Origin of the sequence: Romboutsia sp. MSSM.1001216sp_RTP31141st1_G3_RTP31141_220114, from assembly GCF_039031195.1 — a bacterium.
In the GTDB taxonomy this organism is placed as follows: domain Bacteria; phylum Bacillota; class Clostridia; order Peptostreptococcales; family Peptostreptococcaceae; genus Romboutsia_C; species Romboutsia_C hominis.
Genome location: NZ_JBCIUO010000002.1, coordinates 57,672 through 115,342, shown reverse-complemented (window position 1 = coordinate 115,342; position 57,671 = coordinate 57,672). Strand labels below are relative to the sequence as shown.

The 57,671-nt window shown below is 28.5% G+C and carries 64 protein-coding genes (2 of these 64 cut by a window edge); 60 read left to right on the top strand and 4 right to left on the bottom strand.

The window, feature by feature from the left end; all coding sequences use genetic code 11:
• On the bottom strand, positions 1 to 988 hold the 5' portion of the coding sequence (locus ABCP60_RS06055; protein WP_195237237.1) for an NFACT RNA binding domain-containing protein. The gene continues 785 nt to the left of window position 1, outside the view; only the first 988 of its 1,773 coding nucleotides appear in the window; the start codon lies at positions 986 to 988; the stop codon falls past the left edge of the window.
• 203 nt (positions 989 to 1,191) lie between these two features.
• Here ABCP60_RS06055 and dapF point away from each other — a divergent pair, with 203 nt between their 5' ends.
• The 19 genes from dapF to ABCP60_RS05960 all read left to right on the top strand — a co-directional run bounded on the left by dapF (position 1,192) and on the right by ABCP60_RS05960 (position 19,003).
• On the top strand, positions 1,192 to 2,019 hold the full coding sequence (gene dapF / locus ABCP60_RS06050) for a diaminopimelate epimerase (RefSeq protein WP_166505877.1): 828 nt from the start codon (positions 1,192 to 1,194) through the stop codon (positions 2,017 to 2,019).
• 1 nt (position 2,020) lies between these two features.
• A complete protein-coding gene (locus ABCP60_RS06045; RefSeq protein ID WP_092924306.1) occupies positions 2,021 to 2,902 on the top strand; it encodes a YicC/YloC family endoribonuclease in 882 nt (293 codons plus the stop codon).
• Between the two features lie 53 nt (positions 2,903 to 2,955).
• A complete protein-coding gene (gene gmk, locus ABCP60_RS06040) occupies positions 2,956 to 3,573 on the top strand; it encodes a guanylate kinase (protein ID WP_343101468.1) in 618 nt (205 codons plus the stop codon).
• A 1-nt stretch (position 3,574) separates the two neighbouring features.
• The gene (gene rpoZ, locus ABCP60_RS06035; RefSeq protein WP_166505876.1) at positions 3,575 to 3,838 is read left to right on the top strand and encodes a DNA-directed RNA polymerase subunit omega; all 264 of its coding nucleotides are present in this window, start codon (positions 3,575 to 3,577) and stop codon (positions 3,836 to 3,838) included.
• 5 nt (positions 3,839 to 3,843) lie between these two features.
• Positions 3,844 to 5,043, top strand: coding sequence for a bifunctional phosphopantothenoylcysteine decarboxylase/phosphopantothenate--cysteine ligase CoaBC (gene coaBC, locus ABCP60_RS06030; protein WP_166505875.1), 1,200 nt, complete (start codon positions 3,844 to 3,846; stop codon positions 5,041 to 5,043).
• Between the two features lie 109 nt (positions 5,044 to 5,152).
• Complete coding sequence (priA, locus tag ABCP60_RS06025) at positions 5,153 to 7,642, top strand: primosomal protein N' (RefSeq protein WP_343101467.1); 2,490 nt, start codon at positions 5,153 to 5,155, stop codon at positions 7,640 to 7,642.
• 19 nt (positions 7,643 to 7,661) lie between these two features.
• Positions 7,662 to 8,102 (top strand): peptide deformylase, encoded by a 441-nt coding sequence (gene def / locus ABCP60_RS06020; protein WP_092924321.1) that lies wholly within the window; start codon positions 7,662 to 7,664, stop codon positions 8,100 to 8,102.
• Positions 8,103 to 8,116: 14 nt separating this feature from the next.
• Positions 8,117 to 9,046: a methionyl-tRNA formyltransferase gene (gene fmt, locus ABCP60_RS06015; RefSeq protein WP_343101466.1), complete on the top strand. Its 930-nt coding sequence runs from the start codon at positions 8,117 to 8,119 to the stop codon at positions 9,044 to 9,046.
• 9 nt (positions 9,047 to 9,055) lie between these two features.
• The gene (locus ABCP60_RS06010; RefSeq protein WP_166505872.1) at positions 9,056 to 9,808 is read left to right on the top strand and encodes a DUF116 domain-containing protein; all 753 of its coding nucleotides are present in this window, start codon (positions 9,056 to 9,058) and stop codon (positions 9,806 to 9,808) included.
• Positions 9,809 to 9,842: 34 nt separating this feature from the next.
• Positions 9,843 to 10,547, top strand: a complete 705-nt coding sequence (locus ABCP60_RS06005) for a zinc metallopeptidase (protein ID WP_195581362.1) — start codon at positions 9,843 to 9,845, stop codon at positions 10,545 to 10,547.
• A gap of 56 nt (positions 10,548 to 10,603) precedes the next feature.
• Positions 10,604 to 11,929: a 16S rRNA (cytosine(967)-C(5))-methyltransferase RsmB gene (rsmB, locus tag ABCP60_RS06000; RefSeq protein ID WP_092924334.1), complete on the top strand. Its 1,326-nt coding sequence runs from the start codon at positions 10,604 to 10,606 to the stop codon at positions 11,927 to 11,929.
• Between the two features lie 9 nt (positions 11,930 to 11,938).
• Entirely contained in the window at positions 11,939 to 12,970 is a 1,032-nt protein-coding gene (rlmN, locus tag ABCP60_RS05995) for a 23S rRNA (adenine(2503)-C(2))-methyltransferase RlmN (RefSeq protein WP_092924337.1), read from the top strand.
• A gap of 18 nt (positions 12,971 to 12,988) precedes the next feature.
• Complete coding sequence (locus ABCP60_RS05990) at positions 12,989 to 13,738, top strand: Stp1/IreP family PP2C-type Ser/Thr phosphatase (protein ID WP_195237244.1); 750 nt, start codon at positions 12,989 to 12,991, stop codon at positions 13,736 to 13,738.
• 12 nt (positions 13,739 to 13,750) lie between these two features.
• Positions 13,751 to 15,658 carry a Stk1 family PASTA domain-containing Ser/Thr kinase gene (gene pknB / locus ABCP60_RS05985; protein WP_166505869.1) on the top strand — a complete coding sequence of 636 codons (1,908 nt, stop codon included), beginning with the start codon at positions 13,751 to 13,753 and terminating at the stop codon, positions 15,656 to 15,658.
• A gap of 168 nt (positions 15,659 to 15,826) precedes the next feature.
• A complete protein-coding gene (rsgA, locus tag ABCP60_RS05980) occupies positions 15,827 to 16,711 on the top strand; it encodes a ribosome small subunit-dependent GTPase A (protein WP_343101465.1) in 885 nt (294 codons plus the stop codon).
• Between the two features lies 1 nt (position 16,712).
• Complete coding sequence (rpe, locus tag ABCP60_RS05975; protein WP_166505868.1) at positions 16,713 to 17,369, top strand: ribulose-phosphate 3-epimerase; 657 nt, start codon at positions 16,713 to 16,715, stop codon at positions 17,367 to 17,369.
• A 9-nt stretch (positions 17,370 to 17,378) separates the two neighbouring features.
• On the top strand, positions 17,379 to 18,023 hold the full coding sequence (locus ABCP60_RS05970; RefSeq protein WP_343101464.1) for a thiamine diphosphokinase: 645 nt from the start codon (positions 17,379 to 17,381) through the stop codon (positions 18,021 to 18,023).
• 162 nt (positions 18,024 to 18,185) lie between these two features.
• A complete protein-coding gene (locus tag ABCP60_RS05965) occupies positions 18,186 to 18,713 on the top strand; it encodes a flavodoxin domain-containing protein (protein WP_343101463.1) in 528 nt (175 codons plus the stop codon).
• A 140-nt stretch (positions 18,714 to 18,853) separates the two neighbouring features.
• Complete coding sequence (locus ABCP60_RS05960; protein ID WP_092924358.1) at positions 18,854 to 19,003, top strand: 2-oxoglutarate translocator; 150 nt, start codon at positions 18,854 to 18,856, stop codon at positions 19,001 to 19,003.
• Between the two features lie 217 nt (positions 19,004 to 19,220).
• On the opposite strand, the gene rpmB is transcribed toward ABCP60_RS05960, so the two are convergent.
• Positions 19,221 to 19,409: a 50S ribosomal protein L28 gene (gene rpmB / locus ABCP60_RS05955; RefSeq protein ID WP_092924361.1), complete on the bottom strand. Its 189-nt coding sequence runs from the start codon at positions 19,407 to 19,409 to the stop codon at positions 19,221 to 19,223.
• A gap of 311 nt (positions 19,410 to 19,720) precedes the next feature.
• On the opposite strand from rpmB, the gene ABCP60_RS05950 reads away from it, so the two are divergent.
• The 6 genes from ABCP60_RS05950 to ABCP60_RS05925 all read left to right on the top strand — a co-directional run bounded on the left by ABCP60_RS05950 (position 19,721) and on the right by ABCP60_RS05925 (position 25,502).
• Complete coding sequence (locus ABCP60_RS05950; protein ID WP_092924364.1) at positions 19,721 to 20,071, top strand: Asp23/Gls24 family envelope stress response protein; 351 nt, start codon at positions 19,721 to 19,723, stop codon at positions 20,069 to 20,071.
• Positions 20,072 to 20,085: 14 nt separating this feature from the next.
• Positions 20,086 to 21,708 (top strand): DAK2 domain-containing protein, encoded by a 1,623-nt coding sequence (locus ABCP60_RS05945; RefSeq protein ID WP_092924367.1) that lies wholly within the window; start codon positions 20,086 to 20,088, stop codon positions 21,706 to 21,708.
• Between the two features lie 69 nt (positions 21,709 to 21,777).
• The gene (gene recG, locus ABCP60_RS05940) at positions 21,778 to 23,835 is read left to right on the top strand and encodes an ATP-dependent DNA helicase RecG (protein ID WP_166505865.1); all 2,058 of its coding nucleotides are present in this window, start codon (positions 21,778 to 21,780) and stop codon (positions 23,833 to 23,835) included.
• 40 nt (positions 23,836 to 23,875) lie between these two features.
• Positions 23,876 to 24,427, top strand: coding sequence for a 16S rRNA (guanine(966)-N(2))-methyltransferase RsmD (gene rsmD / locus ABCP60_RS05935; RefSeq protein ID WP_092924373.1), 552 nt, complete (start codon positions 23,876 to 23,878; stop codon positions 24,425 to 24,427).
• 50 nt (positions 24,428 to 24,477) lie between these two features.
• Positions 24,478 to 24,975 (top strand): pantetheine-phosphate adenylyltransferase, encoded by a 498-nt coding sequence (gene coaD / locus ABCP60_RS05930; protein ID WP_166505864.1) that lies wholly within the window; start codon positions 24,478 to 24,480, stop codon positions 24,973 to 24,975.
• 2 nt (positions 24,976 to 24,977) lie between these two features.
• The gene (locus ABCP60_RS05925; RefSeq protein WP_092924379.1) at positions 24,978 to 25,502 is read left to right on the top strand and encodes a hypothetical protein; all 525 of its coding nucleotides are present in this window, start codon (positions 24,978 to 24,980) and stop codon (positions 25,500 to 25,502) included.
• A gap of 26 nt (positions 25,503 to 25,528) precedes the next feature.
• Here the strand turns inward: ABCP60_RS05925 and ABCP60_RS05920 are convergent, their stop codons facing one another.
• Entirely contained in the window at positions 25,529 to 26,728 is a 1,200-nt protein-coding gene (locus tag ABCP60_RS05920) for a sporulation integral membrane protein YlbJ (protein WP_343101462.1), read from the bottom strand.
• A 102-nt stretch (positions 26,729 to 26,830) separates the two neighbouring features.
• Between ABCP60_RS05920 and ABCP60_RS05915 the strand changes: the two genes are divergently transcribed.
• From ABCP60_RS05915 to ABCP60_RS05890, 6 genes are all read left to right on the top strand, one after another.
• Positions 26,831 to 27,547 carry a FadR/GntR family transcriptional regulator gene (locus tag ABCP60_RS05915; RefSeq protein WP_092924385.1) on the top strand — a complete coding sequence of 239 codons (717 nt, stop codon included), beginning with the start codon at positions 26,831 to 26,833 and terminating at the stop codon, positions 27,545 to 27,547.
• Positions 27,548 to 27,675: 128 nt separating this feature from the next.
• On the top strand, positions 27,676 to 29,229 hold the full coding sequence (locus ABCP60_RS05910) for an L-lactate permease (protein WP_092924388.1): 1,554 nt from the start codon (positions 27,676 to 27,678) through the stop codon (positions 29,227 to 29,229).
• Between the two features lie 18 nt (positions 29,230 to 29,247).
• Positions 29,248 to 30,522: a nickel-dependent lactate racemase gene (larA, locus tag ABCP60_RS05905; RefSeq protein ID WP_343101461.1), complete on the top strand. Its 1,275-nt coding sequence runs from the start codon at positions 29,248 to 29,250 to the stop codon at positions 30,520 to 30,522.
• A gap of 16 nt (positions 30,523 to 30,538) precedes the next feature.
• On the top strand, positions 30,539 to 31,327 hold the full coding sequence (locus ABCP60_RS05900) for an electron transfer flavoprotein subunit beta/FixA family protein (protein ID WP_092924391.1): 789 nt from the start codon (positions 30,539 to 30,541) through the stop codon (positions 31,325 to 31,327).
• A 12-nt stretch (positions 31,328 to 31,339) separates the two neighbouring features.
• Positions 31,340 to 32,551, top strand: a complete 1,212-nt coding sequence (locus tag ABCP60_RS05895; RefSeq protein WP_343101460.1) for an FAD-binding protein — start codon at positions 31,340 to 31,342, stop codon at positions 32,549 to 32,551.
• A gap of 11 nt (positions 32,552 to 32,562) precedes the next feature.
• Positions 32,563 to 33,954: an FAD-binding oxidoreductase gene (locus ABCP60_RS05890; RefSeq protein ID WP_092924396.1), complete on the top strand. Its 1,392-nt coding sequence runs from the start codon at positions 32,563 to 32,565 to the stop codon at positions 33,952 to 33,954.
• A gap of 57 nt (positions 33,955 to 34,011) precedes the next feature.
• Here ABCP60_RS05890 and ABCP60_RS05885 read toward each other — a convergent pair whose 3' ends face one another.
• Complete coding sequence (locus tag ABCP60_RS05885) at positions 34,012 to 35,292, bottom strand: nucleotidyltransferase (protein WP_343101459.1); 1,281 nt, start codon at positions 35,290 to 35,292, stop codon at positions 34,012 to 34,014.
• Positions 35,293 to 35,694: 402 nt separating this feature from the next.
• Here ABCP60_RS05885 and ABCP60_RS05880 point away from each other — a divergent pair, with 402 nt between their 5' ends.
• From ABCP60_RS05880 to ABCP60_RS05740, 29 genes are all read left to right on the top strand, one after another.
• Positions 35,695 to 36,891, top strand: a complete 1,197-nt coding sequence (locus ABCP60_RS05880; protein ID WP_092924400.1) for an acetate kinase — start codon at positions 35,695 to 35,697, stop codon at positions 36,889 to 36,891.
• 149 nt (positions 36,892 to 37,040) lie between these two features.
• Positions 37,041 to 37,568, top strand: coding sequence for a DUF177 domain-containing protein (locus tag ABCP60_RS05875; protein ID WP_092924402.1), 528 nt, complete (start codon positions 37,041 to 37,043; stop codon positions 37,566 to 37,568).
• A 13-nt stretch (positions 37,569 to 37,581) separates the two neighbouring features.
• Positions 37,582 to 37,758: a 50S ribosomal protein L32 gene (rpmF, locus tag ABCP60_RS05870; protein ID WP_071119670.1), complete on the top strand. Its 177-nt coding sequence runs from the start codon at positions 37,582 to 37,584 to the stop codon at positions 37,756 to 37,758.
• A 145-nt stretch (positions 37,759 to 37,903) separates the two neighbouring features.
• Complete coding sequence (gene fapR / locus ABCP60_RS05865) at positions 37,904 to 38,461, top strand: transcription factor FapR (RefSeq protein ID WP_092924404.1); 558 nt, start codon at positions 37,904 to 37,906, stop codon at positions 38,459 to 38,461.
• Positions 38,462 to 38,472: 11 nt separating this feature from the next.
• Entirely contained in the window at positions 38,473 to 39,480 is a 1,008-nt protein-coding gene (gene plsX, locus ABCP60_RS05860) for a phosphate acyltransferase PlsX (RefSeq protein ID WP_092924406.1), read from the top strand.
• Positions 39,481 to 39,510: 30 nt separating this feature from the next.
• Entirely contained in the window at positions 39,511 to 40,497 is a 987-nt protein-coding gene (locus ABCP60_RS05855) for a beta-ketoacyl-ACP synthase III (RefSeq protein ID WP_092924408.1), read from the top strand.
• A gap of 10 nt (positions 40,498 to 40,507) precedes the next feature.
• Entirely contained in the window at positions 40,508 to 41,437 is a 930-nt protein-coding gene (gene fabK / locus ABCP60_RS05850) for an enoyl-[acyl-carrier-protein] reductase FabK (protein ID WP_343101458.1), read from the top strand.
• A gap of 15 nt (positions 41,438 to 41,452) precedes the next feature.
• Complete coding sequence (gene fabD / locus ABCP60_RS05845) at positions 41,453 to 42,409, top strand: ACP S-malonyltransferase (RefSeq protein WP_343101457.1); 957 nt, start codon at positions 41,453 to 41,455, stop codon at positions 42,407 to 42,409.
• Positions 42,403 to 43,152: a 3-oxoacyl-[acyl-carrier-protein] reductase gene (gene fabG, locus ABCP60_RS05840; RefSeq protein ID WP_092924414.1), complete on the top strand. Its 750-nt coding sequence runs from the start codon at positions 42,403 to 42,405 to the stop codon at positions 43,150 to 43,152. Before fabD ends, fabG begins: the two co-directional genes overlap by 7 nt.
• A 184-nt stretch (positions 43,153 to 43,336) precedes the next feature.
• Entirely contained in the window at positions 43,337 to 43,561 is a 225-nt protein-coding gene (gene acpP, locus ABCP60_RS05835) for an acyl carrier protein (protein ID WP_343101456.1), read from the top strand.
• A 15-nt stretch (positions 43,562 to 43,576) separates the two neighbouring features.
• Positions 43,577 to 44,812, top strand: coding sequence for a beta-ketoacyl-ACP synthase II (gene fabF, locus ABCP60_RS05830; RefSeq protein ID WP_166505854.1), 1,236 nt, complete (start codon positions 43,577 to 43,579; stop codon positions 44,810 to 44,812).
• Positions 44,813 to 45,026: 214 nt separating this feature from the next.
• A complete protein-coding gene (locus ABCP60_RS05825; protein WP_092924420.1) occupies positions 45,027 to 45,455 on the top strand; it encodes a hypothetical protein in 429 nt (142 codons plus the stop codon).
• A gap of 87 nt (positions 45,456 to 45,542) precedes the next feature.
• The gene (gene spoIIIAA / locus ABCP60_RS05820; protein WP_092924422.1) at positions 45,543 to 46,511 is read left to right on the top strand and encodes a stage III sporulation protein AA; all 969 of its coding nucleotides are present in this window, start codon (positions 45,543 to 45,545) and stop codon (positions 46,509 to 46,511) included.
• Complete coding sequence (locus tag ABCP60_RS05815) at positions 46,501 to 47,022, top strand: stage III sporulation protein AB (RefSeq protein WP_092924424.1); 522 nt, start codon at positions 46,501 to 46,503, stop codon at positions 47,020 to 47,022. The genes spoIIIAA and ABCP60_RS05815 overlap by 11 nt, the downstream gene beginning before the upstream one ends.
• A 10-nt stretch (positions 47,023 to 47,032) precedes the next feature.
• On the top strand, positions 47,033 to 47,230 hold the full coding sequence (locus tag ABCP60_RS05810; RefSeq protein ID WP_092924426.1) for a SpoIIIAC/SpoIIIAD family protein: 198 nt from the start codon (positions 47,033 to 47,035) through the stop codon (positions 47,228 to 47,230).
• A gap of 15 nt (positions 47,231 to 47,245) precedes the next feature.
• Positions 47,246 to 47,632 carry a stage III sporulation protein AD gene (gene spoIIIAD / locus ABCP60_RS05805; RefSeq protein ID WP_092924428.1) on the top strand — a complete coding sequence of 129 codons (387 nt, stop codon included), beginning with the start codon at positions 47,246 to 47,248 and terminating at the stop codon, positions 47,630 to 47,632.
• A gap of 14 nt (positions 47,633 to 47,646) precedes the next feature.
• Complete coding sequence (gene spoIIIAE, locus ABCP60_RS05800; protein WP_092924430.1) at positions 47,647 to 48,834, top strand: stage III sporulation protein AE; 1,188 nt, start codon at positions 47,647 to 47,649, stop codon at positions 48,832 to 48,834.
• A 10-nt stretch (positions 48,835 to 48,844) separates the two neighbouring features.
• The gene (locus ABCP60_RS05795; protein WP_092924432.1) at positions 48,845 to 49,411 is read left to right on the top strand and encodes a stage III sporulation protein AF; all 567 of its coding nucleotides are present in this window, start codon (positions 48,845 to 48,847) and stop codon (positions 49,409 to 49,411) included.
• 14 nt (positions 49,412 to 49,425) lie between these two features.
• A complete protein-coding gene (locus ABCP60_RS05790) occupies positions 49,426 to 49,971 on the top strand; it encodes a stage III sporulation protein AG (protein ID WP_092924434.1) in 546 nt (181 codons plus the stop codon).
• Between the two features lie 25 nt (positions 49,972 to 49,996).
• A complete protein-coding gene (locus ABCP60_RS05785; protein ID WP_092924436.1) occupies positions 49,997 to 50,647 on the top strand; it encodes a SpoIIIAH-like family protein in 651 nt (216 codons plus the stop codon).
• Between the two features lie 142 nt (positions 50,648 to 50,789).
• The gene (locus ABCP60_RS05780; RefSeq protein ID WP_092924438.1) at positions 50,790 to 51,152 is read left to right on the top strand and encodes an Asp23/Gls24 family envelope stress response protein; all 363 of its coding nucleotides are present in this window, start codon (positions 50,790 to 50,792) and stop codon (positions 51,150 to 51,152) included.
• Between the two features lie 76 nt (positions 51,153 to 51,228).
• A complete protein-coding gene (gene nusB / locus ABCP60_RS05775; protein ID WP_092924440.1) occupies positions 51,229 to 51,732 on the top strand; it encodes a transcription antitermination factor NusB in 504 nt (167 codons plus the stop codon).
• Positions 51,713 to 52,690, top strand: a complete 978-nt coding sequence (locus ABCP60_RS05770) for an O-sialoglycoprotein endopeptidase (RefSeq protein WP_343101455.1) — start codon at positions 51,713 to 51,715, stop codon at positions 52,688 to 52,690. The genes nusB and ABCP60_RS05770 overlap by 20 nt, the downstream gene beginning before the upstream one ends.
• Positions 52,662 to 53,867 carry an exodeoxyribonuclease VII large subunit gene (xseA, locus tag ABCP60_RS05765; protein WP_343101454.1) on the top strand — a complete coding sequence of 402 codons (1,206 nt, stop codon included), beginning with the start codon at positions 52,662 to 52,664 and terminating at the stop codon, positions 53,865 to 53,867. The genes ABCP60_RS05770 and xseA overlap by 29 nt, the downstream gene beginning before the upstream one ends.
• A gap of 2 nt (positions 53,868 to 53,869) precedes the next feature.
• Positions 53,870 to 54,085 carry an exodeoxyribonuclease VII small subunit gene (gene xseB, locus ABCP60_RS05760; protein ID WP_166505847.1) on the top strand — a complete coding sequence of 72 codons (216 nt, stop codon included), beginning with the start codon at positions 53,870 to 53,872 and terminating at the stop codon, positions 54,083 to 54,085.
• A 2-nt stretch (positions 54,086 to 54,087) separates the two neighbouring features.
• Complete coding sequence (locus ABCP60_RS05755) at positions 54,088 to 54,975, top strand: polyprenyl synthetase family protein (RefSeq protein ID WP_166505846.1); 888 nt, start codon at positions 54,088 to 54,090, stop codon at positions 54,973 to 54,975.
• Between the two features lie 9 nt (positions 54,976 to 54,984).
• Positions 54,985 to 55,422, top strand: a complete 438-nt coding sequence (locus ABCP60_RS05750) for a divergent PAP2 family protein (RefSeq protein WP_092924450.1) — start codon at positions 54,985 to 54,987, stop codon at positions 55,420 to 55,422.
• A gap of 273 nt (positions 55,423 to 55,695) precedes the next feature.
• Positions 55,696 to 57,564 (top strand): 1-deoxy-D-xylulose-5-phosphate synthase, encoded by a 1,869-nt coding sequence (dxs, locus tag ABCP60_RS05745; protein ID WP_166505845.1) that lies wholly within the window; start codon positions 55,696 to 55,698, stop codon positions 57,562 to 57,564.
• A gap of 4 nt (positions 57,565 to 57,568) precedes the next feature.
• Positions 57,569 to 57,671 carry the 5' portion of a TlyA family RNA methyltransferase gene (locus ABCP60_RS05740; protein ID WP_092924454.1) on the top strand. The gene runs 710 nt beyond the window's last position, so only the first 103 of its 813 coding nucleotides appear in the window; its start codon is at positions 57,569 to 57,571; the stop codon falls past the right edge of the window.

The window sequence follows — 57,671 nt, the reverse complement described above, 5'->3', positions numbered from 1 at the left end:
TTTGTTTTTTTAGTTTATTGTAAAGTCTATCTAACTTTATAGAAATACTTTTTCTTAAATCAGAAGATCTTTGATGAATTCTGTCTTTTATATCCTTAGTTTTATAGTAATATTCAATTATATAAGACATACTATCATTTTTAACAAAAGATAAATCTTTAAACATTGTTAAATCTACGCAACTAAAATCTATGATTTTATCAACACTTTCATCTACTACAACACATGGAGAATAGATATTATTTTTCATATCTTTAAATAAACCTTTAAACTCTTTATATAAAGATCTTAAATCATCAAAAGAATACTCAGATGTACTTAAATTTTCATTTATGTTTGCTCTATGACAAATTTCCTTGGAAATAACAGGGCTTATTCCTAAAAATCTAGAGTAAATAGACTTGTATAAGTTACCATCAAAAGATTCTAATTCTTTCATAAATTCATCTTCAGATATATCATCTAAAGGATTTAATTTATCTTGAGCAGGAGGTAGATTGTAAGTCATACCTGGGAGTATCTGTCTAACCCTACTTATGCTAGGAGGTATTCTCTTTGCTGAGTCTATTATTTTATTATCATTTGAATGAGTAAGTATTATATTACTGTGTCTACCCATTATTTCTATATATATATCCTTTGTAGTTTTTTCCTTCAACTCATCAAGAGACTCTACACTTATTTTTACTATTCTTTCAAAACCTACCTGAGATATATTTACTATATTACCTCCTTGTATATGTTTTCTAAAAAGCATACAAAACATAGGGGCATTTATAGGATTTTCTTTTTTATAATCCTTAGCTAAATATACCCTTGGATTTGAGGCACTAGCACTTAATACTAATTTAAAGTTCTCTTTATTGTTTCTTATATGTAAAACAACTTCATCGTTTTCAGGTTGGTATACTTTATCTATCTTACCTCCTAAAATCTTTGATTGTAGCTCGTTTACTATAGAATGTATAACTAAACCGTCTAAAGCCATAATAATCGCTCCTTTCTTAGATGAACAATATATAATAATTATTACATAATATAAGTATATTGTGAATATTTATCAAAATTAATTAAAGAAAGTATATAATTAATTATAAGGGGATAAAAACAAATTTTATATCTATATAATTTCCCTTTCTTATTAATATATTGTATAATATTAAGTTAGGGATTAAATTAGAGGGGGATAGTATGGAATTTTGGAAATTACATGGGATAGGGAATGATTTTATAGTTATAGACCAAAGGTTTAATCAATATGATGAATACGAAAAAATAGCAAAAAAAGTATGTAATAGAAAATTTTCAGTAGGTGCTGATGGGCTTTTAATTGTTAAGAAATCTAACATAGCAGATGTTAAAATGTTATATTATAATTCTGATGGGTCGATAGCATCTATGTGTGGAAATGGACTTAGATGTTTTGCTAAATATGTTTATGACAATGAGATAGTATTAAAAGAAAATTTTAAAATAGAAACTCTTGATGGGATAAAAGAAGTAAATATAAACAAAGAGGATAATATAACAAGTTTAGTAAAAGTTAATATGGGAAGTGGAAGCTTCTTGTGTAAAAACATATCTATGATTCATACTATGGAAACTTTCTTAGAGCAAAAGATAAAAGTAAAAGATAAAGAATTTATAGTAAGCTCTATGTTAATGGGAGTTCCTCATACTGTTGTTTTTGTAGATGATATAAACTTAAATGATGTACATAAATATGGAAGTGAAATAGAAAAAAATAAAATGTTTTTAAAAGGCACTAATGTAAACTTTGTAAAAATTGAAGATAATAATAATATAAAAGTAGCTACTTGGGAAAGAGGATGTGGTTATACTTTAGGATGTGGTACAGGAATGACAGCATCAGCAGTTATAGGAAATTTTTTAAGAAAATTAGATAAAAATGTATATGTAACATCACAAGGTGGATGTGTAAAAATAGATATAAATGAGGACTGTATATATATGACAGGGCCTGCAGTTAAAATATGTGAAGGTATTTTGGAGGTATAATATGGCAATAAGTATGACTGGCTTTGGTAGAGGAGAATATAAAGATGATAACTATTATTTTTTAATAGAGTGTAAGACTATAAATCATAAATATGCAGATATAAATATAAGATTACCAAGAAAGATATCATTTTTAGAAGAAAAGGCAAGAAACTTAATAAAAAATTATGTAAAAAGAGGTAGAGTTGATTTATACATAAAGCTTGACGTATTAGGTAGTGAAGATGTAAACTTAAAATTCGATGAAGTATTAGCTAGTCAATATGTAGGAATATTAAATCAAATAAAAAATAAGTTTGATTTAATAGATGATATAAGCGTTATGAATATAGCTAAGTTTCCTGACATAATAAAAGCTGAAGAAAAAGAAGAAGATGAAGAATTTTTATGGGAAATGCTTAAAAAATCTTTAGAAGAAGCTTTAAGTAATTTAAAAGAAATGAGAATAGAAGAAGGTAAAAAATTAGCAGAAGATGTTATAATGAGATGTGACCTTCTTAAAAATTATATTGAAGAAATTGAAAAGTATTCATATAATGTTGTTATTGATTATAAAGAAAAATTAAATACTAGAATATCTGAGATACTAGAAAATCCTAGCATAATAGATGAAAATAGATTGGCACAAGAAGTTGCAATATATGCAGATAAAAGCAGTATAACAGAGGAAATAGTAAGATTTAAAAGTCATATAGAGCAATTAAAAAAGACTATAGTAAAAGACGAATCAATAGGAAGAAAGATAGACTTCCTAATACAAGAAATGAACAGAGAAACAAATACAATAGGATCAAAATCATCAGACTTAAATATAACTAATTTAGTAGTAGAAGTTAAATCTGAATTAGAGAAAATAAGAGAGCAAATACAAAATATAGAATAAATAATAATAAAATATATAATAATGAAACTTGTATATCAGAAAGGAAGATAGTAATGCTTAAGAAAAAAGGGCTATTATTAGTTGTATCTGGTCCATCAGGAGCTGGTAAAGGTACAATATGCAAAGAGCTACTAAACAAAAATCACGATATAAAATTATCGGTATCAGCAACAACTAGAAAGCCAAGAAATGGCGAAGTTGATGGAGTTAATTACTTCTTTTTAGAAAAAGAAAAATTCCAAACGATGATAAATAATGGTGAATTTTTAGAGTATGCTCAAATTTATGACAATTTTTATGGTACACCAAAGGCTGCTATAATAGAATCTTTAGAAAATGGACAAGATGTCATATTAGAGATAGAAATGCAAGGAGCTAAGCAAATAAAAGATGTATATCCAGAGGGTGTATTTATATTTGTATTACCGCCATCTCTTGAAGAATTAAAAAATAGAATAGTTGGAAGAGGAACAGAAACAGAAGAAGAAATACACAAAAGATTTAGTTGTGCATTTGAAGAAATAAACAAAATATCTGATTACGACTATTTTGTAGTGAATAAAGATGTAAATACATCAGTAACAGAATTAGAAAGTATAATATTAGCGGAAAAAAATAAAGTTAATAGATATAAAAATAATATAATAGCAAAATTCAAGGAGGAATTATAAAATGTTAAAACCATCAATAAATGAAGTATTAAACAAAATAGACAACAGATATTATTTAGTTGGAACAGTAGCAAAAAGAGCTAGAGAAATAATAGACGGTGCTGAGCCTATAACAACTACAAAAACTAGAGATAACAAACCTGTAACTATAGCGACTCAAGAAGTTGCTGATGGTAAAATAAGCTATAGATTATTAACTCAAGAAGAAATAGATTTAAATGAAGCTGAAAAGCACTTAGAACAAAAAATTACAGAAGAGGAGTAATTCTTATGTTAAAAGGTAAAACTGTTGTACTAGGAGTAAGTGGAGGAATAGCTGTATACAAATCATTAGATGTAGTAAGTAGACTTAGAAAATTAGGTGTAAATGTTCATGTTATAATGACTAAAGCTGCTACTGAATTTGTAACTCCATTATCATTTCAATCATTAAGCCAAAACTATGTAGTTTGTGATATGTTTGAAGAACCAAAAACTTGGGATGTAGAGCATGTATCACTAGCTAAAAAAGCAGATGTATTTTTAATAGCACCTGCAACTGCTAACTTCATAGGTAAAATGGCTAATGGCATAGCTGATGACATGCTTACAACAACAGTTATGGCTACTAAGGCAAAAGTATTAATAGCACCTGCTATGAATACTAATATGTATGAAAATCCTGTACTTCAAAGAAATATAAAAATATTAAAGGAACTAGGTTGTAATTTTGTAGATCCAGAAAGTGGAAGACTTGCTTGTGGAGATACTGGAAAAGGTAAGTTAGCATCACCAGAGGTAATAGTAAATGAAGTAGTTAATTTACTTACACAAAAGCAAGATTTAATTGGTAAAAATATAATAGTTACTGCTGGACCTACAGTAGAAAGCATAGATCCAATGAGATTTATAAGCAATAGATCTACAGGTAAGATGGGATATGCAATTGCAACTCAAGCAGCAAATAGAGGTGCTAATGTAACTTTAATATCAGGACAAACTAATCTAGAAGTTCCTAAAAATATAAAAAAGCTTATAAAAATAGAAAGTGCTGAGGATATGTATAATGCAGTTTTAGAAAACTTAGATGATAATCAAGTTGTAATAAAAAGTGCAGCAGTAGCAGATTATAAGCCTAAAAACTATTCTAATAAGAAAATAAAAAAATCTGATGATGATTTATCTATAGAATTAGAAAGAAATAAAGATATAGCTTATGAAATAGGCAAGATAAAAAAAGATAAAATACTAGTTGGATTTGCAGCAGAAACTAATGACCTTATAGAAAATGCTAAAGGTAAAATAAAGAAAAAGAATCTAGATTTTATTGTAGCTAATGATTTAACTAAAAAAGGCGCTGGATTTGGTGTAGATACTAATATAGTTAAGATTATAGATAAAGATGGAAATATTACAGAATATCCAAAAATGAAAAAAGAAGAAGTGGCAGATGTTATATTAGATAATGTCAATAAGTTACTACAAAGATAAGCATCTATTAATTTAGATGCTTTTATTTTTAGCAAGAGGTATAATTGAGTAAATAGCTATTAAAAAGGACATAATCTAGTTAATACGAGTAGGAGATAGATGTTTTATAATGGAAAAGTATGCGAAATTAGTAGTAAGAAGCAATACTATACATACAGACAATTTATTTACATACAAATTTTCAAATCTTTTAATAGATGATTTAAAAGTAGGTCATAGAGTTTTAGTTCCTTTTGGTAGAGGAAATAAACCTACAGAAGCCTTTGTCTTTGAGATAAATAATAAAGTAGAAGATAACATAAGGTTAAAAGAAATTATAGATGTATTAGATAAAGAGCCTATATTTTCAAAAGAAGATTTAGAATTGGTAAAATGGATGAAAAATAGATATCTGTGCACATATATAGATTGTATAAACTTAATATATCCAAAAGGATATAAGTTAAATAATTATAAAGTTGCAGTTTTAAATAGCGATATAAGAAATTTAGACCAATTAGAAATAAAAGGTGTAATTAGTTCATTAAATGAAGATGAGCAGATAGTAGTAAATTCTATACTAGATAACAAAGGAAAGATAAAAATAGATAAATTAAAGTCTATAAATAATATAAATAATATACTTTACAGACTTAATAAAAAAAATATAATAGATATTTTATGGGAATATAAAGATCATAAAAATGAAAAGAAAATATGCTATGTATCATTAGCTATTGATAGTGATTATATAGATGAATATATAAAAAACAATAAGATAGCCCTAGGAAGTAAGCAAAAAGAAGTTATAAACTTTTTAAAGTACAATGATGATAGTGAAATAAATGATATAATGGAATTGTTAAATGCATCTAAAAAAAGCATAACATCATTATATGATAAGAATTTAATTAATTTAGAAATAAGAGATTATTATAGAAGGCCTAAAGATATATATAGCACGGACTATAAAGATATAAAATTAAATAAAGAGCAATTATATGCTGTTAATAAAATAACATCAGAGATGTTTGAAGAAAATAAAAAACCTTACATGATTCATGGTGTAACAGGTAGTGGTAAGACAGAAGTATATATGGAAGTTATAGATTATGCACTAAATCAAGGTTTAGATAGTATATTTTTAGTACCAGAGATATCTCTAACTCCACAAACTATAGATAGATTAAAAAATAGGTTTGGAGATATAGTAGGAGTATTTCATAGTCAATTATCAGAAGGTCAAAAACATGATGTGTATAAAGCTATAAAAGCAGGCAAAATAAGAATATTAATAGGTGCAAGATCTGCATTATTTGCTCCATTTAAAAACTTAGGTGTAATAATAATAGATGAATTTCATGAGTCTTCATATAAGTCAGAGAAAAACCCTAAATTTAGCACGATAGAAGTTGCTAGGTATATGTCGCACAAGGAAAATATATCGTTGATATTAGGTTCTGCGACTCCATCTGTTGAAGAATACTATAAAGCTTGCAATAAAGAATATGAATTAATAGAAATAAAATCTAGAGCTAATAAAAGACCGCTTCCAAAAATTGAAGTTGTAGATATGAAATTAGAACTAAATAATGGAAATAAGAGTATATTTAGCATAAGACTACAACAAGAAATAGAAACTGCTATTAAAAATAATAATCAGGTAATATTATTTTTAAATAGAAGAGGTTATGCAAGTTTTGTATCATGTAGAAACTGTAGTTATGTATTTCAATGTGAAAATTGTGATATATCATTAACATATCACAAAAGAAATAACATAGGAAGGTGCCATTATTGTGGTTATGAAAAAGAAATACCTCATGAGTGCCCAGAATGTGGAAGCAACTATGTAAAACCTTTTGGAATAGGAACTCAAAAGATAGAGGAAGAGTTAAAAAATATATTCAAATATGCAAAAATTCTTAGAATGGATAAAGATACTACCTCTAAAAAAGGTTCATTAGAAGAAATTATTAATAAATTTAAAAATAAAGAAGCAGATATATTAATAGGAACACAGATGTTGAGTAAGGGATTAGACTTTGACAATGTAACCTTAGTAGGAATATTATCAGCAGATATGATATTGAATTTTCCGGATTTTAAAAGTTTTGAAACTACATTTCAGCTAGTAACTCAAGTTTCAGGACGGGCAGGAAGATCTGATAAGGAAGGTAAGGTTATTCTTCAAACTTATGATACAGATCACTATGCTATAAGAAGAGCCATAAACTATGATTATGAAGGATTTTATGAAGATGAAATAAAAATCAGAAAAGCATTTGGATATGCTCCTTTTAACAATATGGTAAGTGTTGTAATAAGCGGTGAAAATGAATATATAGTAAAGCAAAATGCTAAGAATATGTATGATTCAATTATTTATCTTCTCAAATCTAGGGGTATAAATAACTTTGATTTCATATTAGGTCCAAACCCATGTTCAATATCAAAAATAAATCAAAATTATAGATGGCAGATATTATTTAAGGATGAGGATATTGAAATAAATCTATTAAAAGGTATAATAAAATATATATGTATAACAAAACGAGACGTAGTGTTTAATAAAGAGGTTAATGTATCCATAGATATTAATCCAAACAACATATTATAAAATATAGGAGGAAACAAAAATGGCGTTAAGAGAAATAGTTCAAATAGGAGACCCTATTTTAAGAAAAAAAGCAAAAAAGGTAGAAAAAATAGATGATAGATTAATACAATTATTAGATGATATGGCAGAAACAATGTATCATGCAGATGGTGTAGGTCTTGCTGCACCTCAAGTAGGAGTATTAAAGAGAGTTGCTGTTATAGATATCGGTGATGGTATAATAGAACTTATAAATCCAGAAATAATAGAAACTTCTGGAGAGCAATTAGGAGATGAAGGATGCTTAAGTGTTATAGGTGAATGTGGAGCTGTAAATAGACCATATTATGTAACAGTAAGAGCATTTAATAGACAAGGTCAATATGTTGAAATAAAGGCTGAAGAATTTTTAGCAAGAGCATTTTGCCATGAAATAGACCATTTAGATGGTGTATTATTTGTAGACAAAGTACAAAAGTAGTAGGAGATGATTAAATGAGGATAGTATTTATGGGTACACCTGAGATTGCTCTTGGGTGTTTACAAAAAATAATAGATGAAAAACATGAAGTAATAGGTGTGGTAACTCAACCAGATAAACCTCAAAATAGAGGTAAAAAGCTTGGAATGCCTCCTGTTAAAGAGCTTGCACTTAAATATGATATACCAGTATATCAACCATTAAAGGCAAGAGATGAAGAGTTTGTAAATGTATTAAAGGAATTAAATCCAGATGTAATAGTAGTTGTAGCTTATGGACAAATACTTCCTAAATCTATATTAGATATTCCTAAGTTTGGTTGTATAAATGTCCATGTTTCTTTACTTCCAAAATATAGAGGAGCGGCACCTATAAACTGGGTAATAATAAATGGTGAAGAAAAAACAGGAGTTACTACTATGTATATGGATGAAGGTCTAGATACTGGAGATATGATACTACAAAAAGAATTTGCATTAGATAATGAAATAACAGCAGGAGAGCTTCATGATAAGATGATGGTTGTTGGAGCAGAAACTTTAAAAGAAACTTTAGACTTAATTGAAAAAGGGTGTGCACCGAGAACTAAGCAAAATCATGATGAGTTTAGTTATGCACCTATGATGGATAAGTCTTTAGGAAATATAGATTTTAATAAAAGTGCAAAAGATATACATAATCTTGTAAGAGGGGTTAATCCATGGCCAAGTGCATATACAACTTATGATGGAAAGACTATGAAAGTATGGAAGACGAAAGTGCTAAATGAGGAAAGTCAAAAAGCACCTGGAACTATATTAAGAGTTGATAAAGATGGTATAAAAGTAAGCACTTTAGATAAAGTAATATTACTTGAAGAAATACAAATGCCAGGAAAGAAAAGAGTTTTAGTTTCTGAATATATAAAAGGAAACAGTATAGATAGTTCAAAAATATTAGGCTAGGTAAATAAAATGGTAGAATCAAAAAAGTATATGACGGCCATAGGTATATTATTAGTAATTCTTTTGACTATAGGTTTACTTGTTAACTTTTTTATATCTACTTTAGCAGGTGTATTTGCTATAATAACAGATATACTAATATTATTAGCGTCAATAGTAATAATATTTTCTATAGTAGTTACAAATAATATTATAAGGGATAAAGATGTAGACTCATCTTTAATGAAGGTTAACTTTAAAATTGTATCATTTTTATTTCCTATAATAACTATTATTGCAGAATTTGTTAATATACCCAAAAATGAAATAAGAAAGGTATATATAAAATTAAACAATAAATATATATATAGTAATAGTTATAACTTAAAGCCAGAAGAAATATTAATATTAATACCTCATTGTGTTCAAAGAAATAGCTGCAAGTTAAAAGTTACTAACAAAATAGAAAACTGTGCAACTTGTGGTTTGTGTAATATAGGAGATTTAGTAAAATTAAAAGAAAAAACAAATGTAAATATATTTGTAGCTACAGGGGGAACACTAGCCAGAAAAATAATAATGGATAACAGACCAAAAGCTGTTATAGCAGTAGCTTGTGAAAGGGACTTAACAGCTGGAGTACAAGATATGAGACATGTACCCGTTTTAGGTGTATTTAATAAAAGACCTAATGGACCTTGTGTAGATACTAATATAGATATAAATGAAGTTGAAGAAGCTATAAAGTTTTTTACAGAGAGAATATATAGCTTATCTTTATAAGAATCTATATTAAATTAAGATAGGAGTGTTTTATATGTTTTATCCATATGGATATGGGTATGGTTTTTTTGACCCTACAATTATGATATTAATTCCAGCGATACTTTTTACTATTTATGCTCAATTTAAAGTAAGTAGTACTACTAGTAAGTATCTAAGAGTGAATTCAAGTAAAGGTTATACTGGAGAACAAGTAGCAAGAACAATATTAAATTCTAATGGATTAAATAACGTATCTATAGAAATGGTTACAGGGCATTTAACTGACCATTATGATCCAAGAAGTAATACTGTTAGATTATCGCAAGATATATATTACGGAACATCTATAACATCTATATCAGTTGCGGCACATGAATGTGGCCATGCAATACAGCATGCTAAAGGATATGTACCACTTAATTTTAGAAGTGCTTTAGTTCCTATAGTTAATTTTTCATCTAATATATCTTGGTTATTAATTGCTTTAGGATTTATAATGAGGGGACCATTTTTAGAAATAGGAATAATACTATTTGCAGCATCAGTCTTATTCCAGATAGTAACATTACCAGTTGAATTTAATGCATCAAGTAGAGCTATAGTTCAGCTTAATAATCTAGGAATAGTAGACAAAAGAGAATCTAATCAAAGTAGAAAGGTTCTTACAGCAGCAGCATTAACTTATGTAGCTGCAGCATTAACTTCAGTTTTACAACTACTTAGATTATTAGCAATAGCAAACAGAGATAATGATTAAAGGAGATTGTCCTAGGGTTTCTAGGACTTTTTCTGTTTAAATTAAGGAGAAATAGCATGAAGGCAAGAGAAATAGCATATAAGGTACTTTTAGATATTGAGGAGAATAATAATTATTCTAATACATCAATAAATAAACATTTTAAGAAAATTGAAATGACTAATCAAGATAGAGGTCTTGCTACAGAATTAATATATGGTGTAATAGAAAATCAATATTATTTAGATTATATAATAAATAAACTTTCTAAGATAAAGACACAAAAGATGTCAACTTGTGTTAAAATATTGCTAAGATTAGGTGTATATCAGATAGCATTTTTAGATAGTATATCTGATTATGCAGCTGTTAATGAGACCGTAAATTTAGTCAAAAAATATGATAAAAGATCATCAGGATTTGTAAATGCAATACTTAGAAATATAATAAGAAAAAAAGAAGAGATTTTAAAAGTAGATATAGATGATAACATAATGTATTTATCTACTAAATACTCTTATAGTCCATGGATGATAAAAAATTGGATTAAAAACTTTGGAGAAGAATTCACAAAAGATTTATTAGATTCTAATAATGAAAAGCCAAATTTATACTTAAGAGTTAACACTTTAAAAATTAACAGAGATGAACTTATAGAAAAGCTAAATAATATAGGTGTAAAAGCTTATAAAGTAAACCTTATAGAAGAAGCTATAAGAGTGGAAAACTTTAAAAATATAGAAAATAATGAATTGTTTAAAGAAGGATTATTTACAGTTCAAGATATAAGTTCAATGTTAGTTGGAAAAGTAGTTAATCCTAAAAAAAATTCATTAGTACTTGATATGTGTAGTGCACCAGGTGGAAAAACTACTCATTTAGCGACTCTTATGAATAATACTGGAGAAGTTTTGGCCAGAGATATATTTGAACATAAATTAAAACTTATAACATCAACAGTAAATAGATTAGGTCTTAAAAATGTAGTTGTAGAAAAATTTGACTCATCTAAAGTAGATGAAAAAAGTATAAATAAATTTGACTATGTATTGGCAGATGTACCATGTTCAGGACTTGGAATAATAAAAAGAAAACCAGAAATAAAATATAAAACAAAGGCAGAACTAAAAGATTTACCTTTAATACAAAAAACTATATTAGAAAATGCATCTAAGTATGTTAAGAAAGATGGAATACTTGTATATAGTACTTGTACTATAGAAGATACTGAGAATATAAATATAATAAATGAGTTTATAAAGACTAACAATGATTTTGAATTAGTACCTATAGATGAAGTGAATGTAGACTTAGATAACCAAGATAAAGGATATTTAAAGATATATCCTAACATACATGGAATGGATGGTTTCTTTATAGCAAAATTAAGAAAAGTAAGGTAGTGATAAAATATGAATCAAGATAAAGTTGCATTAAAAAACTTTACAGAAGAAGAGCTAAAAGAGTTTATGAAAACTATAGGAGAAAAAGCTTTTAGAGGAAGTCAAGTTTACTCTTGGATATACAAGGGTGCTAAGACTTTTGATGATATGAATAATATTCCAAAAAGTTTAAGAGAAAAATTAGCTGAAGTATCCTATATAGGAAATATAGAAATCGAATTGAAATTAGAATCAAAGATTGATAAAACTAAAAAGTATTTATTTTTATTAAACGATGGTAATATAATAGAAACTGTAATGATGGATTACGATGATAGAGTTACAGTTTGTATATCAAATCAAGTAGGATGTAGAATGGGATGTAAGTTTTGTGCATCTACTATAGATGGGCTTTTAAGAAATTTAGAGCCTTGGGAAATCTTAGATCAAATACTAAAAATACAAGAAGATACAGGTAAAAGAGTATCAAACCTTGTTTTAATGGGAAGTGGTGAACCACTAGATAACTTTGAAAATACTAAGAAGTTTTTAGAAATAGTAAATGATAAAAATGGTTTAAATATAGGTTATAGACATATAACTTTATCAACTTGTGGTATAGCACCAAAAATGAGAGAACTTGCAGATTTAGAGATACCTATAAACCTTGCTTTATCACTTCACTCTCCATATGATGAAAAAAGAAAAGAAATTATGCCAATAGCAAATGCATATCCTATAAAGGAGATACTAGATGCTTGCAAGTATTATATAAAAAAGACAAATAGAAGGGTTACCCTAGAGTACTCTCTTATAAAAGGTGTAAATGATTCGCCAAATGAAGCAAATGAACTAATAAAGTTACTAAAGGGCATGTTATGTCATGTTAACTTAATACCTATAAACAATGTAGAAGAAAGAGACTTTAAACGTCCAGATAAGTCTCATATATACAAGTTTAAAGATATATTAGAAAAAAATAATATACCAGCTACAGTTAGAATATCTATGGGCTCTGATATTGGTGGAGCTTGTGGACAATTAAGAAGAAAGCATAAGTAGCTTTAGGGGGGAAGTCTAATGATTTATAGTTGTGACTCAGACATAGGCCTAGTTAGGAAAAATAACGAAGATTATTGTATGGGTGAAATTATAAAAACGGATTCTGCTGATATAGGCATATTTGCCCTAGCAGATGGAATGGGTGGACATAAAAAAGGAGAAGTTGCAAGTAAGCTAGCAGTAGATAATATAATGTTTTTCTTAAAGGAAAACTTATTACAAAATAATAACATCAAAATAGACTATATAGATGATATAATAAAACAAGCTTATAATGAAGTGAACTCCATAATATATAAAAAGTCTATAAGTGGTGAAGAATATTCAGGCATGGGGACTACTTTAACAACGGCTATACTATATAAAAATAAGTTATATGTAGCTAATGTTGGAGATAGTAGATGTTATTTATTAAGTAAAAATGAATTTAAAAAAGTTACAATGGATCATTCTGTAGTTGAAGAGCTAATAAAGGCAAACATCATAACAGAGGAAGAAGCAAAAAATCATCCTAGAAGAAATCATATAACAAGAGCTATGGGAAGTGAAGAAATAGTTATTGTCGATATATTTAAGCATGAAATAGATAGAGGAGATAAAATTCTTTTATGTAGTGATGGTTTAACAGGATTTGTTGATAATGAAAGTATTGAAGAGATTATGATGAAAGACATTGAAGTCAAAGAGATAAGTGATGAGTTAATAAATAAAGCAAACAGCATGTCTGGAAGGGACAATATATCTGTTATAGTAATAGAGGATAAATAGGATGGTGATAAAGTGGGAGAGACTGTTTTAGGTAATAGATATGAAATTATTAGAAAAATTGGCGATGGAGGAATGGCTTTTGTATATGAAGCTAAAGATAGACTTTTAAACAGAACTGTAGCTGTAAAAGTTTTAAGACCTGAATTTGTTGATGATGAGGAGTTCTTAGGAAAATTTAAAAGAGAAGCAGAAGCTGTAGCTAGTTTATCGCACCCTAATATAGTAAATGTATATGATGTAGGAGAAGATGGAAAAGTTCATTACATAGTAATGGAATTTATAGATGGGCAAAATTTAAAAGAAATAATAAAAAATGAAGGTGTTTTAGATGAATATACTGCACTTGATATAACTAAACAAATAGCTATGGCTCTTAGTGCAGCACATAGAAAAGGTATTATTCATAGAGATATAAAACCTCACAATATACTTATATCAAATGAAGGCAGAATAGTTAAAGTAGCAGACTTTGGTATAGCTAAGGCTGTATCTAATTCTACTATGACAAACATTGGAAGTATAATAGGTTCTGTACATTATTTTTCACCAGAACAAGCTAAAGGTAAATTTGTAACTAGTAATGCAGATCTTTATTCTTTAGGAATAGTATTATATGAAATGTTAATAGGTAAGGTACCATTTAGGGGAGATAGTCCTATATCAATAGCACTTCAGCATATAAATGATAATTTAGATTTCACTCAAGAGGAGAAAGTTAGAATTCCTCAAAGTGTAAGAACTATTATAAAAAAGCTAACAGAAAAATCTAGTGCTGATAGGTATCAAAGTGCAGAAGAATTGATAGAAGATATTGAGTACATAGAAAAGAATATAGATTTAGATTTTATAAAAGAATATGATAACTATGCTACTCAAAAGATAGAAGATAGGGAATTAAGAAACTCTATGGTTAATGTTGATGATAATCAAGAAGAAGCATATGATGATGAATATGATGATTATGAAGACGAAGACGAGTATGAAGACCCTAAGCAAAACAGAAATGAAAAAAAGAAATCTAAGAATTCAAATAGAAGAAAAAAAGAAGTAAAAGAAGATAGCCCTTTAATGAAAAAAATACTTGTAGTTGCAGCAGTAATATTGATAATAATATTAGGTGCTCAAGTTTATCTAGCAGGCAAATATTTATTAGGATCTAATAGCAATCAAACAGGAGTGGAGACAGTGATTACTCCTGATGTTAAAAATATGAGCTTAGATGAAGCTCAAAGAAAGCTAGATGATTTAGGCTTAAATGTAACAATAAAAGAAGAATATGATACAAATGTAGAAGCTAACCATGTAATATCTCAAATGCCGGAAGCTGGAAAACAAGTAAAAGAAGGAGATTCTGTAACTATCGTTTTAAGTAAAGGTAAAAAACAAGCTCAGGTTCCAAATGTAGTTGGACTTAGCTTAATAGAAGCAGAGAGTGTACTAAGAGAAAATAATTTAGTTTTAGGCAATGTTAAGCAAGAGTTTAGCGAAAGCTTTAAAGAAGGAAATATAATTAGACAGACACCTCAATCAGGTACATCTATTTCAGGGAATGGAGAAGCAGTTGATGTAGTGGTAAGTAAGGGACCTAAGCCAGTAGCACCACCTGAAGAAAATAAAAAAGAGGAAAGTGATAATACACAAACTCCTCCAGTAGTTACACCAGACGAAAATCAAAACACTAAACCAGAGACAGGTAATGGTTCAAATAATTCTGGAAATAGTCAAGGTAACTCAGGGGAATCAGGTAATACTACTCCAGAAAAACCAGGGGATAATGCTGGTGGTAATACTGGAGGAAACACAGGTGGAAATTCACCTAGTGGAGAAAATTCAAACAATGGAGGAAGTAATCCTTCTCAAGGTGGAGGAAATAACACTGGTACTGAAGGAAGTGGAAATACTACACAATCACAAGAATAAATTAGTTAAACAAAAAAGTCCAACTTAATAAGTTGGGCTTTTATTTTAATAAATATTAATGATATTTTAAGTAATAAAAAATAAATATAGGTTAATTGTTAACTTATTATGATATTATATAAAAATAGGAAAGAATAATTATGCTAGAAAAATTAGAGGAGGAAATAGATGTTAGATGGAAAAATTGTAAAAGGAATAGGGGGATTTTATTACATAGACACTGAAAATGGGATATATGAATGTAAAGCTAGAGGAATATTTAGAAAGCAAAAGATAACACCTTTAGTTGGGGATAGAGTAAAAATAAATATAGTAGATGAAGAGGATAAAAAGGGTGTAATAGAGGAAATAGACAAAAGAGATACAGAACTTATAAGACCACCTATAGCAAACGTAGACAAAGCACTTATAGTATTTGCTATAAAAAATCCTAAGCCTAATTTATCGTTATTAGATAGATTTATAGTATTGGCTGAAAAGGAAAACCTAGATATAGTCATAGTTTTAACTAAAGTAGATTTAGATGAAGATGGAGATTTAGTAGAAGAATTAAAAAATATATATGAAATAAGTGGATATAAAGTAATACCAGTTAGCAATAAAACTAAATTAAATATAGATAAGATAAAAGAAGAATTAAATGGAAATGTAGTAGTATTCGCAGGTCCATCTGGGGTAGGTAAGTCAAGTCTATTAAATGAAATAGATAAAAACTTTGAGTTACAAACTGGTGAAGTAAGTGATAAAATAAAAAGAGGTAAGCATACAACAAGACATGCAGAACTTTTAAAACTAGAGTGTGGAGGAATGGTAGCAGATACAGCTGGATTTAGTTCTCTAACTCTTGATGATATAGAAGAAAGTGAACTTAAAGAATATTTTATAGAATTTGATGAGTTTGATGACTGTAGATTTGGTTTTAGATGTATACATGAAAATGAACCAAGTTGTGCAGTTAAAGAAGCTGTTAGTGAAGGAAAAATATCTAAAAAAAGATATGATAGCTATATACAATTATTAAATGAAATAAGACAAGGGAAGAGGAGATATTAAAATGATTAAATTAGCACCGTCAATATTATCAGCAGATTTTGCAAGACTATTAGAAGATGTAAAAAAAGTAGAAAGTGCAGGATGTGAATACCTTCATATCGATGTTATGGATGGACATTTTGTTCCAAATATAACTTTAGGGCCAGGTCTTGTTAAGTCCCTTAGAAAAGATGTAAATATGGTATTTGATGCACATCTAATGATAGAAAATCCAGATAATTATATAAAGGATTTTGTAGATGCAGGTTGTGATTTAATAGTTGTTCATCAAGAAGCATGTAAACACTTACACAGAACTATACAAAATATAAAATCGTACAATGTAAAAGCTGGAGTTGCACTAAACCCAGCAACACCAATAGAAACTATAAAACATGTAATAGAAGATGTAGATATGGTACTTATAATGACTGTCAATCCAGGATTTGGTGGGCAATCATTTATAGAGGGTATGATACCTAAAATAGAAGAATTAAAAAAACTAATAGATGATAGAAATTTAAATATAGACATACAAGTTGATGGAGGAATAAAGCCTACCAATGTAGATAAAGTTGTTAAGGCTGGGGCTAATATAATAGTTGCGGGTTCTGCAATATTTAATAGTGATGATATAGTAAAAACAGTAAATTTATTTAGAGAAAATGCTAGTTTATAGGTATAAAAATTGAAAAAAGCTTGCATTATACTAAATGGAAAATCAGAGAACTACAATAATATTAAAGAAATATTAGCCAAAAATAAGTATAACTATATAATATGTGCAGATGGAGGAGCAAATCATATCTACAACATGGATATAGTTCCAGATTATATAATAGGGGATTTAGATTCTGTAGATAGTAGTATAGTCAATTATTATAAGAACCTAAATGTAAAGTTTGAAAGGTTTCCTTCGAAAAAAAATGAAACAGATACGGAGTTGTGTATTTATCTAGCTAAAAATCTTAAAGTAAAGGAAATTGATTTTTATTTTGCTTTGGGAGGAAGAATAGATCATACTATTGCAAATATAAACTTATTGTACTTTGTAAAAAGTATAGGAATGATACCTACTATAATAAGTGAAAAAGAGATAATACAGATAGCTATAAATGAAGAAATAGAAATTAAAGGAAATATAGGAGATACTGTATCAGTAATACCTTTAAGTGGTGATGCAAAAGGAGTTACCCTTACTAATTTTGAATATCCTTTAGAGGAATATGATATGAAGTTTTATCTGCCATTAGGAATATCTAATGTAATGTTAGAAAATAAATGTAGAGTAAAAGTAAATGAAGGTAGTGTACTTGTTATTAGAAATATATAAAAGATGACGAAAGTCATCTTTTTTGTGTAATAATACTAAATTAATATTATTTATGAGCTAAAAAATATAAATCTATATAAACTTAAAATATTTAAATTGTATAAAAGGATTATAAAACACATAAGTCAAATATAGTAATAATTATAATTTTGGAGGGGTTTTATGGATAATAAGGTAGCGGTTATATATAAATCTAAATATGGAAGTACTAAAAAATATTCTGGATGGATAGCAATGAGGCTAAATGCCGATTTATATGAAGTTAGTGATATTAGAAATAAGGATTTAAAAGAATATAACACTATAATATATGGTGGAGGAATATATGCAAGCAAAATAAATGGAATAAGTTTTATAGAGAAAAACCTTCATAATATAAAAGATAAAAGAGTAATAATATTTACTGTAGGTATGGAGTCAATTTCTGAAGAATTAAGAAAAAATCTAATAGATAAAAATTTTAGTGATGAAATAGCAAGTAATATAACTTTAGTTAATTTTAGAGGTTTAATATTCTATAATGAATTAAGTATAAAAGACAAAATCCTTATGAAGGGATTAAAGACATATATAGATAAAAAAGATTTTAGAGATCTTACAGAAGATGATAAATTGATTTTAGATAGTTTTAATAAACAAATAGATATGTGTGATAAAAAAAGTATAGATAAATTGATAGAACTTTTGTAAAAGATGTATTTTGAAATACGTCTTTTTATTTTGAAAAAATTTATTAATAAAAAGTGGGACAGGTCTAAATATGGACTATTTTGCATAAATTTAATATATACATAAGTTTAAATAGTAAAATAACTCAAGGAGGTGTTTTAATGAAAAATAGCTCTAAGGTGTTATTGGGAATGTTATGTTTGTCAACAGGAGGAGCAGTACTTTTATCTATGATGCTTCCGGGGTGGATTTGGACATTACTTACAGCAGTTATTTTAATTGGATGTGGAGTTTTACTATTTTTTTATTGATACTTGAATATGCTTTATAAGTAAGCCAAATAAATAATATTATTGGGGGAATGTTAAATGAAAATGGTAACAATAAAAATGCCTAAATGGATAGCTGGAATTATATTAAAGTTTATGAAGGGGAGTAAGAAAAAGTAATTACTATAATCATTAGATGAAATTATAAAAATACATATAAAATAAAAAAGCCTACTAATTAGTAGGCTTTAAAGAACAATTAAGCTCTTTCTATTTTTCCAGAACGTAAACATCTAGTACAAACTTTAACTCTCTTAGGAGTTCCATCTATTATAGCTCTAACGCTTCTTAAGTTAGCTGACCATGTTCTTCTGTTATGTCTATTTGAGTGTGATACTTGGTTTCCAGAAACCTTTCCTTTACCACATACGCTACATACCTTTGCCATTTACGTACACCTCCTTAAAATGATAACTATTTAAAGACTAAAAACATATTTATATTAACATAAATATTAAAAACGTGCAATAGAAATATATATTTGCTTAACAAATATTGAACAATGTCTTGTTATCATATAAAATTATATATATAATTTTGTATAAAGTAAATATTTAAAATAAAATATTTACTATTACAAAATAATTACGTAGGTTTAAATTATATCATATTTATAGTATTATAGGATATATAAATTTTTATAATAATATAAATAAAATATTTATTCCAAATAAAAATATGAACCTAAGGGGGTAAATCATGAGCGTAAAAGTAAGTAATCAATATGGAAATATAGAAATAGATAAACATGTTATAGCACAAATTGCATACAGAGCTGCTATGGAAAGTTATGGATTAGTAGGTCTAGCATATAAAACTAAGGGTATAGTAGAACTATTAAAAGGTGAGAACGTATTAAAAGGTGTTTTAGTACAAGAATTAGAAGATAACACTATAGCTATAGAATTATATGTTATACTACAATACGGAACTAATATATCTACTGTTGCAAATAACATAATAGATAGAGTAAAATATACAGTTGAGAACACAACGGCTATAAAAGTAAGTAAAATAGATATCAATGTTCAAGGAATTAGAGTTAAGTAATTAGGAGGAAGAAAATGATTCAATATATAGATGGTAAATTATTAAGAGATATGTTTGTGTCAGGTGCAAATAATCTTCAAAATAATAAAGATTTAGTTGATAAACTAAATGTGTTTCCAGTTCCAGATGGAGATACAGGAACAAACATGTCTCTTACTATATCTTATGCAATGAAAGAATTGTCTAAGGTAGAGGGGGATAATATAACTGAAATAGGTAAAGCTCTATCTAAAGGTTCTTTAATGGGAGCTAGAGGAAATTCAGGTGTTATACTATCTCAAATAATAAGAGGATTTGCAAAATCAATAGAAGGAAAAGAAAAGATATCTACATCAGATTTAGCAGATGCATTTAAGAATGGTTCAGATACAGCTTATAAGGCTGTTATAAAGCCTATAGAAGGGACTATACTTACAGTAGTAAGAGAGAGTGGAGAATATGCACTTTCAGCTTGTAAGAAAGAAAAAGATTTAGTAGCATTCTTAGAAATGGTTATAAAGGAAGCTAATAATTCATTAAATAGAACACCAGAATTATTAAAAGCACTAAAAGAAGCTGGAGTTGTAGACTCTGGAGGTAAAGGTCTAGTACTAATATATGAAGGGATGTTAGAAGCTCTAAAAGGAAATTCTATAGAGGCTTTAGAAAAATCATCTACTACTACGACACAATCATCAGCTCAAGCACAGATAAATACGGATGATATAAAGTTTGCTTATTGCACAGAATTTATATTAGAAAGTGACAAAGTAAGCGATTTACAAATAAGAGATATGATGATGAAGTATGGAGATAGTTTAGCAGTAGTTGGAGATGACGGTGTAATAAAAGTGCACGTTCATACTAATGATCCAGGACTAGTATTACAAGATGCTTTAAAATATGGACAATTAATAACTATAAAAATAGAGAACATGAAAGTACAACATGAAAACATATTGCTTGATACAAAAGATGAAACAGCATCAGCAGTAGAAGAAAAAGAATATGGATTCATAGCAACTTCTATGGGTGAAGGACTAGCTCAAATTTTTAAAGATTTTGGTGTTGATTACATAATAGAGGGTGGACAAACAATGAACCCTAGCACAGAAGACTTTATGAAAGCTATAGAAGAAATTCATGCTAAAAATATATTTATATTCCCAAATAACAGCAATATAATAATGGCTGCTAATCAAGCAAAAGAATTAAGTGAAAAAAATATAATAGTAATTCCTACTAAAAATACTCCTCAAGGATTTACAGCATTAGTAAACTTCAATGCAGACTTATCTGTAGAAGAAAATGAAGAAGCTATGATGGAGTCTTTAGGACTAGTTAAATCAGGTCAAGTTACATTTGCAGTTAGAGATACTGTTATGAATGATATAGAAGTTAAAGAAGGTAATATAATAGGTATAGCAGAAGGAAAATTACAATCTGCTGGAGATGGTGTTGATGAAATAACAACTAAGCTTATAGAAAATATAGTAGATGAAGATAGTGCTATAATAACTTTATTCTATGGTGAAGATGTAAAAGAAGAAGATGCAAACAAACTTCGTGACGAGTTAGAAGAAAAGTTTGAAGACATAGATGTAGAATTATATTACGGAGGTCAACCTCTTTATTACTACTTAATTTCAGTTGAATAATATTTAAAAAATCCTGTAAAATCCTACTTAGTAAGGATTGTACAGGATTTTTATCTAATAGGTGATAATATGGATTTAAATAAAGATATACAGTATGTAAAAGGGATAGGACCTAAAAGAGCTCAAAAACTCAATAAATTAAATATATTTACGCTAAAAGATCTATTATATTATTTTCCTAGACAATTTGAAGATAGAAATAATATAAAAAAGATTGCTCAACTAGAAAATGAAGATAGAGCTACTATAAAAGCTATTATAGTAGGAAGCCATACGTCATCTCCTAGAAAAGGTCTTAATATAACTAAGCTAGACGTAAGAGATGAAACAGGGTATGCAAAATTAGTATTTTTTAATCAAGAATATATAAAAAATGCATTTAAAGTTGGAGATACTATATTAGTATTTGGTAAAGTTAAAAAAGAATTTAAAAATGTAGAATTAACTTCTTGTGAAGTGGAGCACCTTAGCAACTCACCAAAATCTACATGTAAAATAATACCTGTATATCCTTTAACTTATGGAGTTACTAATAAAGAAGTAAGTAGCATAATAAAAGGAGTGCTTAATGATAAGGAAATAAACATAAAAGAGTATCTTCCAATTAATATATTAGAAAAATATAAGTTATGTAGCATAGATTACGCTGTTAGAAATATTCATAATCCAAGCAGTAAAGAAGCCTTAAAAATTGCTTTATATAGAATCGTATTTGAAGAATTTTTAATGCTACAGTTAGGATTATTTATGTTTAAAAATGGAGTAAGTGAAGTCGATGGTATAAAGTTTTTAGAAAATAAGAAACTAGAAGAAATAAGAAGTTCATTACCATTTAAATTAACGAAAGCTCAGGAGAGAGCATTAAATGAAATAATAGATGATATGAATTCAAATAGTGCTATGAATAGGCTAGTACAAGGTGATGTTGGATCAGGTAAAACAGTCGTAGCTCTTTTAGCATTATCACATTGTATTTTAAATGGATATCAAGGTGCATTAATGGCTCCTACTGAAATATTAGCTGAACAACATTATATTTCTCTTACAGAAACTTTAAAGCCTTTTGGAGTGAATGTAGAATTACTAGTTGGTAGTTTAACAAAGAAGAATAAAGAAAAAGTTTTAGAAAGAGTAAAAAATAAAGAAATAGATATATTAATAGGAACTCATGCACTAATTGAAGATAAAGTAGAATTTAATAATCTAGGGTTAGTAATAACAGATGAACAACATAGATTTGGAGTTAGGCAACGAAGCAAATTATCGGAAAAAGGAGAGAATCCAGATATATTAGTAATGACGGCAACTCCAATACCAAGAACATTAGCTCTTATACTTTATGGAGATTTGGATATATCTATAATAGATGAGCTTCCTCCAGGAAGGCAGCCAATTGAAACTATAGCAGTTGATAAAGGAAAAAGAGATAGAGCTTACAACTCATTAGTTAGAAAAGAAGTAGAAAAAGGAAGACAAGTTTATATAGTGTGCCCTCTAGTAGAAGAAAGTGAAGCTATAGAAGCTAAAGCAGCTACAGAACTAGTTGATGAGCTAAAGTCCGAATATTTTAGCGATCTTAGAGTAGGTCTTTTACATGGAAAGATGAAAGGCAGCGAAAAAGATTCTATAATGAAGAGTTTTAAAAATAAAGAAATAGATATATTAGTTTCAACAACAGTTATAGAGGTTGGAGTTAATGTTCCCAATGCAACACTTATGATAATAGAAAATGCAGAAAGATTTGGGTTAGCACAGCTTCATCAGTTAAGAGGTCGTGTAGGTAGAGGAAGTCATAAGTCTTATTGTATATTAATATACGCATCTAAATCAGAAGTTTGTAGACAACGAATGTCTATAATGGAAGAAACAAATGATGGATTTAAAATATCAGAAAAAGATTTAGAAATAAGAGGGCCTGGTGAATTTTTTGGAACAAGACAACATGGTTTACCAGAATTAAAGGTTGCAAATATATTTAAACACATGAAAATACTTAAACTTGCTCAACAAGAAGCTAGAATTATATTTTCTAAAGACTCTAAGTTAGATAATTATGAAAATAAAGGCTTAAAACGTGAAATTATGAATAAATTTGAGAATATAGTTAAAGAAATTTCGTTAAATTAATATAAAATTATGCTAAAATATACAATGAGGTGAAGGTACGTTGAGAGTAATATCAGGAAAAGTAAGAGGATTAAAGTTAAATACTCCTAAAAATGAAGATGTAAGACCAACAACAGATAGAGTTAAAGAATCATTATTTAATATGATAAATCCATATATGATGGAAAGTAACATATTAGACTTATTTGCTGGAACTGGTTCTTTAGGAATAGAGTGTTTATCTAGAGGTGCTTCAAAATGTACCTTTGTGGATGTAAGTAGAGAGAGTATAGCTTTGGTAAAATCCAATATAAAGAAAGCTAGATTTGAAAATGAAAGTGAAGTCTTAAACTTAGATTTCAAAGATGCTATAAGTAAGCTTAAAATAAAAAATAATAAATTTGATGTTATATTTATGGATCCTCCATATTATAAAGACATGTTTATTGATGCTCTTGAAAAAATAGACAATGCAAATATACTTAAAGAAGATGGTATAATTGTAGTCGAACATGATACTAAAGATAAATTCCCAGAAGAAATAGGCAGTTTAGAAAAAAGTAGAGACAAAAAGTATGGGAATACAACTTTAACATTTTATAAGTTAAAATAGAATATATAAAATCCTAATATCAATGTTAAAATGGAGGGCTAAGCAAAAAGATGAATAAAAAAATAAGAAAAGCTATATTTGCAGGAAGCTTTGATCCAATAACTAATGGACACTTAGATATAATATGTAGAGCTTCTAAAATATTTGATGAGTTGCAAATAGGGGTGCTTCATAATCCTAATAAAAAGGGAATGTTCACTTTTGAAGAAAGAGTAGAACTTATAGAAAAATGTACTAATCATCTTGATAATATAAAAATAGTAAGTTTTAATGGACTTTTAGTAAATTATTGTGAAGAACATGGTATAGATACTTTAGTAAGAGGAATTAGAAATGGTACTGATGTTGAGTATGAACTGCAAATGGCTCACATGAATAAAGAATTAAATCCTAATATTGAAACTGTAATATTAGCAACTAATCCAAAGTATTCATTTATAAGCTCCTCGTTAATAAAGGAAGTATTAAACTTTGATGCAGATATAAAAAACTTAGTTCCAGAAGTTGTATTAGAAGAACTTAAAAGAAAAACTAATAGGGGGAAGTAACTATGTATGTAGATTTAGAAATAATTGAATTGTTAGATGAATTAGAAAGTATGATAAATAATGCATCTTCAATACCTTTTTCTCAAAAGTCTGGTATAGATAAAAATGAAGTATTAGGTGTTATAGGTGAAATAAAATCATTAGTTCCAGAAGAAGTAAAGCAAGCAACATGGATTAATAAAGAAAGACACAAAATAATAAATGATGCAAAAATAGAAGCACAAGAATTAGTGGAACAAGCTAAAAAGGAAGCACAAAGAATACAAGATGAGTACAATGAAAAAGTAGAAGAGTTAAAGAAAAATTCTGATGAAATTTTAAATGCTTACTTAGAATCAAGTGAACCTATTCAAAAAGCAGAATTACAAGCTAAAGAAATGATAGCAAGAGCAGAAAGAATAGCAGGTGAAATAAGACTTGGATCTATAGAGTATGCTGATAATGTACTTTTAAGTTTAGAACATAATATAAAGGATTTACTAGAAGAAATATCAAGAGATAGATTAGAGTTAAATCCAGAACAATAATATAAAGGCTATAAAAAAAGAAAGTGTTAGCTTTCTTTTTTTATAGCGATCTTTTCTAGCCTTGAAAGAAGATTTAAAATATAAACTATAAATATTACTAAAAGTACTGTATTGTAATTAGACAAATAAAAATTAGATACACCACCATGGTAGATATAATTATAAGTGTTAGAGAAATTGGAAACAAGTGAAATTGATTCTATTAAAGGATATAGTAAAAATGTAAGAATCCCTGATATAATCCCATGAAAAAATTTACTTAATATGTATATAGGTACGCTAATATCTGTTTTTGATATAAAGGTACAACATTGGGCAAGTATAGAAATACCACTAAACCCTATTAAGAAACTAGCTAGAGAGGCTTTTAAAGCTTCTGAAACATTAGATACAGATGATATTTTATTACAACCTATAGTTATTTCAAATAAGCCACTTATAAGACCGTAACAAAGTTCTTTTGTAAATCCTAAAAGAGATAGAGGAATATATAAGATAAAAGCAATGACATCAACTATTTTAAATAATGTAAGTACCTTAAAAATCACTGAAAATACTATTACAAAACCGCCAATCATAAGTAATGTATTAACACCACTATTTACAGCATTTCCAAATAGAACAAAAAAGCCTTGACCATTAGAGAAACGAGTATTTATTGTATTTTTAATATTAGCTTTTAGGGATATAGATGAACTAGAAATAATATCTTTACCGTGACCTCTAAAAAACAATCCTATAGATATAGACCCTAAGTAATGGCAAATAATCATTAAATAACCAAGATTGGGATGTTTAAACATACCAGTTGCTACAGCACCTATTATAAATAGTGGCCCAGATGTAGAGCAAAAAGAAATTAGCCTTTGCCCTTCATCCTTAGAAATTTGAGAATTAAGCCTAAGTTCTGAGGCAAGTTTTGCACCTACAGGATAGCCAGAAACTGTTGATATAAGAAAGACTAAGGCACTTTTCCCAGAAACATTAAAGATAAACTTAGTAAAAGGGTTAATTATAAACCCAATTATATCAACGATTTTTAAATCAACAATCAAGTTTGCACCTATAATAAATGGAAGTAAAGAAGGTATTAGTATTGTGGTCCAAATTTCTATGCCTTCCTTAGCAGCCTCTAAGGAATCATTAGGAAAAATAATTATTCCAAGTATAATTAATAAAACGATACATATAGGAACAAAAAAACATATAATTTTTCTTTTCTTCATAAGCATCACCTAATAAAATATATAGTATAAGACAAGTATATTTAAGGAAGAAGATATATATGAGAAAAAATATATAAATAATATAAATTTAAGGGGGATATCATGTTTGTTAATATTTCAAATAAGAAAGTTTATGAACTTGTAATAGAACAAATACAAGATAAAATCTTAAATGGGGAATTAAAAAAAGGAGATAAGCTCCCATCGGAAAGAGAATTATCAGAGCAGATGAGTGTAAGTAGAACATCTATTAGGGAAGCAATAAGGGTATTAGAGACTATGGGGGTGGTTGAAAGCAAACAAGGCGATGGAAACTTTATATGTACTAATATAGAAAAGTCACTAATAGAACCTCTATCTATGGTATTTAAATTAAATGAAGGTACATGGCAAAATGTATTGGAACTAAGAGAAGTATTAGAATTACAAACCGTAAAAATAGCAGCAATAAAAGCAACAAAAGAAGACTGTAAAGAATTAAAAAATATAATAGGTGCAATGGGAAAAGAAAATAGTATGAAAAAATACAATAGTAAGAAAATAATCCAACTTGATCAAAGATTTCACAATAAAATAGCATCTATAAGTAAAAATTATCTTATAGAAAGTGTATTTATAACATCATCTAAACTATTTGAAAGGTTTATAGAAGATGCAAGAGAAAAAATTATAGAAAATTATAGAGATGAAGAACTATTATTTGAAAATCATAGAAGGATATATGAAGGAATAAGCAAAAATGATCCGATATTAGCTTATGAAGAGATGAAAAGACATATGGAAAATATAAGAGAAAGCTATATAAAAACTATTGGTTGAAAATTGTTAATTTTCAATCAATTATTGCGGTTTATAAATATCTCTTATATTATATAAAATATAAGTGGTAATACCACTGACCATCATTCAAGTTACCGACATAAAATAAAATATATAGGAGGTACTTGATGAACGAGTATGTATTATTTTTAATAGCTATAATACCGATAATATGGTTAATTGTATCCTTAGGGATAATGAAACTACCAGCACATAAAACCTGCTTTGCAACAGTTATATTAACATTTATTATAGCTATGGTATTTTGGAAAATGCCATTTGTAGATGCTATTACGGCATCTATAGAAGGAGTATTAGTTGCATTATGGCCAATTCTTTTAGTTATAGTTGCAGCGCTATTTACTTATAATTTAGCAGTTGAAACTAAAACTATGGATACTATGAAAAAAATGTTATCTAGTATTACAACAGATGACAGAATACAAGTGCTTATACTAGCTTGGGGATTTGGAGGTTTTTTAGAAGCTGTTGCAGGATACGGCACAGCAGTTGCAATACCAGCAAGTATATTAGCATCTTTAGGATTTAATCCCATATTTGCAGCTATAATATGTCTTATAGCTAATACAGTACCAACAGCTTTTGGAGCAATAGGCATACCTGTAAGTACATTAGCATCAGTGACGGGACTAGACGTAATGAGATTAAGTTATTTAACAGCAATTCAATTAGCACCATTCATAATAGTAATACCTTTTGTATTAGTAATTTTAACAAAGAAAAGCCTTAAAGCATTAAAAGGAGTATTTTTAATAACTTTAGCATCAGGGGTAGCATTTGCATTACCTCAAATATTTGTAGCAAAGTATCTAGGAGCTGAATTACCTGCTCTTATAGGAAGTTTATGTAGTATGCTAATTACAATTCTTATGGCAAAAGCAATGAATAAAAGAAAAGATATGTCAGAAGAAGAAAATAGAATAAAAGGAAGTGTAGCATTAAAAGTCAGTGTAAGTACAAAAGAGGGTATATTAGCTTGGCTTCCATACATATTACTATGTGTTTTAATTTTAGCAGCAAGTCCATTGTTCACATCTATAAATGAATTTTTAGCTAGATTTGCAAGTCAATTTAAAATATACACAGGAGAAGGAGCCGCAACAACTGAATTCATATGGATAAATACACCAGGTATTGTAATAATAGTTGCTACATTTATAGGTGGATTAATACAAAGAGTAAAAGTATCTACTATGATAAATGTATTTATAAGAACTGTAAAACAATTATCTAAATCTTTTATAACTATAACATCTATAGTTGCTATATCAAAACTTATGTCTTACAGCACAATGACAGCATCAATATCTTTTGGACTAAGCGCAATAACTGGATCATTTTATCCTGTAATATCACCACTTTTAGGCTCAATAGGTACATTTGTAACAGGTAGTGACACATCAGCAAATATATTGTTTGGAGGTTTACAATCTCAATCAGCTACATCTCTAGGCATAGACCCATATTGGATAGCAGCAGCAAATACTGCAGGGGCAACAGCAGGAAAAATGATATCACCTCAAAGTATAGCTATAGCAACATCTGCTACTGGGTTAATAGGAAAAGAAGGTAAAATTTTAAACTCAACTCTTAAATTTTGTTTAGGATATGTAGTAATATTAGGAGTATTAGTTTATTTTGGAAGTTATATACAGATATAAAAATATAAGGGGGAAAATATGCCTACTTTAAAAGTTCCATATTCTAAAGAGGGAATGATTTTAAATATTCCAGATGAAAATTTCGTAATGACACTTCAATCTAAAGCACATACATATAAAGTCAATAGAACTCAAGAAGAAATAGTAGAAAATTCATTAGACAATCCAATAGGCTCTAAGAAATTAGAAGAATTAGCAAAAGATAAAAAAAGTATCGTCATAATAACTAGTGACCACACAAGACCTGTACCAAGTAAAGTTACTATGCCAATAATCTTAAAAAGAATAAGAAAAGTAAATAAAGATGCAAGTATAAAAATATTAATTGCTACAGGGTTTCACAGAGAAAGTACAAAAGAAGAATTGATTTATAAAATGGGTGAGGAAATAGTAGAAAATGAAGAAATAATAATGCATATATCAACAGATGATTCTCAAATGGAAAAAATGGGAGTATTGCCATCTGGTGGAGATTTATATCTAAATAAACTAGTTAAAGAAGCAGATTTATTAATAGCAGAAGGTTTTATAGAACCTCACTTTTTTGCAGGTTTTTCTGGAGGTAGAAAAAGTATATTACCAGGTATAGCATCAGCAAAAACTATAATGTATAACCACTGTAGTGACTTTATAGATAGTGAAAATGCCAGAACTGGAACACTACAAAATAATCCTATTCACGAGGATATGGTATATGCAGCTAAAGTATCAAATCTCGCTTTTATACTAAATGTTGTAATAGACCAAGATAAAAAAGTTATAGCATCTTTTGCTGGAGATGTAGAAAAAGCACATAAAAAAGGATGTGAATTTGTAACAGAGTTATCTAAAGTTAAATCTCATAAAGCTGATATAGTTGTTAGTACTAATGGAGGGTATCCTCTTGATCAAAATATATATCAGTCTGTAAAAGGAATGACTGCAGCAGAAGCTACTTGCAATGAAGGTGGAGTAATAATTATGATATCTGCCTGCAATGATGGTCATGGAGGTCAATCTTTTTACGATAATATAGCAAATGCTAAATCACCAAAAGAAGTTTTAGAAAAAGTAAGAAAGGTAAGTAGGGGAGATACTGTACCTGACCAATGGGAGTTTCAAATATTAGCTAGAATACTTGAAAATTACACTGTAATAATGGTTACAGATAAGTGTGATAAAGATATTATAGAGAATATGCATATGAAGCATGCATCAAACTTTGAAGATGCTTTAAATATGGCATTTCATATAAAGGGAAGGGATTCAAAGGTTGTAGTTATTCCTGATGGAGTATCTGTAATAGTTAAATAGTTAAGGGGGATAAAGTATGGAAATTTTAACATGTATTAAGCAAGTTCCAGGAACTTCTGAAGTTGAAGTAGATGAAAAAACAGGTGTGCTTAAAAGAGATGGTGTAGATTCTAAAATGAATCCATATGATTTATACGCATTAGAGACAGCACTTAAAATAAAAGAAAAAAAAGGTGCGACTTTAAAAGTATTGACAATGGGACCACCACAAGCAAAACAAATTGTAGAAGAAAGTTTTATGATGGGAGTAGATGAGGGAGCTATACTTAGTGATAGAAAATTCGCAGGTGCTGATGTACTTGCAACTTCTTATACACTATCTCAAGGTATAAAAAAAGTAGGAAATCCAGATTTAATAATATGTGGAAAGCAAACTACTGATGGAGATACAGCTCAAGTTGGACCAGAAATAGCTGAATTTTTAAATATACCACATATTACAAATGTAACTAAAATAATAGAAATTAAAGATAAAAGTATAGTAGTTGAGTGTGATATGCCAAATACATTAGAAGAATGTGAAATAAATTATCCATGTTTAATAACTGTTGAAAAGGGCATATATGAACCGAGATTACCTTCTTTTAAATTAAAGCTAGATACTAAAAATAGAGAAATACCTATGTATAGTTTAAGTGACTTTGAAGATCAAGATGAAAACAATTATGGACTTAATGGTTCGCCAACCCAAGTATTAAGAATATTCCCTCCAACTTCTAATAATGAAAAAGAAGTTTTAAGAGGAAGTAGTGAAGAAATAAGTGAAAAGTTAGCAAATAAACTTAAGGAGTTAAAGTTAATATAAGGGGGGATTTATATGGCTAAAGTAGTAATAAATCAAGAGAAAATAGATAATATAGATGAAGTTTTAAAATTGTGTCCATTTAATGCCATAGAATTAATTGACCAAAAAATAGAAATAAATTCAGCTTGTAAAATGTGTAAGATTTGTGTTAAAAAGGGACCAAAAGGAGCTTTTGAATTTGTAGAAAATCTAAAAAAAGAGATAAACAAGGATGAATGGAAAGGAATAGCTGTATATGTAGACCACCATGAAGGAGATATACATCCTGTAACTTATGAACTTATAGGTAAGGCTCGTGAAATGGCTAAGAAAGTAAATCATCCAGTATATTGTGTATTTGTAGGTAAAGATATAAAAGATAAATGTGATAAATTAATATCTTATGGAGTAGATGAAGTATTTGTTTATGATAATCCAGAATTTGAACATTTTAGAATAGAGCCATACTCTAGAGCAGTTGAAGATTTTATAAATAATATAAAACCTACGATAATGTTAGTAGGGGGAACTACAATTGGAAGATCTTTAGCACCAAGACTTGCGGCTAGATTTAAAACGGGGCTTACGGCAGATTGTACAATACTTGATATTCAAGAAAATACAGATTTAGATCAAATAAGACCAGCATTTGGAGGAAATATAATGGCTCATATTCATACTCCAAATAATAGACCACAGTTTGCTACAGTAAGATATAAAATATTCTCAGCACCAGAAGAAGTTGAAAGTCCAAATGGAAAGATAACATTATGTAGTATTAGTAAGGAAAAATTAGTATCAAATATAAATGTATTAGATAGTAAACCTAAAACGAAAGAGGTAGGTCTTGAAGAAGCAGAAGTTATAGTAGTTGCAAGTAGGGCTATTAAAAAGCAAGATGATATGAATATGATATATAAATTAGCAGATAGACTAGGAGCACAAGTTGCAGGAACAAGACCATTAATAGAAGCTGGATGGATAGACTCAAGAAGACAAATAGGTCTTAGTGGAAGAACTGTAAAACCTAAACTTATAATTACGTGTGGGGTATCTGGGGCTGTTCAGTTTGTAGCAGGTATGCAAGGTTCTGATTACATAGTAGCAATAAATAAAGATGAAAAAGCACCGATATTTGATGTTGCTCATTTAGCATTAGTAGGTGATATATATGAGATTGTTCCTAAATTAATAGAAAAAATAGAACAAAAGCAATTAGAAGTGGCATTATCCGTAGAAGAATAGGGGGAATAGCTATGTATAAAAAAATAGATAATGATGATATTAGATTTTTAATAGATATTTGTGGAGAAGAAGAAGTCTTTGCAGGCGAAGATATAAGTGAAGATTTTTCACATGATGAATTAGGAGGAGTGGAAAAATATCCAGAAGTACTTGTTAATGTATATAATACAGAACAAGTATCTAAAATAATGAAATATGCCTATAAAAATAATATACCTGTAACACCAAGAGGACAAGGAACAGGGCTTGTTGGTGCTTCTGTAGCAATTCATGGTGGTATAATGATTAATTTAAGCAAAATGAATAAAATATTAGAATTAGATGAAGAAAATTTAACATTAACAGTAGAGCCAGGAGTGCTTTTGATGACTATAGGACAATATGTTCAAGAAAGAGATTTATTTTATCCGCCAGATCCAGGTGAAAAAAGTGCCACAATAGGTGGAAATATAAACACTAATGCAGGGGGAATGAGAGCTGTTAAATATGGAGTTACAAGAGACTATGTAAGAGGACTTGAAGTTGTACTTCCTAATGGTGATATTGTCAATATAGGAGGAAAAGTAGTAAAAAATAGTTCTGGATATAGTATAAAAGATTTGATTGTAGGTTCAGAAGGTACATTAGGAATAGTAACAAAGGCAATACTTAAACTTTTACCTCTTCCTAAAAAAGATATAAGTTTATTAATTCCTTTTAAAGACTTACCGACAGCAATAGAAACTGTACCTAAAATAATAAAATCAAAGTCAATACCAACAGCGATAGAATTTATGGAAAGAGATGTAATACTTGCAGCAGAAGAATTTTTAGGAAAGTCTTTCCCTGATAATACTTCAGATGCGTATCTACTATTAAAATTTGATGGAAATAGTAAAGAAGATATAGAAAAAGAATATGAAAAAGTTGCCCACTTATGCTTAAAAAATGGGGCATATGATGTATTTATATCTGATACACAGGAAAGAAATGAATCTATATGGTCAGCAAGAGGAGCATTTTTAGAAGCTATAAAAGCATCTACAACAGAAATGGACGAATGTGATGTTGTAGTACCTAGAGATAAAGTTGCTGATTTTATAAGATATACTCATGATTTACAAAAAGAATTAAATGTAAGAATAAAGAGTTTTGGGCATGCAGGAGACGGTAATCTTCACGTTTATACATTAAGAGATGGTATGGATGATGAAACTTGGAAGTTAAAATTAAAAGAAAGCTTTGATTGTATGTATGAAAAATCAAGAGAACTTAGAGGGCAAGTCTCAGGAGAACATGGAATAGGCTATGCTAAAAAAGAATATTTACATGAATCTCAAAGTGAGTCTTATATGGATCTTATAAAAAGTATAAAAACTGCTTTTGATCATAAAAATATATTAAATCCAAGTAAAATATACTAATTTAAACTAAATAAAAAAGCGCAGAATAAACTGTGCTTTTTTATTTGTAAATAGATTTTAATTTTTATTATTTTTAATGTAAATAGGAGATATATAATAATCCATAGGACCCTTTAATAAATCAGGATTGTTTTTATAGTAAATTAAATTATATATGTTACTCGATCTTATATCATAATCAAGCAAAGTCTTAAATAATTTATCATTCATAGAAAATGACGCTTTAGATAATTTATTTACTATATTTACTTCAGAAGTTTTCTTAATAGCTTTTAATATTTCCCGACCTCTATCGTTAAAAGCTAGAACTCTTATATAAGGAACGGCATTTATATCTTTAACGTAACTTATATCTTCTTTAGTTATTCCAAGTAGTATATTATTAAGAGTTCTTTTTATTTTAGTTAATGTATATCTTTTGCTTTTTATAGATAAGTGAAGTTCATCAAGAGAATTAGACCTAAATATATTTTGGTATATTTTATTTTCTATTCCTTCGTTAACTTCAAAATATTTATCTAATATATTAATATCTCTAGCTACAATAGATTTTATAATATCAAAGTAAGCTTCATCAAACATAGGTAAAAAATTATTATTAATTTTTTCATTAAGTATATTATAAGTTTGGCTAGGAACTACATTACTTATAAGTGATAAATCATTGTTATCTTTTAAAGATTTTCTTATGGCAGTAGCAGAACAAATACTACTAGTTATATTTTCAGAGTTGTATGAAGCTTGTACTCTAGAAATCGTAAAAGGTTTTATATTACTATTTAATTTTAGTAGACATTTTATGTATTCTAGACCTAAAATGTTATTAGAGGAATTTAATACATTTAAAAGTTTATCTTTTGATATATCTATCAAATTATGTTTAGATATATAGTCAAATAAAGACATGCTACGTGCACTAGGATAAAGCATACCTTCATCTAAGTATTTTTTTAGATTTACTTTAAATTCATTTGGCTCATCAACTAGTATTTTAGCTATAGTATACAAAACATCAATACTTCCTTCTTCGCTACCAAAACAAATTGAATCTATACAATTTAATGAATTTAAAGTTGTTATTGCACCGTGGGCAAATATTTCAGCAGACTGACAAGCATATAAAGTAGGAAGTTCAAGAACTAAATCTACACCATTTTCAACTGCGATAGAAGCTCTAGTATATTTATCAAATAAGGCTGGTTCACCTCTTTGTAAAAAATTTCCGCTCATAATAGCGACTGTGTGAGTAGCTTTTGTTAGCTGTCTAGATTTATTTAAATGGTGTAAATGTCCATTGTGAAATGGATTGTACTCAACTATTACTCCAAGTATATTCATAATGATTCTCCTTGTGTTAATATTATAATAGAGTAATTACAATATATGTAGAAATATAACTATATTGTAAAAAATAATTTAAATAATATATTATAATATTATAACAAATAGAGAAAAATAATCTATGTTAAGTAAAAATATTAAAATGAAGTAAATATATAAATATAAAATATATTAAATAAAGTCAATATACTATTTATATATAATAAAACTTATGTTTTTAATTTATGAACTAAATTTAATAAATTTTCAAATAAATAGATAATGTACTGTACTTTTATAATAAAAAGTGATATATTAATTAGTGTTAAAGAATGTTTACTGTATACAAAAAGTAAATTGTAAATGTTAGCCTAAAAGGCTTTTTACATATTATTCATAAAATTTTAAGGAGGTATACTAATGAAAGTATTAGTATTAAACTGTGGTAGTTCTTCATTAAAATATCAATTAATAGATATGTCAAATGAAGAAGTTTTATGTATAGGATTAGTTGAAAGAATAGGTATAGAAGGTTCTATACTTAAGCAAGAAAAAGATGGTGTTGAAGGTAAATTAATAATAGAACAACCAATGAAAAACCATCAAGATGCTATAAAGTTAGTATTAGACGGTGTTGTTGATGCTAAATTCGGTGGAGTTAAAGAAATAAGCGAAGTTGAAGCTGTAGGACACAGAGTAGTTCACGGTGGAGAAAAGTTCGCTGGTTCAGTTAAGATAACTGACGAAGTTATGGTTGCATTAGAAGAGTGTGTAGAATTAGCACCACTTCACAACCCAGCTAACATAATGGGTATAAAAGCTTGTGAAGAAATACTTCCAGGTGTACCAATGGTAGGAGTATTTGATACTGCTTTCCACCAAACTATGCCTAAAAAATCTTACTTATACGGATTACCTCATGAATTATACACTAAGTACGGTGTAAGAAGATACGGATTCCACGGAACTTCTCACAAGTATGTATCTCAAAGAGCTGCTGCAATGCTTGGAAAGAACATAGAAGACGTTAAGATAATAACTTGTCACTTAGGAAATGGAGCTTCTATAGCTGCTGTTGATGGTGGTAAGTGTGTTGATACATCTATGGGATTCACTCCACTTGAAGGATTAATAATGGGAACTAGATGTGGAGATATAGATGCTGCTATATTACCATTCTTAATGGAAAAAGAAGGATTAGATGCTAAAGGATTATCTGATTTAATGAACAAAAAGTCAGGTGTATACGGAATGACTGGTATATCTAGTGACTTTAGAGATATAGAAGGAGCTGCTTCAAATGGTGATGAAAAAGCTCAAGTTGCTTTAGATGCATACGTTCAAAGAGTTCAAAAATACATAGGAGCTTATGCTGCAGAAATGAACGGAGTTGATGCTGTTGTATTTACTGCTGGTGTTGGTGAAAATGGTATAGAAATAAGAGAATCAATAGCTTCTAACATGGAATTCTTAGGAATGAACTTAGATAAAGAAGCTAACAAAGTTAGAGGAAAAGAAAGAGTAATATCTACAGAAGACTCTAGAGTTAAGATATTATTAATACCAACTAACGAAGAGTTAATGATAGCAAGAGATACTGTTGCATTAGTAAAATAATTGTAATAGGTTATAATATATTTAAGGTAGGTTAAAGCCTACCTTAAACTATGTCTTACAACATTTTCAAAATATCTATCAAGTAAAAATACTTGACAAACATCTACTAAATTTGTATAATAAATTGGTAGTGGATTGAGGTGAATACAATGCAAATCAGTCTAGATAAATTAATAAGAAGAGAAACTGACAAATTAGACTTGAATTTTTCTCAAAAAGTTGATACTATTAGTTATTGTGATAACAACTATAAGTTAGTTTCACCAATAAATTTAAATGGTAAAATATCATCTACTAAAAATGGATTATACCTAGATGTAGATGTAGATTTTACAATTCTTGATCAATGTTCAAGATGCTTAGAAGATGTCGAAGTACCAATAGAATACTCTATAAATGGTTTTTTAGTAAAAGAAGACTATGATGAAGATAGTTTTGAAGATGATGATGCATTCATCTATGATGGACAAGTTGTAGATATTATAGAACTTATACAACAAACATTAGACTTTAAAATACCACCAAGAGTTCTTTGTGATGAAGATTGTATGGGACTTTGTCAAGGATGCGGAGCAAATCTTAATAAAGAAAATTGTTCTTGCACTGAAACTGCGAACGACGAGGAGAATATTGATCCCCGTTTTGCTAAATTAAAAGATATATTTAAAAACGACTAAGGAGGTGGCGTAAATGGCAGTACCAAAGCGTAAAACATCTAAATCAAAAACTAAAATGAGAAGAGCAGCTAACTCTAAAATGGTAGCAACTGGATTTGTAAGTTGCCCACAATGTCATGAGCCAAAATTACCACATAGAGTATGTCCAGACTGTGGATATTATAAAGGTAAAGAAGTTGTATCTGAATAATAACTTCTAAAAACATGTAGATTACTCTACATGTTTTTTTTGTTTAAACAAAAAATAATAAAAAAGTATTGATAATTTTATTGTGATACTATATACTACTATTAGTAGCTGGTACTAATTACAGCTATAAAAACTTGGAGGTAATATGAAAAAGAAAAGTAAAGCCCAAAGACAAAAGGAATTAATAGAAATGTTACAGGCTGACCCTTTTTATACAGACGAAGAGTTAGCTAGTCTATTTGAAGTTAGTATTCAAACTATAAGGCTAGATAGAATGAGTCTGAATATACCTGAACTTAGAGAGAGAGTAAAAAATATTGCAGAAGCAGAAAGTTCAAAGGTAAAAACTCTTGGAATTAAAGAAATTACAGGAGAAATAATCGATTTATCAGTAGGGAAATTAGGAATATCTATGCTAGAAATTACAGAAGATATGCTCTATTCTAAAACTAATACTTTAAAGGATACATATATATTTTCTATGGCAGACTCATTAGCAATGGCTATAGTAGATGCACCAAAAGTAATAATGAGGTTTGCAAATGTTAAATGTTTGAAATTAATAGAACAAAAGGATAGACTTATAGCAAAGGCTGAAATTTACAAAAATGTAGGTACAAAGCATTATGTCAAAGTTGTCATTAATAATAAAGCACAAGAACAAATATTTAGAGGAAAATTTATATTTGAAGAATTAGATTAGGAGGAGAATGTATGAGAATAGTAATTGATGGTATGGGTGGAGATAATGCACCACAATCTAATGTAGAAGGTGCAGTTAATGCAATAAAAGAATATGGAATAAATATAGTAATAACTGGAAATAAAGAAATATTAGAAAAAGAATTCTCAAAATATGATTTTGATAAAGAAAAACTTGAAATAATTCATACAACAGAAATTATAGAAAATGAAGATAAGCCAGTAAAAGCTATAAGATCTAAAAAAGATTCATCAATGGTTGTTGCGCTTAGACTTGTAAAAGAAGGATATGCAGATGCGGTTATATCAGCGGGAAATACAGGAGCATTACTTGCTGGGGGATTATTTGTAGTAGGTAGAATTAAAGGTATAGATAGACCTTGTTTATGTCCAGCTATACCAAATGCTAAAAAAGGAATGACTCTTATAGCTGATGGTGGAGCTAATGCAGATTGCAAACCAAGAAACTTAGTAGAGTTTGCAGCTATGAGTAATATATATGCTAAAAAGGTTTTAGGTCTTTCTAATCCTAGGGTAGCCTTAGCTAATGTAGGAATAGAAGAAGGAAAAGGAAATGACTTAGTAAAAAAAGCTTATGAAGAATTAAAAAGTATAGACTTAAACTTTATAGGAAATGTAGAAGCAAGAGATGTAATAAATGATTATACAGATATAATTGTTTGTGATGGATTTACAGGTAACATACTTCTAAAATCAGCAGAAGGTGTTGCAATATCTGTAATGGGACTTTTAAAAGAAACATTCTTATCAAGTACAAAGGGTAAATTAGGAGCAATGCTTTTAAAAGATGACCTAAGAAAATTAAAATCATTTATGGATTATGCTGAATATGGAGGAGCACCTTTATTAGGAGTTAATGGAGGGGTTATAAAAGCACACGGTAGTTCAGATTCAAGAGCTATAAAAAATGCCATAAATCAAGGAATAAAATTTGCTAAAGGAAACGTGCTACAAGATATAAAAGATTTTGTAGTAGTTAATAAAGAAAGCGAAGAATAAAATAAACTCGTATGGAGGGTTAATTTATATATGAACAAAAAAGCTGGTATATTGGGCGTAGGAAGTTATCTACCCAAAAAGGTACTAAATAATTCTTACTTTGAAAAAATATTAGATACAAGTGATGAATGGATAAAAACTAGAACAGGAATAAGTGAAAGAAAAATAGCTGATGAAAATGAATCAACATCAGATTTATCTGTAAAGGCAGCGCTTAAAGCTATGGAATGTGCAAATTTACAAGCAAGTGAAATTGATCTTATAATAGTAGCAACTGCTACACCAGATATGGCATTTCCATCAACTGCATGCTTAGTACAAGAAAAAATAGGTGCAGTTAATGCTTGTGCTTTTGATATATCAGCTGCATGTTCAGGTTTTGTATATGGATTAACTATCGCTAAACAATTTATAGAAACTAACTGCTATAGAAACATCTTGGTAATAGGATCAGAAGTACTTTCAAGGGTTTTAGATTATACTGATAGAGGTACTTCTATCCTATTTGGAGATGGAGCAGGAGCAGTTATTATAGGTAAAGTAAATGATGGTGGAATACTATCTACTTACCTTGGTGCAGATGGAAGAGGTAAAGACTTCCTAAATATACCAGCTGGAGGATCTAGGCTTCCAGCTAGTAAAAGCACTGTAGAGGATAATCTTCACACTATAAAAATGGCAGGAAATGACGTATACAAATTTGCAGTTAGAATAATGGGAGATGCATCCATAAAGGCTATAGAAATGGCAGGTTTGGACACTAATGATATAGACTATCTTATACCACATCAAGCAAATATAAGAATAATAGAGGCATCGGCAAAAAGACTTAAGTTAAGTATGGATAAAGTTTATGTAAATTTACACAAATGCGGAAATATGTCTGCAGCATCAATCCCCGTTGCTATGGATGAAGCATACAGAAGCTCTAAAATCAAAAAGGGTGATAATATAGTCTTAGTTGGTTTTGGAGGAGGACTTACTTGGGGAGCTTCAGTTATTAAGTGGAGTATATAAGGAGGAAATGATGAATAAAATTTGTGAATTATTAAATATACAATATCCTATAATACAAGGCGGAATGGCATGGGTTGCTAATGCTAATTTAGCAAGTGCTGTTTCAAATGCAGGTGGATTAGGAATTATTGCAGGTGGTAATGCACCAAAGAAAATAATAAAAGAAGAAGTAAGAAAATGCAAGGAGTTTACAGATAAGCCATTTGGTGTAAATGTAATGCTATTATCTCCATTTGCAGATGAAATAATAGATTTGGTAATAGAAGAAAATATACCTGTGATAACAACAGGAGCAGGTAACCCAGCAAAGTATATGGAAAAGCTCAAAAAAGCAAATGTAAAAGTTATACCAGTAGTTCCAACGATAGCATTAGCTCAAAGAATGGAAAAACTAGGGGCAGATGCAGTTATAGTTGAAGGAACAGAAGCTGGAGGGCACATAGGAGAATTAACTACTATGGTATTAACGCCGCAAGTTGCAGATGCAGTTAATATACCTGTTATAGCAGCAGGTGGTATAGCAGATGGAAGAGGCGTTGTTGCAGCACTTGCTTTAGGTGCTAAAGGAGTTCAAATAGGAACTAGATTTATATGTAGTGAAGAGTGTAGTGTTCATGAAAATTATAAGAATATGATTATAAAATCTAAGGATAGAGATGCTATAGTAACAGGAAGAAGTACAGGTCATCCTGTTAGGACTCTTAAAAATAAATTATCAAAAGAAGTCCTTAGTATGGAAAAAGAGGGAATAAATCCAGAAGAAATAGATAAAAAATGTGTAGGCTCTTTAAGAATGGCTACTATAGATGGGGACATTGAAAATGGATCGTTTATGGCTGGTCAAATAGCATCTATAGTAAAAGATATTAAGCCTTGTAAAAAAATTATAGGTGATATAGTCAACCAAGTTAAAGAGATAATGCCAAACATAGATTTATAAAGCAGGAGGTGGCTTATGGGTAAAATAGCATTAGTATTTCCAGGACAAGGAAGTCAGTATGTAGGTATGGCAAAAGATATATATGAAAATGATAATATAGCTAAAGAAGTTATAGATAAAGCTTGTGAAGCTTTAGACATGGATTTAAAACGTATAATGTTTGAAGGTGATGGTGAAACATTAGCTAAAACAGAAAATACTCAGCCAGCAATAGTTACTCATAGTATAGCTCTTTTAAAGTCATTAAATGAAAAAATAGACTTAAAATATGATGCATGTTTAGGATTATCATTAGGAGAGTATAGTGCATTAGTAGCTGCAGACGCTATTGATTTTGATGATGCTGTTTCTTTAGTTAAAAAAAGAGGATCATTTATGCAAGAAGCTGTCCCAGTAGGCAAAGGAGCTATGGCTGCAATACTAGGGCTAGATAGAAATAAGCTAAAAAGCATAATAGATAATATAGATGATGGAGTTGTTGAAGTAGCAAACTATAATTCTCCAGGTCAAATAGTTATATCAGGAAAAAATAATAAGATAGATGAAGCTATAAGATTACTAAAAGAAAATGGAGCCAAAAGAGCTGTTAAGTTAAATGTTAGTGGTCCATTTCATTCATCAATGCTAAAAGAAGCAGGAATAAAATTATCTAAAGAGCTAAATAAAGTAAACATAAGAAAACCTAAGGTAAGTGTAGTATCAAATGTTAATGCAAAATACTATGAAGATGAAGGAAAGGATTTACTTATATCACAAGTTAGTTCTTCTGTACTTTGGGAAGATTCAATAGAAAAATTAATAAATGAAGGTTATGATACATTTATAGAAATAGGCCCAGGAAAAACCTTAAAAGGATTTATAAAGAAGATATCTTCAAATATAGATAAAAATGTAAATATTTATAATATAGAGAATATGGATTCTTTAGAAGAATTTGTAGAGATCTATAAGAATGGAGAGATAGTATGTTAAATCTGAAAAATAAAATAGCAGTAATAACAGGTGGGTCTAGAGGTATAGGAAAAGAGATTGCTAAAAAACTTGCATATAATGGAGCTAATATAGTTATAAACTATACATCAAAAGAAGAAGAAGCATTAAAAACAAAAGAAGAGATAGAAAATTTAGGTGTAAAATGTATAGTTATAAAATGTGATGTATCAAAGTCTGAAGAAGTTAATGAAATGATAAATAAAACTATAAAAGAATTTGGTAGAGTTGATATACTAGTAAACAATGCAGGCATAACTAAAGATAACTTACTTATGAAAATGAAGGAAGAAGATTTTGACAAGGTAATAGATATAAATTTAAAAGGTGTATTTAATTGTACTAAGGCAGTTACTAGACCTATGATGAAAAATAAATATGGAAAAATAATAAATATATCATCTGTAGTAGGTGTAATAGGAAATGCAGGTCAAGCGAATTACTGTGCATCTAAGGCAGGAGTTATAGGATTTACAAAATCAACAGCAAGAGAACTTGCATCAAGAAATATAAATATAAATGCAGTAGCACCAGGATTTATAGATACTGATATGACAAAAGTATTAAGTGATGATATAAAAAATAGCATGTTAAGTACTATACCTAAAAAAGAATTTGGGAAACCAGAAGATGTAGCTAATGCAGTAGTATTTTTGGCAAGTGATATGTCTAGTTATATAACTGGTCAGGTTATAAACGTAGACGGTGGAATGGTAATGCAATAATAAAAACTTATAAATTTTGTTAATAAATTAAAAAACTTTGTTATAAATCATTTGAAAATAGATTTAAATTAGTAGATAAGAAGTTATATGGTTAGTGATATTAGCAAAGTAAACTTTATGTATGTATAGTTGCAAAATAAAAAGATTGAAAATTTTGAAAAGTAAAAATTAGGAGGAAATAAAAATGTTTGAAAAAGTTGTAGAAATAATAAGAGAGCAATTAAGCGTAGAAGATAAGGAAATAACAATGGAGACTTCATTAATGAAGGACTTAGAAGCTGACTCATTAGATGCAGTAGAAATAATAATGGCTTTAGAAGATGAATTTGGAGTGGAAATACCAGATACAGGAGCAGAAAACTTCAAATCTATAGGAGATATAGTTAAATTTATAGAAGCTAATAAATAGTGGAGGTATTTCTCTATGAAAAAGAGAGTTGTAATAACTGGTTTAGGATGTGTTACACCTATTGGAAATAATAAAGAAGACTTTTGGAAAAATATAAAAGCTGGTGTTTGCGGAATTGATACTGTAACTAGATTTGATGCTAGTACTTTCCAAACTCAAATAGCAGGAGAAGTAAAAGATTTTAATCCAGAGGAATATATAAATAAAAAAGAAATAAAAAGATTAGATAAATTTACTCAATATGCTATAGCTGCATCAAAAATGGCAGTAGAAGATGCAAAACTAAACTTAGATTCTATAAATAAAGATCGTATGGGTGTAATAATAGGAACAGGAATAGGTGGAGTTGAAACTATAGAACAACAACATAAAACTCTTTTAGAAAAAGGAAATAAAAGAGTAAGTCCATTTTTAGTTCCTATGATGATAGGAAATATGGCATCAGGTCAAGTATCTATATTTTTAGGTGCTAAGGGACCAAATACAAATGTATGTACAGCTTGTGCATCAGGAACACATTCAATAGGAGATGCTTTTAAGATAGTACAAAGAGGCGATGCAGATATTATGGTGGCAGGAGGAAGTGAAGCTCCTATAACTCCGCTTGCATTTGCAGGATTTTGTAATATGAAGGCTATGTCGACTAGAAATGATGATCCAAAAGCTGCATCAAGACCATTTGATAAAGATAGAGATGGATTTATAATGGGAGAAGGTTCAGGAGTTTTAATACTAGAAGAATTAGAACATGCTTTAAAAAGAAATGCTAATATATATGCTGAAATTGTAGGATATGGATTAACAGCAGATGCGTACCATATGACGACACCGGCTGAAAACGGTGAAGGAGCAGCTCGTTCTATGGAAATGGCTCTAAAGGACGGAGATGTTCCTATAGAAGAAGTTGACTATATAAATGCACATGGAACATCTACTTACTACAATGACAAGCTTGAAACGCAAGCTATAAAAACAGTATTTAGAGAAAATGCATATGACTTATGCGTGTCATCAACAAAATCTATGACAGGACATTTATTAGGAGCAGCAGGTGGGATAGAAGCTATAGTTTGTGCTATGAGTATAAAAGATAACTTTATACCACCTACAGTAAATGTTCAAAATGTAGATGAAGAACTTGACCTAGATTATGTATTAGATAAAGGAAGAAATAAAGAAGTCAGATATGCATTATCAAATTCACTAGGGTTTGGTGGGCATAATGCATCTATAGTATTAAAGAAATATTAGTAAAATAGACTTTCTACAAACGTAGAAAGTCTATTTTTAATTATAAGGATTATTTACTTTACTTGTTTTTTTGTAAGATATAAAAGTAAGTACTCAAAATCTTAATGTATCATAAATTAAATTAGTATAGAAAATATTTTGTATCTAAAGTTTTATATAAAAATATAAGGGTATAATTAAAAAGCTAGAATAATTGATGGAGATGAGACTTAATATGGAAAATTTAACACCAAGATGTTATAAGAAAAATCTACTATTAATAGCAGGAATAGTATGGATTTTAGCAGGAGGTATGGTTTTAAAACTTGGACTTGATGTATTTTTAAGTTTAAGAAGCAAAGTTATAATATCAATAATAGTATCTATAGTGATATTTTATATATTCTTTAATTTTATATTTAAAAAATTAGTTAATAAACATAGAGATAGGATAGCTGATAAAGATAAAGAAAAACTATGTATATTTTCATTCTTTGACACTAAAAGCTATATAATAATGGCTGTTATGATGACATTAGGTATAACTATTAGAGAAAGTTCATTTGTAAAACCAATATACTGGTCGCCAGTATATATAGGTATAGGAAGTGCATTATTTTTAGCAGGTATTTTATTTATAGTACAATGGAAAAGATGGAAATAGATAAGGAGTCTTATGACTTCTTTTTTTGTTGTCATAAATTTTATGTTTATTTAATAGAATTTATATATACAAAGGAGGAGGATAGTTATGTATGAACTTAGCAATGAAGTTATAAATTCACTAGCCATTAACGTAAGGGACAAAATTAAAAATATAATAAAAGATGGCATAAGTATAGAAGAGATAAGGCTACGCTGTAATAAACCACTTATCATAAACTCAAATAATAAGGACTATTTTTATAACATAAACTTGAACAAGCTTGAAACTAGCTATAATGATTCATACATAGTAACTAAGGATGATATAGAGCAAAGTTTTCAAATGATATGCAAATATTCAATACATTCTTTTATTGATGATATAAAAAAAGGATTTATAACATTAAGGGGAGGTCATAGAGTAGGTATTGTTGGAAAGGCAATAGTTGAAGATGGACAAGTTAAAAATATAAAGCATGTATCATCTTTAAATATAAGAGTATCAAAGGAAGTTATAGGATGTTCTGATAAAATTTTAAATCATATCATAAAAGGAAGCAATTCAGTAAATAACACTCTAATAATATCTCCACCTCAGTGTGGGAAAACAACTCTAGTAAGAGATATAGTAAGAAATTTAAGTAATGGGAATAAAGATTATGGATTTAAAGGTATAAAGGTTGCTTTAATAGATGAACGTAATGAAATAGGAGGATCATATCTTGGAATACCTCAAATGGATGTAGGTATAAGAACTGACATAATAGAAACTTGTCCTAAAGACATAGGAATAATAATGTTACTTAGATCTATGTCACCTAATTTAATAGTAACAGACGAAATAGGTAGTAAAGATGAAATAGATGCCTTATATACGGCTTTAAATAGTGGTGTTAGCTTAATAACCACGGTACATGGTGATTCTATAGAAGATATAAAAAATAGAAAAGAGTTAAACAGATTATTAGATAAAGAATTATTTAAAAAAGTAATTATACTTTCTGCTAAAAAAGGTCCAGGAACAATTGATAAAATATATGATTTAGAAGAAAAGAGATGGTATTTTGCAAATTAAAATTGTAATAATAGGTATTTTAGTAGCTTGTAGCTACTTAATAGGTGAATATATAAGCAAAGCTTATACAAATAGGCATAAACAAGTAAATGATCTCATAAAAATATTAGAGATAATGAGAATGGACTTGCACTTTGGGATGTATACCTTAGAAGAAATATTTGAAAGACTTTCATTAAAGAAAGAATATTTTACACATAAGTTTTTTATGCAGTTAAAATATGGACTTACAAATAATACTGAAAAAATATTAGATGATATTTTAAATGATAATATAAGTATTTTAAAAAAAGAAACCTATTTACAAGATAAGGAGATTGATGAAGTTAAAAAACTTATATTAGCTTTAGGTAAAAGTGATATAGAATCTCAAACTAGAATGATTGATTTATGTATAGAAAATTTAAAAGGCATAACTAATGAAACTAAAGAAGATATAAATAAAAAAGGTGCAGTTTATAAAAAATTATCTACAATTATAGGATTAGCTATAGGAATAATTTTGATATAGGAGGATTAGTATGGATATTTCACTAATATTTAAGTTAGGTATAGGAGCACTTTTAATAACAATAATTAATACTATATTAGATGCTTCAGGCAGAAAAGACTGGCAAATATATGTCACTGTAGTAGGAGTAGTTATGGCATTTACAATTGTATTAAAAGAGGTAAGTGTTTTATTTGATACAATAAAGACGATGTTCATGCTTTACTAAGTAGGGGGTGACACTTTGGAAATTATAAAACTTATTGGAGTCGCTATACTGGCAATGACTATTTGTTTAATTATAAGGCCTAAAAGACCAGAGATGGCAAATTTCATAGCAATACTTGCAGGGGTAACGATACTTTTATCTGTAATATTTAAGCTAAACTTTATAATTGAAAGCATACAGAACTTAGCCCAAAAGGCTAATATACCATCTGTATATATAACTTTAATAATAAAATTAATAGGGATAGCCTATCTTATGGAATTTGCAATACAACTTTGTAATGATTGTGGAGAAAAAAGTATAGCCTCTAAATTAGAATTTGGAGGAAAAGTAATAGTTATGACTATGTCTTTTCCAATACTCTTATCTATTGTAGAGATGATAATAAATATTATCCCGTAGGAGAATGATTACATATGAAAAAAAGCTTTTTAGCATCTATACTTACGATATTTATGATTATAGTATCTTTTTCTATAAGCTTTTCAAACGAAAATGATAAGGATGAAAACTATAATGAAACAAAGAAAAGTATAGATAATTATATAGATAGTCAATTAGAAAAAATAAACATAGGAGAAATAGAAAATTTTATACAGGATTCGGTAGTAGTAGAAGAAGTTGATTTAAAAGTATTTATAAAAGAGCTTATAAGTGGAGAAAAGACAATAACAGATTTGTTTAATAAAGAATCTATAAAATATATGTTATTTGATGAATTTAAAGCAAGTCTAAAAGTAGCATCACTAATATTAGTACTAGCACTATTATCATCTTTACTTAAAAGTTTACAAAACTCTTTTTCATCGGGAGCAATAAGTCAGATAATTACTTATATAATATTTATAACAATAGTATCTCTTACGCTAGTCGGATTTAAAGATATACTATCAATATGTAATGATACTATAGATTCCACCGTAAATTTAATGAAAGTAATAATGCCTATACTTATAACATTATTGGTGCTTATAGGATTTCCTATTACATCAACAGTTTTAAACCCAATATTTATAGGTGGAGTTGCATTCATAAATATAATTTTTAAACAATTTTTATTCGTATCAATTTCTGTAGCATTTGCAATTCTAGTCGTAAATAATTTATCTCAAAGTATAAAACTAAAAAAACTATCATCTTTTATAAGACAAATAAATTTAGTTTCTATAGGAGCAATGTTTACCATATATTTAGGACTTGTATCTATGCAAGGCTTATATGTAAAAAATATAGATAATTTTACAGTTAAAACAGCTAAATTTGCCTTAGGAAACTTTATTCCAGTGGTAGGTAATTTTGTATCTGATTCAGTTGATATACTGCTCTCATCATCGCAGCTTATAAAAGGTGTATTTGGAGGAATTGGCCTTGTATTAATAGTTGGAATTTGTTTGATTCCAGTTATAAAAATATTATCTGTAGTATTAGTTTATAAAATATCTGCTATAGTAGTAGAGCCTATAGGAGAAGAGAAAATATCAAGTTTTTTAAATGAAATAGCCAACTTAATGGTAGTAATGTTGGCTTGCATAATCGCAATTGCAATAATGTTTTTTGTTACAGTAGCAATAATAACTTCAATAAGTGTAGTAGCTCAAGGATAAGAGGTGGGTTATGTTAGAAGGTATAAAACAGTGGATTATAACTATACTAATAGGTGCTTTTATAGTAAATGTAGTTAATATGATTTTACCATCGTCTAAAATAAAACCATATATAAATTTAGTATTAAATTTCATATTTGTGTTTATAGTTTTAACTCCAATTATAAATATATTTTCATCTAATATTAGATTGGAGGACACTATTTTAAAGTCTATGGCTAAATATAATAAAGAATATGTAGATAGTATGAATAGTTTGGCAAATGAAACAGGTAAGGATAGCTTAAGTAAAGGATATGAAGATGGACTTAAAGAAGTCTTAAAGCTAAAGCTAGATGAGTATGGATATGAATTAGAAGACGTAGATATAAATGGATCTGATATAGAAAATATAAAAGTTAAAGAAAAAAGTAGTAATAAAAGTGGAAAAGAGGACATACAATCTAAAGAAAAAGAAAAAATAAAACAAGCTTTTAATGAAAGCGATGAAAGTCAAAAAGGAATAGATGAAGATAAACTAAAAGAGGACTTAATAGAGATACTAGATGTATCTATAGAAACTATAGAAATTGATTAATAGGAGTTGTGGGAATGTTTAAAAACCTAAATGAAAAAGATAAAAAAAAGATATACACATTATTATCTTTAGTAGTAGTTTGTGCAATAGCTCTTATCGCAATGCCAAGTTTATCACCAAAAGATAATAAAGAAAAAGAAGTAGTTAAAAAAAATGAACCAGAAACTACTAGCTCTTCAAATCAAGAAAAAAATTTAGAAAGTAAACTAAAGGAAATACTATCAAAAATAGAAGGAGCTGGGGAAGTAGATGTAATGATAACATTTGAGTCTAGTGAAGAAATTCAACCTGCATATAATTCAAACTCAACTACAGAAAAAACAGAAGAAAAAGATACTAAGGGAGGAGAAAGAACTATAACAACATCAAGTGATAATAAAACTATAATAACATCAGGTTCAAATGAACCAATAGTATTAAAAACTAATGAAGCAAGTATAAAAGGTGTAATAGTAGTATCAAGTGGGGCTAGTGACCCGACTGTTAAAGAAACACTTTATGATGCTGTACAAACTGCTCTTCAGGTAGCAGGGCATCAAGTAGAAGTATACACAAAGTAATAAATATTAAACTGGGGGGATAAAAATGAAGTTTGATTATAAGGGTAGAGGTTTTGTTGTAGTAAGTTTAGCAGCGATGTTAGTAGTAGTAGGAGCTGTGAATTATAAGTTAAGTGAAAAATCAGCTATAGAAACAGGTCAAGAGCTAAAAGCATATGAAGAAGCTCAAATAGAGAAAAACTCAGAAAAGAAATCTGAAAATAAAAAAGATAAAGAAGACGATGTAGAAGTCGTAGATAGTAAAAAAAGCGAAGTTAATGAAAAGGTAACTGAAACAAGTAAGGAGATAAAAAGTCAATTAACATCAGAAAAAAATATGAAAAAGTCTACATATATACTAGATATGAAAATGACTAGAGAAAAGCAAAGAAATGAATTAAGTGGACAATTAAACGAAATGATAAATAATCCATCTACTTCGGATAAAGCTAGAGAAGAAGCATCAAATATGAAGCTTAAATTAGTTAAAGACCAGGAAACTGAACTTAAAATAGAAAACTTATTAAGTACTAAAGGTTTTGAAAATGCACTAGTATATATAAGTGATGAAAGTGTAAATGTTGTAGTAAATGAGAAAAAATTTGAAAAGAAAGATGCAGCAAAAGTATTTGATTTAGTAGCAGAAGAAGCAAAAGTAGATTATGAAAATATAAAAATTATGAACAATGAAAATTAATATAAAACAAAAAATATACATATTAATATAAGGAAAACAATAACCTTAGAATTTAACTAAGGTTATTTCCTTGCAAAGTTTAATGGTATTTGGTATTATTATAGTTATAAAATAGTTCCTTATATAAGGGGGTAAGTTTATCATGGAAAATAATGATTTTGGACAAGTTAAAATATCTAATGATGTAATATCTACTATAGCAGGTCTTGCAGCATTAGAGATAGAAGGCGTTGAAACGAATACAACATTAACAGATAAATTATTTAAAAATAATGGTGTAAAAATACAAGTAGAAGAAGAGGAAGTTAGCTTAGATGTTATGGTTATGATAGAGTATGGTGTATCTATACCAGACATAGCTTTTAAAATTCAGGAAAATGTTAAAAACACTGTTGAGACAATGACAGGATTAAATGTTTCTCAAGTTAATATACATGTTCAAGGAATCAGCTTTAAGAAAGAAAAAGCTGAAAGAGAAGAAGCTAAGCAAGCTAAGAAAAGTTAATCAAACCCTCTGAAAATCAGAGGGTTTTTTATTGTGTAATATGTACATAATATCAATTAGAGGAGGATTAAGACTAATGAAGAATGATAAGGCGAGAAAAGTAACTACAAGAGAGTATATGATGAAATTAATATATCAAACTCAAATAACTAAAGAAGATATGGGTGATGTATTAGATAAATTTTTAAATGATCAATTAGAATACATAACAAATAGATATGAAGAGCTTAGATTACAATATTCAAATAACCCAGAGTTAAAATTAGAAAATTTAAAAGCTGATGATGTTATAGATAGAGAATATATGGCTCAAATGTGTAAATTATTAAGTGAAAAATCGGACGAAATAGATGCAATGATAAACAAATATGCTAAAAATTGGTCAGTTAATAGAATGGCAAAGGTAGACTTAGCAATATTAAGACTAGCTATATGTGAAATATTATTTGTAGAAGAGATACCAAATAAAGTTTCAATAAATGAAGCTATAGAAATGGCTAAATTATACTGTGATGACAAAACTCCTAAATTCATAAATGGAATATTAGGAAGTGTCGTTAGTGAAACAGAATCAAAATAATATAATAATCGGAATAGATACTAGCTGCTATACAACTTCTATAGCAGCTATATCTTTAGATAAAAAAGTAATATTTAATGAAAAAATATTACTTAAAGTAAAAAAAGATAGCAAGGGATTAAGGCAAAGTGAAGCTGTTTTTCAGCATATAAATAATTTAGGAGAAATAGACAGTAAAATAAAATCGATTATAAATAAATATAACGTAGTTGGAATATGCGTATCTACAAAACCAAGACCAAATAAAAACTCTTATATGCCAGTATTTACTGTAGGATATAATTTTTCTAAGCTGTGTTCAACAATGATAGGTTGTGGTTTATATGAAACTACTCATCAAGAAAATCATATAGAAGCAAGTCTTTTAGATAATAAATTAAATAAAGAAAAGTTCTTATCTGTTCATATGTCAGGAGGGACAACAGAAATACTGCTTTGCACTAAAAATAAAGAAAGCTATGACATAGAAATAGTGGGTGGAAGCAAGGATATAAGTTTTGGACAACTTATAGATAGAGTTGGAGTTAAGATGGGATATGATTTCCCTTGTGGTAAATATATAGATGAAAATGCACTAAATTGTGAGTCTGCAATAAAACAAGGTTTAAAAACTTCTGTAAAAGAAGGATATATGAATCTATCAGGTCTTGAAAATCAAATAGATAATATAATAGATAATTGTGGCAAAGAGTACATAAGTAAATTAGTTTTAGATGCAGTAGTTAGAAATATGATAAAATCAATAGAGCATATAAGTAAAGAATACAATATAAAAGATATAGTATTTGCTGGAGGGGTATCTGCTAGTAAGTATATATCAAAAGAGTTAACAAATAGATTAAGAAAATATAAGATAAATGCATATTTTACTAAACCGGAGTACGCAACAGACAATGCTGTTGGTTGTGCTTTAATAGGAGTGAAAAAATTTGAAAATAAGAGCCTTAACTATAAGTGAAGCTAATTCATATATAAAAAGAATATTAAGCAATGACCCTATCTTATACAATTTAAAAGTAAAAGGAGAAATATCAAATTTTAAAATACATAGTAGTGGAAACGTATACTTATCTTTAAAAGATGAAAATTCAAAAATAAATTGTGTTATATTTAAAAATAATTATAATAAAGACTTAGCACTAACTAATGGGACTAAGATTATAGCTAATGGATATATATCTGTGTATGAAAGAGATGGTTCTTATCAGTTGTATATAAATTCTATAGAAACAGAAGGTATAGGAAATTTATATATAGAGTTTAATAAATTAAAAGAAAAGTTAGAAAAAGAAGGATTATTTGACAATAAATATAAAAATCCTATTCCAAAAATACCAAATTCTATAGGTGTAGTAACATCACAAACAGGTGCAGTTATAAGAGATATAGTAAACGTAGTAAAAAGAAGATACCCAAAAGTTAATATAAAGTTATATTCTGTTAATGTCCAAGGTGAAAGTTCAAAGTATGATATATGTGATGGGATAAAATTTTTTAATATGATGGATAACGTAGATACAATTATAGTTGGTAGAGGTGGAGGTTCTATAGAAGAACTATGGTCATTTAATGAAGAAATGGTAGCTAGGGCAGTCTTTGAGTCTAATATACCTATAATATCTGCGGTAGGGCATGAAACAGATTTTACTATATGTGATTTTGTAAGTGATATGAGAGCACCTACACCATCGGCAGCAGCAGAAATAGCAACACCATCATTAGAAGAATTAAATTTTAAACTAGATAACATATTAAATAGAATGAATAAATCATTAACTAGTAATATAAATATAAGCGAGCATAGACTAAATCATACTATGGATAAGATAAATAGTTATATTAAGTCCTATATAATAAGAGATAAAATTATACAATTAGATAGGATATATGATAAAATAACACTTGAAGCAGAAAAGAAATTAAACACAGAAAAAGATCGACTTTCAAAAACTGGAGCAATACTTCATAATATGAGCCCTTTATCAACATTAGATAGAGGGTATAGTATATTATCAAAACATGGAGTTACAGTAAACAGTATAAAAGAGATAGATTTTAAAGATAACTTAGATATAGTTTTAAAAGATGGAAGTATTGAGTGTACTGTTGAAAAAATAAAATCAAAAGAGGTATAGACATGAATCTAACGTATGAACAAGCCTATAAAAAATTAGAGGAAATTCTAGAAAAATTAGAATCTAAAAATGCTAGTTTAGATGAGTCATTAAGTTTGTATGAACAAGGTATAAGTCTTTACAAATATTGTAATAAGCTTTTAGATGATGCGACATTTAAAATAAGTAAATTTAATAAATTAGGTGTAGAAGAAGAATTTGATATTAGGGAGGAATAAACGTGGAATTTAAAGCAGTGCTAAAAGAAAAAGCAAGCTATATAGAAAAATTATTAAAGGAGTATATGCCAAAAGAAGAAGGATATCAAAAAACTATAATGGAGGCTATGAATTATAGTTTAAGTGCAGGTGGAAAAAGGTTAAGACCGATACTTACATTAGAAGCATGTAAATCAGTAGGTGGAGATTATAAGGATGCGATACCATTTGCTATGGCAATAGAAATGATACATACATATTCTTTAATACATGATGATTTACCAGCACTTGATAATGATGATTTAAGAAGAGGTAGAAAAACAAATCATATAGTATTTGGTGAAGATATGGCTATACTTGCAGGAGATGCCCTTTTAAATTATGCTTTTGAAGTTATGCTTTTAGGTTCTATGAACAAAGAAAATCCAAATAAATATTTAAATGCTATGTATGAGATAGCATCAGCTGCAGGAATAAATGGTATGATAGGTGGACAAGTAGTAGATGTTCAAAGTGAAAATAAGAAAATATCTAAAGAAAAATTAGATTATATACATAACAATAAGACTGCAGCTATAATGATAGGATGTATGAGAGCGGGAGCTATAATAGGAAATGCAAATGATAATGAATTAGAAAATATAACTAAATATTCAAAAAATATAGGACTAGCCTTCCAAATAGTTGACGATATATTAGATATAGTTGGAGATGAGTCTAAGTTAGGAAAAAAAGTAGGAAGTGATATAGACAACAATAAATCTACTTACCCATCCTTAATAGGACTAGAAGAGTCAAAAGAAGAAGCGAATAGATTAATAAAAGAAGCTAAAGAAGCATTAACACAAATATCAAATGATACAGAATTTTTAAGCAGTTTAGCTGATTATATAGTGGACAGAGAGTATTAAGGAGGAACGATGGATTTTTTTTCACAAATTTTTAGCAACAAAGTTTTAGGGATAAGTATATTTGCTTGTTTCTTAGCACAATTTATAAAAATATTTACAGGAAAAGATAAGAGAATAGAAATTTCTAGATTATTTACATCAGGAGGTATGCCAAGTTCTCATAGCTCATTTGTAACTAGCTTATCAACACTAGTTGGCATAGAAAGGGGATTTCAATCAACTGATTTTGCTATAGTATGTGTATTCTCTTTAATAATAATGTATGATGCAACTGGAGTAAGACGTTCTGTAGGAAAACAAGCGGCAATACTAAATCAAATTATAGATGATGTACAACATAGAAAACCAATAAAGCATGAAAGATTAAAAGAGCTAGTAGGTCATACTCCTAAAGAAGTATTGTTTGGGGCTATACTAGGTATATTAGTAGCATTATACTTCGTGTAAATTGAAAAAATATACAATGTATGATATAATTCGTATTTGACAAAAGTATTAAAATTATATGTCTATAAGTAAAATTATAGATAGTTAAATTTTATATAGATTAAGATACTTGAAATAGTAAATATTTTAATACGGTTATAAAATGAATATAACTTAGTCAATACTAAGGTATATTCATTTTTTAGATGTTAGAATTTTATAAATAAAATTTGTATAAAGTAAACTATAGACTATTAATTGTATTAATAGCTGATAAATAAAGGTGAGGATTATATGTATAAATATTTAGATAAAGTAAACTCTCCAAGTGATATAAAGTTGATGAACGTTGAACAAATGGATGAACTATCAAAGGATATAAGAAAATTTTTAGTTAAATCTGTTTCTCAAACAGGAGGGCATTTAGCTTCCAATCTAGGGGTTGTAGAGCTTACACTAGCATTGCATAAGGTATTTGAAAGTCCGAAAGATAAAATTGTATGGGATGTTGGGCATCAATCTTATGTACATAAGATGATAACTGGAAGAAAAGGAGAATTTAATACACTAAGACAATTAAATGGTTTAAGTGGATTTCCTAAAGAATGTGAAAGTCCACATGATATATTTGATACAGGTCATAGTAGCACATCAATTTCAGTGGCACATGGTATTGCATGTGCAAGAGATATAAAAGGTGAAGATAGTAATGTCATAGCTGTAATTGGAGATGGATCAATAACAGGTGGTATGGCACTAGAAGCATTAAATCATCTAGGACATACAAAAACAGATATGATAGTTATATTAAATGATAACGAAATGTCTATAGATAAAAATGTTGGTGGAATGTCTAGGTATTTATCTAGTATAGTTAGAAACTCAGCAGCTAATAAAGTAAAAAATGAAGTTGAAAAGATATTAAATATAGCTCCTGGAGGAGAGTTAATATCTAAAACAGCCAATAAATTTAAAGATAGTATAATAAGTACATTTATTCCTCAAGAATGCGAGTTATTTGAGTCTTTAGGAATAAAATATTATGGTCCTATAGATGGGCACAATATTAAAGAATTAATAGAAATTTTAGAAAAATGCAAACAAAAAAAAGGGCCAAAGCTTCTTCATGTTATAACTAAAAAAGGTAAAGGATATAGATTTGCAGAAAATGAACCACATAAATATCATGGAGTGTCAAAATTTGATATAAGAGAAGGTATAAAATCATCAGGTACAAAATCTATATCTTCATTAGTTGGAGAGAAATTAGTATCTATGGGAGAAAAAGATGATAGAGTATGTGCAATAACTGCAGCTATGCCATCGGGTACAGGATTAAATCTATTTGAAAAAGTATACCCAAATAGATACTATGATGTTGGTATAGCAGAACAACATGCAACTACATTTGCTGCAGGACTTGCAAAAAATGGATTAAAACCGTATTTTGCTGTATACTCATCATTTTTACAAAGGGCATATGATCAAGTAATACATGATGTATGTATAACTAAAAAACCTGTAACATTCCTTATAGATCGAGCTGGTATAGTAGGTAATGATGGTGAAACTCATCATGGTATGTTTGATTTAAGCTACTTAAATGCAATACCAAATATAACGGTTATGGCTCCTAAGGATTGCAAAGAGCTAGAGTTAATGATGGATTTATCTCTAGAATTAAAAGAGCCTGTAGCTATTAGATATCCAAGAGGGGGTAGTTATTACTTAGAAAGTGGTAAGTATGAACCTATAAAAGTAGGAAGTTATGAAGTATTGTCAAAAGGAGAAGACATACTTATACTAGCAATAGGAAATATGGTAAAACATGCTCTTAAAGCTAAAGAATTATTAGAAAAAGAGGATATAAATCCAACAATAGTTAACGCAAGGTTCTTAAAGCCTATTGATAAAAATCTTTTATCAGATTTGTTAAAAACTCATAAAAAGGTTATAACTATTGAGGATAATACAATAATAGGTGGATTTGGAAGTAGAATAAATAAATATATAACAGATAATAAAATTGATGTTAATATTATGAATTTAGGTCTTCCAGAAGCATTTGTACCTCATGGGAATGCAGATGAAATATATGATACAATAGGTCTATCTCCAGAGAAGATAGCAATGAGAGTAAAAGACTGTAAACTAGAAAGGTAATTTTATGAAAAAAAGAATAGATTTATTATTAGTAGAAAAAGGATACTTTGAAAGTAGAGAAAGAGCTAAAAAGGCAATAATGGCAGGTCTTGTATTTGTAAATAATC

Bases quoted from the DNA above. Each gene is read 5' to 3' on its own strand.
- gmk (WP_343101468.1), top strand. From the start codon at position 2,956: ATGCTTAAGAAAAAAGGGCTATTATTAGTTGTATCTGGTCCATCAGGA.
- ABCP60_RS05945 (WP_092924367.1), top strand. From the start codon at position 20,086: ATGATTCAATATATAGATGGTAAATTATTAAGAGATATGTTTGTGTCA.
- ABCP60_RS05925 (WP_092924379.1), top strand. From the start codon at position 24,978: ATGTATGTAGATTTAGAAATAATTGAATTGTTAGATGAATTAGAAAGT.
- ABCP60_RS05855 (WP_092924408.1), top strand. From the start codon at position 39,511: ATGAACAAAAAAGCTGGTATATTGGGCGTAGGAAGTTATCTACCCAAA.
- ABCP60_RS05895 (WP_343101460.1), top strand. From the start codon at position 31,340: ATGGCTAAAGTAGTAATAAATCAAGAGAAAATAGATAATATAGATGAA.
- plsX (WP_092924406.1), top strand. From the start codon at position 38,473: ATGAGAATAGTAATTGATGGTATGGGTGGAGATAATGCACCACAATCT.
- ABCP60_RS05920 (WP_343101462.1), bottom strand. From the start codon at position 26,728: ATGAAGAAAAGAAAAATTATATGTTTTTTTGTTCCTATATGTATCGTT.
- nusB (WP_092924440.1), top strand. From the start codon at position 51,229: ATGAAGAATGATAAGGCGAGAAAAGTAACTACAAGAGAGTATATGATG.
- ABCP60_RS05875 (WP_092924402.1), top strand. From the start codon at position 37,041: ATGCAAATCAGTCTAGATAAATTAATAAGAAGAGAAACTGACAAATTA.
- ABCP60_RS06005 (WP_195581362.1), top strand. From the start codon at position 9,843: ATGTTTTATCCATATGGATATGGGTATGGTTTTTTTGACCCTACAATT.
- ABCP60_RS05750 (WP_092924450.1), top strand. From the start codon at position 54,985: ATGGATTTTTTTTCACAAATTTTTAGCAACAAAGTTTTAGGGATAAGT.
- fabK (WP_343101458.1), top strand. From the start codon at position 40,508: ATGAATAAAATTTGTGAATTATTAAATATACAATATCCTATAATACAA.
- ABCP60_RS05915 (WP_092924385.1), top strand. From the start codon at position 26,831: ATGTTTGTTAATATTTCAAATAAGAAAGTTTATGAACTTGTAATAGAA.
- larA (WP_343101461.1), top strand. From the start codon at position 29,248: ATGCCTACTTTAAAAGTTCCATATTCTAAAGAGGGAATGATTTTAAAT.
- ABCP60_RS06010 (WP_166505872.1), top strand. From the start codon at position 9,056: ATGGTAGAATCAAAAAAGTATATGACGGCCATAGGTATATTATTAGTA.
- ABCP60_RS05900 (WP_092924391.1), top strand. From the start codon at position 30,539: ATGGAAATTTTAACATGTATTAAGCAAGTTCCAGGAACTTCTGAAGTT.
- fabF (WP_166505854.1), top strand. From the start codon at position 43,577: ATGAAAAAGAGAGTTGTAATAACTGGTTTAGGATGTGTTACACCTATT.
- def (WP_092924321.1), top strand. From the start codon at position 7,662: ATGGCGTTAAGAGAAATAGTTCAAATAGGAGACCCTATTTTAAGAAAA.
- fabG (WP_092924414.1), top strand. From the start codon at position 42,403: ATGTTAAATCTGAAAAATAAAATAGCAGTAATAACAGGTGGGTCTAGA.
- ABCP60_RS05810 (WP_092924426.1), top strand. From the start codon at position 47,033: ATGGATATTTCACTAATATTTAAGTTAGGTATAGGAGCACTTTTAATA.
- ABCP60_RS05780 (WP_092924438.1), top strand. From the start codon at position 50,790: ATGGAAAATAATGATTTTGGACAAGTTAAAATATCTAATGATGTAATA.
- recG (WP_166505865.1), top strand. From the start codon at position 21,778: ATGGATTTAAATAAAGATATACAGTATGTAAAAGGGATAGGACCTAAA.
- rsmB (WP_092924334.1), top strand. From the start codon at position 10,604: ATGAAGGCAAGAGAAATAGCATATAAGGTACTTTTAGATATTGAGGAG.
- ABCP60_RS05785 (WP_092924436.1), top strand. From the start codon at position 49,997: ATGAAGTTTGATTATAAGGGTAGAGGTTTTGTTGTAGTAAGTTTAGCA.
- xseB (WP_166505847.1), top strand. From the start codon at position 53,870: ATGAATCTAACGTATGAACAAGCCTATAAAAAATTAGAGGAAATTCTA.
- priA (WP_343101467.1), top strand. From the start codon at position 5,153: ATGGAAAAGTATGCGAAATTAGTAGTAAGAAGCAATACTATACATACA.
- coaBC (WP_166505875.1), top strand. From the start codon at position 3,844: ATGTTAAAAGGTAAAACTGTTGTACTAGGAGTAAGTGGAGGAATAGCT.
- ABCP60_RS05965 (WP_343101463.1), top strand. From the start codon at position 18,186: ATGGATAATAAGGTAGCGGTTATATATAAATCTAAATATGGAAGTACT.
- dapF (WP_166505877.1), top strand. From the start codon at position 1,192: ATGGAATTTTGGAAATTACATGGGATAGGGAATGATTTTATAGTTATA.
- acpP (WP_343101456.1), top strand. From the start codon at position 43,337: ATGTTTGAAAAAGTTGTAGAAATAATAAGAGAGCAATTAAGCGTAGAA.
- spoIIIAE (WP_092924430.1), top strand. From the start codon at position 47,647: ATGAAAAAAAGCTTTTTAGCATCTATACTTACGATATTTATGATTATA.
- fabD (WP_343101457.1), top strand. From the start codon at position 41,453: ATGGGTAAAATAGCATTAGTATTTCCAGGACAAGGAAGTCAGTATGTA.
- ABCP60_RS06045 (WP_092924306.1), top strand. From the start codon at position 2,021: ATGGCAATAAGTATGACTGGCTTTGGTAGAGGAGAATATAAAGATGAT.
- coaD (WP_166505864.1), top strand. From the start codon at position 24,478: ATGAATAAAAAAATAAGAAAAGCTATATTTGCAGGAAGCTTTGATCCA.
- rpoZ (WP_166505876.1), top strand. From the start codon at position 3,575: ATGTTAAAACCATCAATAAATGAAGTATTAAACAAAATAGACAACAGA.
- ABCP60_RS05790 (WP_092924434.1), top strand. From the start codon at position 49,426: ATGTTTAAAAACCTAAATGAAAAAGATAAAAAAAAGATATACACATTA.
- ABCP60_RS05950 (WP_092924364.1), top strand. From the start codon at position 19,721: ATGAGCGTAAAAGTAAGTAATCAATATGGAAATATAGAAATAGATAAA.
- rpmF (WP_071119670.1), top strand. From the start codon at position 37,582: ATGGCAGTACCAAAGCGTAAAACATCTAAATCAAAAACTAAAATGAGA.
- fapR (WP_092924404.1), top strand. From the start codon at position 37,904: ATGAAAAAGAAAAGTAAAGCCCAAAGACAAAAGGAATTAATAGAAATG.
- fmt (WP_343101466.1), top strand. From the start codon at position 8,117: ATGAGGATAGTATTTATGGGTACACCTGAGATTGCTCTTGGGTGTTTA.
- ABCP60_RS05910 (WP_092924388.1), top strand. From the start codon at position 27,676: ATGAACGAGTATGTATTATTTTTAATAGCTATAATACCGATAATATGG.
- ABCP60_RS05960 (WP_092924358.1), top strand. From the start codon at position 18,854: ATGAAAAATAGCTCTAAGGTGTTATTGGGAATGTTATGTTTGTCAACA.
- dxs (WP_166505845.1), top strand. From the start codon at position 55,696: ATGTATAAATATTTAGATAAAGTAAACTCTCCAAGTGATATAAAGTTG.
- rpe (WP_166505868.1), top strand. From the start codon at position 16,713: ATGATTAAATTAGCACCGTCAATATTATCAGCAGATTTTGCAAGACTA.
- ABCP60_RS05990 (WP_195237244.1), top strand. From the start codon at position 12,989: ATGATTTATAGTTGTGACTCAGACATAGGCCTAGTTAGGAAAAATAAC.
- rpmB (WP_092924361.1), bottom strand. From the start codon at position 19,409: ATGGCAAAGGTATGTAGCGTATGTGGTAAAGGAAAGGTTTCTGGAAAC.
- rlmN (WP_092924337.1), top strand. From the start codon at position 11,939: ATGAATCAAGATAAAGTTGCATTAAAAAACTTTACAGAAGAAGAGCTA.
- ABCP60_RS05825 (WP_092924420.1), top strand. From the start codon at position 45,027: ATGGAAAATTTAACACCAAGATGTTATAAGAAAAATCTACTATTAATA.
- ABCP60_RS05795 (WP_092924432.1), top strand. From the start codon at position 48,845: ATGTTAGAAGGTATAAAACAGTGGATTATAACTATACTAATAGGTGCT.
- ABCP60_RS05890 (WP_092924396.1), top strand. From the start codon at position 32,563: ATGTATAAAAAAATAGATAATGATGATATTAGATTTTTAATAGATATT.
- spoIIIAA (WP_092924422.1), top strand. From the start codon at position 45,543: ATGTATGAACTTAGCAATGAAGTTATAAATTCACTAGCCATTAACGTA.
- ABCP60_RS05885 (WP_343101459.1), bottom strand. From the start codon at position 35,292: ATGAATATACTTGGAGTAATAGTTGAGTACAATCCATTTCACAATGGA.
- rsgA (WP_343101465.1), top strand. From the start codon at position 15,827: ATGTTAGATGGAAAAATTGTAAAAGGAATAGGGGGATTTTATTACATA.
- ABCP60_RS05880 (WP_092924400.1), top strand. From the start codon at position 35,695: ATGAAAGTATTAGTATTAAACTGTGGTAGTTCTTCATTAAAATATCAA.